Source organism: Kordiimonas aquimaris, from assembly GCF_025574485.1.
Lineage (GTDB): Bacteria > Pseudomonadota > Alphaproteobacteria > Sphingomonadales > Kordiimonadaceae > Kordiimonas > Kordiimonas aquimaris.
Genome location: NZ_JAOBPO010000002.1, coordinates 461,519 through 517,249, shown reverse-complemented (window position 1 = coordinate 517,249; position 55,731 = coordinate 461,519). Strand labels below are relative to the sequence as shown.

The following is a 55,731-nucleotide window of genomic DNA, read 5'->3' as shown; positions in this document are numbered from 1 at the left end:
CATATTTTCAAGGCCCGGCACGGTAAATTCCAGCAAGCCGATCTCTTCCTCGTGGCGAATCATAATTTCGGGATGGTTAACCAGCGTTAACATCAACAACTTTTCAGTTGTGTCCGTAATAGCGCGCCCACCGGCACTTCGGCCAAGGCGTGTTTGCGACAGCAATCCAGTTGCGGGCAATGGCCGCGGTTTGCCGCCAAAACCCTGTTTGAACCCACCATTACGCGAAGATATAGCCTTACGACCTTGTTGACCGCCACGGTTCCCTCGAAACAATTGAAATATACGGTCGCGGTATTCACGCTGATAGAGCGTTTTAACGTTTTCATCCTGAATTTCAGACAGCCGTCCAAAAATCTTCTTCTCCAACCCTGCGCGACGTTCCGGTGTGTCACTTTGCACGCCTGCCGTCAGACTTTGCCACAATACATTGGCAAGCGGATTCGCTTTATCGATCAGCGCTTCAATTGCCCCCTTACCTTCACGCTGCACCAAACTGTCAGGGTCATCACCTTCAGGCATCATCATAAACCGCAGTGACTTGCCAGGTTTAAGCATCGGCAATGCACGTTCAACCGCTCTGCCCGCTGCACGCTGGCCGGCATTGTCGCCGTCAAAAGACAAAATAGGTTCATCTGCCATTTGCCACAGATGCATAATCTGTTCTTCAGTAAGTGCGGTGCCAAGCGGCGCAACAGCGTAATTGATACCGTACTGCGCGAGCGCGATTACATCCATGTAACCTTCAACCACCATTACTTGTCCGGCGTCATAGCTGGCAGCACGTGCATTGGCCCAGTTATAAAGCGTGGCACCCTTGTGAAACAGATTAGTTTCCGGGCTGTTCAGGTATTTGGCTTTGGCGTCTTTACTGAGCGCACGACCACCAAAGGCAATCACCCGGCCTTGCCGGTCAGTGATGGGGAACATAAGGCGGTCACGGAAGCGATCATATGATGCTCCGCCGCTATCTGGCTTAATCAGCATCCCGGTTTCAATAAGCTGGTCTTCGCCGATATCGCGCGCCATCATGGCATCCTTGAGCGCAGACCGCGAAGAAGGTGCATAGCCCATACCAAAACGGCTCAGTGTTTCATCAGTTAGGCCACGCCCTTTGATATAATCATAGGCCTGCTTGCCTGCTTTGGCGCGCAGCTGTGTTTGATACCACTGCGCCACCGCTTGCATCACTTCGGTCAGCGTGGCACGTTCTTTCTGGCGCTCCACTTCCTCGCGGGAAGGTTTTGGCACTTCCAAACCAACTTCGCCCGCAAGCACTTCAATCGTCTCAGGGAAATTCATGCCCTGCGTATTCATGACAAAGTCAATTACACTGCCATGCGCACCACATCCAAAGCAGTGGTAGAAGCCCTTTTGATCATTCACGGTAAAAGACGGTGTTTTTTCGCTATGAAACGGGCACAGCCCCGTACTTTCACGGCCACGGCGAACAAGCTTCACCTGTCGTCCGACAACGTCAGACAGGGTGAAGCGATGCTTCAATTCATCCAAAAACTGCGGACTAAGCGCCATATACACATACCCAAAATAGGAATCACTTTATTTTAATATAAAAATTTGACCGTGGCGCAAAATAATTCACGTTCAGAGAAAATAAGCCTCTGCTTCTTCTTCCATGTCCAGCAGTTCCTGGATGATCCAGTCAGCAAACCATTGTACTTTTTCGGGCATAGTTTCTTCTGCTGAAACTAAATAAAAGCAATGATCCAGCTCAAGCGGGCGGCTTTTTATGCATTTCAACCTGCCATCACTTAAGGCTTCAGCAGCAGTGGTAAGCGGTGCCATGCCGATGCCAACCCCAACCATTGCAGCCTGAACAAGCAAGCCTGAATGGCTATAAGTTTGACCATAATCTGCATTCACAAGATCGACATCATTAAGTTTCAGCCATTCACGCCAATAAACAGGGTCTTCATATCCAAGTAACGGGAAATCATCCAAGTCAGCTGCGGTCAGCGCCCGATCAGGCGAAAGCGACGCGGCGTACACCGGTATATATTGCTCTCTGCGAATATGCGTAACATTTGCAGGTGTTTGACTAATAAACCAACCATACCGAACCGCAAGGTCGTACCCTTCGCTAGCTACATCGACTTTTCGGTCATCAGCATTTAAGCGAACGTCAATTTCAGGGTGTTTTAAGGCAAATTTTGGCAGACGCGGAATAAGCCATTGGATAGCAAATGAATGATAAACCGACAGCCTGATGACATTTTCATCTTTATGTTTATCAAGTTCCTTAATTGTTTGATCGATACCGCGCAACGCTTCCTCAACTGAATGAGCCAGCACCCTACCATCTGCGGTCAAAACAATTTCACGTGGCCTGCGAATAAACAGCTTTAAGCCAAGATGCTCTTCAAGGCCCTTCACTTGCTGACTTACTGCAGACTGTGTGCGCCCCAACTCTTTTGCCGCAAGCGTTAAACTTCCGGTTCGGGCTGCGGCATCAAAAGCAAGCAGGCCTGACAGTGTTTGCAATCGGTAACGCACAATTACATTCCTTAATTTTTCTAAGTCTTAGGCTTAAAACTACGAATTTGTAATACGTTCCTTCATGCCACAAATAAGGGGAAATAGTCAATTTGGACAAAAGCATGAAAAAGAATACCTTATGCAATGAGAAAGCATCATTTCTTCATAAGCTAGCAATCCTGCTGGCACCAACAGACGAACTGGTCCTCAGTGCTGCCCGCGAAGAAATCCGCAAACGGAAACATAAAAAAGAAAACGAATGATCAGCCTAAATAATTTTTACGCAAATAGCGCTTGACCTCAACTTAACTTGAGCAAGTAGAACCGAAACATCAGATCACTTAACAAGTAAGGAAAGACATATCATGAGACAGAGCAAAACAGTCATCAATAAAGCCGGGAAAGAACAAAGCACACGTACAACATTTATGCGTAAACTAGCTGAAGTTTTGACACCACCAGATGCCCTCATAAGTTCAAGAACAATCTCACAAGCCAAAACTGATAAAACATACCAACAGTAATTTATTATGGAATTAGCAATGGTTGAATAAAGCTAGGTAATTTTCAATCGAATCAAGTCCCATTTCTTCACGAAGATTGTTAAGGTTTGATTTATTTTCTAGTTGACGCGGAGTCACGGCACCATTCTCGCAGTGAATTTGAGTTCCATAACGTTGAGGCTTTGAAGAGTTAACCATTACTCTATCATATAAGTATGCGTAATTTGGTAGGTTAAAAAATGGAGATTTTAAACGCGCCTCAAACAATAAGAGCACCTCTTTCTGAAAAGGTAGGTCACGATCAGCGTGTTGCACAATTAGCCAAGCGACACTATCAGCCACGGGCCCGTATTCTTCAATTACAGGCCATCCATTTTTATGAATAAAGTTTTTCAGATAAGAGACATTATCCGTATCTACCCAGCACATTTCCCTAACAATGAGATTAGAAAATACATATTCAAGGTCCTGTGAAGAGAACTCATGCCCTTTAATCTTTTTCATTTGCTGTCGCCAATATTGATCGCGCGCCCTCCGCCGCTTGAAGGTATCCTCGATGCTCGAACCAAGCACATTGACTGGTAGTTCCTGAAGCATCTTTTGATAAACATTATAAAAGGTAGAATATGTCTGTTGATACTCCTGTTCATTACGAACAAGTGAAGCAATTGCTATAGCTTGCCTCGCATCGAAGTCCTCTTGCGAAATACGACAAGCCCCATTCTCCCTTATTAACACCTCTGCTCCTTCAGTAGAAAAAGGAGCGAGTCTAGTATTTTCAACAAGGATATCTGTCTTATCTTTCAAGGCTAAGAAAAGGTCAGTTTTGACACCACTTGCTGTAACAAGACTATTAAATGAATATGGTGCTTTAGTATGAGCTACTAATGTTCGAATACTATCATCTGCGGCAATAGATTCTATGCTTACATACAACTGCATGACAAAGCAGATGTATGTAATAAAACATCTCATTAATAATAGAATCTTAACTCAGCATGCCTTTGATAGTCACGCTCGCCTTGGCAAAATCCATTTGCCCGGCATACTTGGACTTGAGCGCACCCATACAGCGGCCGATGTCTTTAAGGCCTTCAGCACCAATTTCAGCAACTACAGCTTCAGCGGCAGCTTTAATCTCGGCCTCGTCCATTTGTTTGGGCAGAAATTCCTGAATAATAGCGATCTCTTCACGCTCACGCTCAGCGAGCTCACAGCGACCAGCTTCTTCGTATGCCTTGATGCTGTCATTACGCTGCTTGACCATTTTGGACAAGATATCAGTTATGACGGCATCATCATCACGGTCACCCGCATCTTGCCCGCGCATCTCAATGTCTTTTTCTTTAATAGCAGCCAATATTAGCCGCACTGTTGAAAGCTTGCGCTTTTCTTTGGCGCGCATTGCGTCTTTCATTGACGTGGTCAAGTCGTCCCTAAGCATCAAATCAAACCCTGTTTATGCTGAGTCGGAAACCACCATATTACACAGATAGGGGCATGAGCGCAAACGAGAAATTCTTACCTTAAGTTATTGTTTTTAAAAGGAAAAATAAATTTCGGTTTTGCTTGACCTTACGAAGCCTTTTGACTAGTGTCCCGTCAATTTGGCTACTGCCAAGTGGCCACATAGGCTCATGTGCAACACCAAATACGCCGTAACCCGGTACTATATAAGGAAAGCGCCGATGTCCGACTCCGCTGCCCAAAGTGGCCCGCCTCACAGCAATATCACAGCCGTTCTTGTGCTGGATGACGGGACATTATTTTGGGGCTTCGGATTTGGCAGTGAAGGCGACACAGTTGGTGAAGTGTGTTTCAATACATCCATTACCGGCTATCAGGAAATTCTGACTGACCCATCCTATGCTGGCCAGATCATTAACTTCACATTCCCTCACATCGGTAACGTAGGCACAACACCCGAAGACATGGAAACGCGCAAAGCTGTTTCGCGCGGCCTGGTGGTAAGGGAAGATATTACCAATCCTGCTAATTACCGCGCTGAAACACATCTGACCGAGTGGACAGAAACACAAGGTCTGATCGGCATATGCGGTATCGATACACGCAAACTCACCCGCCTGATCAGAGATAAAGGCGCGCCGAACGGGGTTATTGCATATAGCAAAACAGGCACATTTGATATCTCTGCCCTACTTAAGAAGGCGCAAGAGTGGCCCGGCTTGAGCGGTATGGACCTTGCAAAAGATGTAACACGCGAGAAGAGTGAGGAATGGACGACGACAAACTGGACCCGCGGCAGTGGTTTCGGCACACTTGAAAATGCAAAAGCTCACGTTGTTGCCGTTGATTACGGCGCGAAAGACAATATTCTGCGCTGCCTCGCAGAGGTGGGTGCGCGCGTCACAGTGGTACCTGCCACTACCAGCTTTGATGATATTATGGCGCATAATCCGGACGGCATTTTCTTGTCAAATGGCCCGGGCGACCCCGCTGCCACAGGCAAGTATGCCCTGCCTGTCATCAAACAACTGATAGAAACCAACCTGCCAATTTTTGGTATATGTCTTGGTCATCAATTGCTTGCATTAGCCTTCGGTGGCAAAACATACAAAATGCATCAAGGCCACCGCGGTGCAAATCATCCGGTGCAAGACCTGCGGACCAGTAAAGTAGAAATCACCAGTATGAACCACGGTTTTTCGGTGGACGGTGACAGCCTGCCTGCAAATGTGAAGATCAGCCACACATCATTGTTTGATAAAACGGTATGCGGCATTGAATGCACGGATAGACCAATCTTCAGTGTGCAACAACACCCTGAGGCAAGCCCTGGACCACAAGACAGTTTCTATCTGTTTGAACAGTTTATGGACATGATCTTAAAACAGAAAAAAGCCGCCTAGTAATTTTAATATAATACTTAAAAGAGGGAAACGACAGTGACACACTTTTCAAAAATAGGGTTGGCCACTGCCACTCTTTTCGCAGGACTTGCTATACCGAACGCCGCACAAGCGGATGGTTTTTATATATCAGGTTTCACCGGCCTTGCCATTCAGCGTGATCAAAACAATACATCTGGCAACCAGTCACTGGATATCTCGCTCGACAACGGTTTCGTTATCGGCGGCGCTGTAGGCTACAAACTACCTATCAGTGGCTTCCGTGTCGAGCTTGAAGCTGCCTACCGCGAAAACGATGTAAGCGCAGGCCAATTTCTTGCGGACCCAACAGCATCATTCAACGGTGACAACTCATCTTTGGGTGTATTTGGTAATCTTCTTTATGACTTTGAAGGTCTGCCGCTTATCACCCCTTACATCGGTGTAGGCATTGGCGTTGGCGGTGTTGAATCAGACGTTTTCGGTAGCTTTGACAGTGTGCCTGGCACACCTGATCCACGCTTTGGCGGGCCAACAAGCACAGAGTTCCTTTATCAGGGCATTCTGGGTGTTACTTTACCGCTAACCGACACATGGGACTTGTTTGTGGATGGGCGCTATTACGTGGCACCAGGTGCAGAATTTGACCTGATTGATGTAGCCACCAATACTCGCACAACTTTTGACAGCAACTATGAAGTAATTCAGTTGCAAGCAGGGTTACGCTTTAAATTTTAAAATAGAAACTTTCCCAAATCATCGGTAGGCCGGATTTTAGAGACGAGTAACACATGCCCAAACGTACAGACATCGAAAGCATCCTCATTATTGGCGCGGGGCCAATTGTTATCGGACAAGCCTGCGAATTTGATTACTCAGGCACACAGGCTTGTAAGGCACTGAAGGAAGAAGGCTACAGGGTTATTTTGGTTAACAGCAACCCAGCCACCATTATGACAGACCCTGAACTGGCGGATGCAACCTATATTGAACCAATCACACCTGAAGTGGTTGAGAAAATTATAGAAGCTGAAAAGCCGGATGCACTGCTGCCAACCATGGGCGGGCAAACAGCGTTGAACACTGCACTGGCACTTTCAGCCAACGGTGCACTTGAGCGTCACGGTGTAAAGATGATCGGTGCCGACGAGGACGCAATTGACAAAGCTGAAGATCGCATGCGGTTCAAAGATGCCATGACCAAAATTGGTCTGGAAAGCAGCCGCAGCGAGATCGCGCACACAATTGATGAAGCACTGGAGGCAATGGACCGTATTGGCTTGCCAATGATTATTCGCCCCAGCTTCACCATGGGTGGAACAGGCGGCGGCGTGGCATACAACCGCGAAGAATACATCGAGATTGTCACCAACGGTCTTGATGCTTCCCCAACAACAGAAGTGCTGGTGGAAGAAAGCATTGTTGGCTGGAAAGAATATGAAATGGAGGTTGTCCGCGACAAGAATGACAACTGCATTATCATTTGTTCAATCGAAAATGTAGACCCTATGGGTGTGCATACTGGTGACAGCATAACAGTTGCCCCTGCACTGACGCTAACGGATAAAGAATATCAGATCATGCGCAACGCCAGCATCGCATGCTTGCGCGAAATTGGCGTTGAAACGGGCGGATCAAATGTACAATTTGCCGTAAACCCAAAAGATGGTCGCTTGATCGTCATTGAGATGAACCCGCGCGTGTCACGTTCATCAGCACTGGCATCTAAAGCAACAGGGTTCCCGATTGCTAAAATCGCGGCAAAACTTGCAGTTGGCTACACGCTTGATGAACTGGACAACGATATAACAGGTGTAACGCCTGCATCGTTTGAGCCTACGATTGATTATGTGGTTACGAAAATTCCACGTTTCACGTTCGAGAAATTTGAAGGTAGTGAACCTTTACTTTCATCCGCGATGAAATCAGTAGGTGAAGTGATGGCCGTTGGTCGCAACTTTACTGAAAGCTTGCAAAAAGCGCTGCGCTCCATGGAAACAGGCTTAACTGGCCTGAACGAGGTTGAATTTGATGGCTATGTTGCTGGCAGTAATGATACCGCACCTATACTGAAATCATTGGGTTTCCAGCGCCCCGACAGGGTTTTGCGTATAGCACAGGCTTTCCGCGAAGGACTGGGTTTTGAAGATATTCGCCGTGTCACTGGTTTTGAGCCTTGGTTCCTTGAGCAAATCAATAGCATCGTTATGGCAGAAAAAGGCGTTAGTGAAAATGGCCTGCCAACAGATGCCACGGAACTACGCCGCCTGAAAATGCTTGGTTTTTCCGATGAACGCTTAGCTGAACTTGCAGAGCTCACGGAAGCTGCTGTATTTGATGCACGGCACCGCCAAGGCGTTCGCCCAAGCTACAAAAGAATTGATACCTGTGCAGCAGAATTTGAAGCGAAAACGCCATACCTTTACTCGTCATATGAAACATTTGCAGCAGGTGAACCCGCCGAGTGTGAAGCCGACCCGACCGATCGCGAAAAAATTATCATTCTTGGCGGCGGCCCTAACCGCATTGGTCAAGGTATTGAGTTTGATTACTGCTGTTGCCATGCCTGTTTCTCATTGTCGGATGCCGGTTTTGAGACCATCATGGTTAATTGTAACCCTGAAACAGTATCAACTGATTATGACACCTCTGACCGGTTATATTTTGAGCCACTGACTGCAGAGAACGTGATCGAGATTATCCGCCGCGAACAGGATAACGGCACAGTAAAAGGCGTCATTGTTCAATTTGGCGGTCAAACACCGCTTAAGTTGGCACATGCACTGGAAGCTGCAGGCATTCCAATCCTCGGGACAAGCCCGGATGCAATTGATCTGGCCGAAGACCGCGAGCGGTTCCAGGAACTGGTGCAATCTCTGGGCCTCAAGCAACCAAACAATGGTCTTGCACGCAGTCACGAAGAAGCGGTGAAGGTTGCTGAACGTGTGGGTTACCCCGTACTTATCCGCCCTAGCTATGTGCTGGGTGGTCGCGCCATGGAAATTGTGCACGATCAAGCTGGCCTTGATCGTTACATTGCAGAAGCTGTTCAAGTGTCTGGTGATAGCCCTGTATTGATTGATAGCTTTTTGAACGATGCCATCGAAGTTGATGTTGACGCGTTATCTGACGGTGAAAACATTCACATCGCAGGCATCATGGAACACATTGAAGAAGCAGGCGTCCATTCTGGTGACAGCGCTTGTTCTCTCCCGCCATATAGTTTGCCAATTGGTATAGTTGAAGAAATCAAAAGCCAAGCCGTTGAGCTAGCAAAGGCTCTTAAGGTTATCGGCCTGATGAATGTACAGTTTGCGGTTAAAGACCATGAAGTTTACCTGATTGAAGTGAACCCACGCGCAAGCCGGACAGTCCCATTTGTTGCCAAAGCCATTGGTAGCCCGATTGCTGCAATCGCAGCACAAGTGATGGCTGGTGCAAAACTAACAGATTTTAATCTTATTGACCCAATCACCAAACATGTTTCGGTAAAAGAAGTTGTTATTCCCTGGGCGCGGTTCCCGGGTGTTGATGTCCTGCTAGGACCGGAAATGAAATCAACCGGTGAAGTAATGGGCATAGATGCCAGTTTCCCGATCGCATTTTATAAGTCACAGCTTGCTGCAGGTGTACCACTGCCAGAAAGCGGTAAGGTATTCTTGTCAGTGAAAGACAGCGACAAATATGCTCTTGTGCCCATGGCGCGTGACCTGATCAACATGGGTTACGCCGTTATTGCAACAGGTGGCACGGCTGCATACCTGCGTGATCACGGTCTGGATAGTGTTGAGACAGTATTTAAAGTGAACGAAGGACAGCGCCCTCATGTGCTTGATATCATGAAAAACGGTGACGTTTGCCTCATGTTCAACACGACCGAGGGTAAGCAGGCCATCCTCGACAGCTATGAATTACGCCATACTGCGCTAACAAAGAAACTGCCATATTACACGACAATGGCTGCATCAAAGGCTGCGGTTCAAGCATTGAAAGCACTCAAAACAGGAACATTGAACGTCAAGCGCCTGCAAGATTACAATGTCTGAGAAGTGCCTAATGGCAGCATGTTGGCGGGCTACATGAAACAGTGGTCTTGATTTTATCGTCATTATTCACTACATAGCAAATATGGATGCGCCGACCCGGGCCCGGGTCGGCGCTCCTATTTTTTGTAGAGCCTTGGGAAAAACACAAGGCCAAATAGATTAACGAAGAGATGGACGGGACACATGAACGAAAAAGTGCCCATGCTTCAAGAAGGCTATGATCGCCTGGAAGCAGAATTAAAGAATTTAAAATCCGTTGAGCGCCAAGCGGTTGTTCAAGATATTGAAGAAGCGCGTGCGCACGGTGACTTGTCTGAAAATGCTGAATACCACGCAGCAAAAGAAAAACAGGGCCATATCGAAGGACGCATTCAGGAACTTGAAGGCAAGCTTAGCCGCGCTCAGGTAATTGACCCAACCACATTGTCTGGTGACAAAGTAGTTTTCGGCGCAACAGTTACCATGCTTGACGAAAATGATGATGAGATTGTTTACCAGATTGTTGGCGGCGATGAAGGCGATGTTAAAATTGGTCGCATTTCATACCAATCGCCTATCGCACGTGCGCTTATCGGCCGAAAAGTCGAAGACGAGGTAGAGGTGAAGGCTCCCGGCGGCGAGCGGTATTATGAGATCACCAAAATCGAATTCAAGTAAGTAACATACTTCAATCTAAAAAAGCCCGCTTTAGAAGCGGGCTTTTTTTATGTCTTATCTGGCATTAATCACAAGCAATTCGCGTCGCAGCAAGCTTATAGGTTTTAACCCACTCGTCGTTATCGTCTTTGCCGTAAGCAATGCGATGCCAATGATCTTCATCAACAGAGAAAAACTCGGCGTAAAAATCTGGCCGGTCAGGATACACCTGCCACATAGTCAAAACACCATCGCGTATTTCTGCCCTCAGATCCTGCGGCTGCAAAGTCCCGGACGCGGTCCACATCATTTTCCATTCTGCCGTTTTCTCATCGTAAAACCGAACATTTACACCACGCGGCGTGTCGGGCAGCAAACCAGCGTCTACGCTGTACCATTCATCATATATGGCCATACCGCCAAGACCATACCAGCCATTCCAGCGTGCTGGCGCTGCCGGCGGCGCAAGCGAAATCCACTGTGTACCATCCCATTTATGCGCATTGATTGTATAATCACCGATTAAAAAACTAAATTGAGCTAATTCTTTAGGGGCGCTTGGGTGCGGAGTACCGTAATCACACTTTGGTGGTAGAAGATGATCTGCATACGTCTCAGGCGTTATCTCTTCATCAGCCCAAATCGCAGATGCACCGAACAAGCCAGTTAATATGAGCGCTGACTTTAATGAATATTTCATGTTAGACATACGTATTCCTTCACAGTTGAATTGAAAGAATACGAATTTTGAAAGCACCTCACCAGTGATCATTAGTTATAAAAAATCGCACAAACATGCGGAATACAAATATTGGTATCCGGCAATAACCCTTACTTGCGCATAAAGGCGGGTAATCAATCGTAGGTGAAAGCTATTTCACTTCCGGCAATGGAACGCCTGGCTGATGTTTACTTGTTCTAATCGTAAGTGAGGTTTTGACACTAGCGACATTTTCGGCAGGCGTTAATTCACTTGTAAGAAACTGCTGAAAAGCCGCCAAGTCCTGAGCAACAATTTTCAACACAAAGTCAATTTCACCGTTCAACATGAAACACTCGCGCACCATCGGCAAGCCCTGCACAAGTTCCTCGAAAGCTTGAAGGTCTGCTTCCGCCTGACTATGCAAGCCAACCATGGCAAAAACGGTCAGCCCGTACCCAAGCGCGTCTTGATTAAGGTTAGCGTGATATCCCTTGATATAGCCTTCTTCTTCAAGAGCACGCACACGCCTCAGGCACGGCGGTGCAGTTATGCCAACACGATCAGCTAACTCAACATTCGTGATACGCCCTTCGTTTTGTAAACAGGATAAAATTTTACGATCCACTGCATCAAGTTTCACACGCACCATAAGTAACTCCAACATCTGAGGTGATAAGCGCATCTAATTGTTGTGCGCATATTACATAACCTTTTTTGCGAAAGAAAGTTCCAATTGTAAACAATTTTATTACACATTGTTGTGCAAAGGTTTGCTTTAATTCCATTGCTGAATCATAAATGATTAAAATTTTAATCATCTCTAGCATCGCTGAATCAATCGGTTAAAATACACAATCAAGTGATTCGTCTTTATAAAATCACACGCATACTAAAAGAATTAGGTCAGGGATGGCTGCCGTTCTCTTGAAAACAAGAGCAACGCAACAAATTGCAGGGTTTGGTCTGTGAATAATACGCCGGCATTCGAACTGGGTGCCATAGATACCAGAATTAAGGAACTGGTTAACTACGCACGCGAACGCGGCGGAGAAGATCGTTCTGTATTATTCCGCAATCTAATCGACCTGTTTCTGACCGGTAAAGCACCACAAAAACAGCCTACACGTAGTCAGTTAATTGACGTGATTGAGGCGCTTATTCCTCACGTGGAAGCAGATAGTCGGCGAACAGTTGCAGAATTACTGGCGCGTATGTCAAACCCGCCAGTGGATCTTGCTACATGCCTGGCAAAAGACGAACCTGAGGTAGTCGGCGAATTACTCAAATCTGCAGCATTTGATGAAACCGATATTATAGAAATAATCAGTCAAACTGGTCGGGACCATCATCAGGCAATTGCATCTCGCCAAGACCTATCAGCGAACGTGTGGATCGCTTTGGCCCGTGCGGTACCTAAAGCCAATCGTATGGAAAAGAAATCATCCCTTTCTTTATGGAGCGAAGATCTGGGCACACAGAAAGCTTCAGAGAAGACAATTGCTACGGTTACAGAACTACACAAAAAGGATGCTGAGAATACAGATGAAGCTGAGAAAACAAATATAGCATCGTCTAACACAGCAATAAAACCAGAACGCGCAGCTGATGCACCGGATCGTCAGGTAGCCAGTTTGCGTATCCTACGCACAGATAAGGACTTGATATCCGAGAGGATAGAAAATGCAAACAGCTCAGATATTCATGACACCAATCTAGCCATGTCGCCTAACCTAACAACTGAAAAGACAAAACCATCAGCAAGCAATAGTGCAGTTAAAGATATTGCCCGTTTAGTTGACATCTCACCTGACACATGGTCATGGCGCAGTGACCGCGATGGTATCGTTTTGGAAATTTCACCCAATGGCGCTCATCTTTTTCTGTCCACGCAATCACCTGTCGGTGAAAATATCCTCGGCATGCTTGCCCTAAGCAACAAAATTGGACATCCAGTATCGCGTGCCTTTCAGCGTAGAAGTGCAATCCATGATGCACCGATAGCGCTTGAATATACGAGTGAAGCAGATCGTCACTGGACTCTTGAAGCTGTACCATTATTCAACCCAAACAATGGTGTTTTTGAAGGGTATGATGGGTTTTTATCTCGTGTGATTGCATCAGAAAAAGACAGCTATAGCTTTGAAAGCATTCAAGAAGACGCCGCAAATTTATTCCTGGATGATCACGGTAATAATGGCCTTTCAAAAACGCCTGTTATCACAAACGAAAATATTGACCGCACCAGAACACCTGCCCCGGCAAGCCTTGATATTAATACAATCAACAAAACAGATGATACAAAAACATCAATGGCAGCGACTGCAGAAAAAATGATGGCAGAAACAGCCGCTAACGCGGTGAAAGACGTACTAACCGAAACACTGGCGTCAATGCTGCAATCCTCCACCTCTGAGCAATCAGGTGCTCAATCTCGCAGCAAGCCAGCTCAGGCAGACCCAACATCCATGTCAGAAGTGAAAGCAACACTGCATTTACTTGAGGAAGCTATCGCAACATTGGCAAATACCGACACCGACGGCGGCAATGTTACCTCACGCTTACAATCTGAAATCGCGACCGCCTGCATACGTTCACTCAAAGAACAGCTAGACCTCAAAAATATTTGAGCTGTTCCATCAGGAATAAATCGTATTTTTGGCATCTTTCTTGATTAGAAAACCACTATCGGTCATGGTTTCCATATGATGATGGCTAGTCATTGATATTGAAAGAGAAAGTACACAAATGCAGAAACTATCAAAAAACTATCCACTATTCAGTAAGTTGCTATTTAGTGTGATAGCTCTTTCTTTTCTCTCTGTACTTCATACAACGAACATATATGCAAGTAATGACGAAGCACCGCGCCCTGCTCTGTGGAAGTTAACCGATGCTGATAGCGAGATTTACCTATTTGGTACAATCCATATCCTTAATCCAAGCCTGACGTGGCGCTCTGAGAAAGTAAGTGCAGCGTTTAACGCCGCTCCCACTGTTTACTTTGAAACACCTGCAGACACATCGAACCCGCAAGCAATGCAAGAATTGTTGCGTCAATATGGATTAAACAAGCCGGGCGTAACTCTATCGAGCCAACTAAGCGAAGACGGCCAGAAAAACTTAAGTACCGTAATGAATCAACTAGGCATGGGCTCCGCTATTGCCAATTTTGAGCCGTTTCGCCCCTGGCTTGCTGGTGTAACACTAGCCAGCATGCAAATTCAGGCAAATGGGGGCAACCCCAATGCAGGTGTAGAGCGCATACTTAGCGCTGAGGCAAAAACTTCCGGCAAAGACATTGGTTACTTTGAAAGTGACGCACAGCAAATCGCTTTCTTCGGCAACATGTCCAAAGCAGCTGAGACGCGCTTTTTCGAGATAGGCTTGGAGCAAATGCTGCAAGACCCAAATATGCTGGATAACCTCGTGGACGTATGGCGAAGAGGTAATGTAGCAGGTGTAGAAGAACAAATGCTGGCTGCCTTCGAAGGGCACCCTGAAGTATATGAAACACTTCTAGTACGCCGCAATCAAGACTGGGCCGAACAGATTGATAGATTAATGGGTGGCAGCGGCACAATATTTATCGCCGTTGGTGCTGCCCACTTAGCCGGAAAAGACAGTGTACAAGCTTTGCTCGGCAAGTTTGGTCACATTGCCGTTCGCCAATAAATCAACAAAAAAGAGGCTGCGAAAAGCGGCCTCTTGTTATCTGTAATGAGTGTTCACGGGAAGATTAGCGACCACCCAATGCAGCACCCGCTTTCTGCGCTAACGCAGGGGTCGGGCGTACCCAAGTTTCGTTTTTACAACGATTGCTCTTACCGCAAGCTGATACCTTGAGCGCACCGCTATCAAGCAAGACAAGCTTACCTTTTTTGGCTTTGCCACCGCCAACATGAGCAACCTTGCCAGATTCCCAGCGCTTCATGCCTTGCACATTAGCAGCCTTAAAACCTTTAAGTACTGTCATACCCATTTCAGCATCAGCGCCTGCATCATTATAAATCACAGTACCGCATAGACGGCGTGACTTTTCGCTGCAGTTTGCAACTTCAACAACTGTTGCGCCGTTACCAGCAACCCATAAGCCGGAAATATCATCGTCTTGCGCTTTAACAGGGCTCGCGATAGCTGTTGCCATCAAACCAACGCATGCAGCAATTGTTGCTGCTGTTGCGCGCAGACCTACTGTCTTGCGAACAGCTCCAGGGTTACCTGTTGCTTTTGCAAGATACTGCGAATGTTCAGTGCCCATCATGCGGTCCCACCATGTGAAGTACAGACCGAAGTTGGAATTGCCAGAAGTGTGATGCATGTCGTGATGCGTAACCATTGTAATTTGTCCTAAAATTGGATGCACGGCCCAGCTGCGGGGGAAGATTTCATAGCCAGAATGCCCAACCGCATTCCTGATAATCATATGTGTAAGAAACAGGAATATAGCCAGACCATGCATAGGGAGGATGAGTAAAAACAGCGGAACAAAAGCAGCATGAACGCCCGCTTCAATAACATTGAAGCTATAGGCGGTCCAAGGCGTTGGGATTATCGACTTATGGTGCTCCGTGTGCCCTCTTTTCATCATGCGGGGAAGGTGCAGAAGGCGGTGCGTCCAGTAGAAGTACGCGTCCTGCGCCACAATCATGAAAATAAGCGATGCAATAAAGTAGCCAGTACCATACAAGGCCATATCGCCGTATATGGTTATCACATCGGCACGAATACCAAGGTCGATGAAGAAACCCGAGGCCGAGAAAACAGCAGCGGCAACAATTGAGCTTTTAAACTCGCGTGCCATTTGCCGAAACCCTGCTTTTTTCTTCTTGATTTTACGATTCTTCAGAGCGCGAGAAAGAAGAACGTTCACAAGAAGATAAACACTGCCTGCCCCGATAAGGTAACGACTGAAATCGAAAGTAAACCAAAATGGGTACTTTGGTGCCGTTTCCACGATCCAGGCAAGAAACTGATCTATCATTCCTGCGTCCATTATTCTATCCTCGCTTGTGTATCCGCCACGGATACGGTTGCGAACTGTTCTGGGGAGGATTGGAAGTGCCTGCCGCGTCCAGCTCACAAACACTAAACGCAGGAATAGGGTTTAGGTTCTCACCGATTTCGAAAAAGGCATGCCTTTTTAATTATCGGCGAGCCTTTTTAATTATCGGCGAGCTTCTTTTTACGAAATGCGGTCGGTGTTAAACCGGTGCGCTCCTTGAACGCCCGATTAAACGGCCCCAACGAGCCATAACCCAAATCCATCGCGATAGTCAGCACTGGCAAATTGCGATCTTCGATACTGGACAGGCGATCTTTGGCTGCCGTGATTCGGTAATGATTAAGAAAATCGGCAAAGTTCCTGTAACCCAGATGTCGATTTATTAACCTGCGCATACGATGCTCCGGCAAACCTGCCTGATCTGCAAGTCCTGAAATCGTAAGGCCAGCCTGTTCATACAATTTATCTTTTTCGATAAGGCCTTTAATCGTTTCAACATCGTGACGTTCTGTTGGATCTTGTGGGCCTGATTGACCCCGGCGCATTTGCTTGCCACCAACAAACAATATACCCGAGCGAAGCGTCACAACATGCCAGATTAATATAACTGAAAGAGTCCACATAGCCGTAGACAGCAGCAACGGTAATGCTTGAGCTTTGCCACCTGTCTCAAACACCGCCTCAAACCACGTTTCAGCAATGGTAATACCAACGGAGATTAACGTGACCAGCACAATGTAGAGAGTGCGAAACTTACGCCGTGTTTCTATCAAATCATCACGCCGCCCCTGCCAGGCGACAAAAACCATATGGGCAATCAGGCCAAAACGCAGCAATGAGAATATAACCCAAACCGCATCTGCCAACCACCATTCCTGATTCTCAAGTAAACCGTAATGAACACGACTTAAAGAAAAATACAAAACAGTTATCACAACCGGCCAAGGCCATAACCTGAACTTGTCCTGAAATTGCGAAAGGCTGAACAACCAGACAGCCGGCTGGCCAAGCCAACAAAATATGAACACAACAGGCATGGTGGCCGAGAAAAAATCACGTAAAAACATATGTGAACAAATCAGATACGTGGCGCCGGAAATACAGGACCATAAACCCAGGTACCCTGTTGTCCGGTCCGAACTGGTGCGCACAATCAGAATGCCTAGCAGCAGCAGAAAGCTGATAGCCGAAACCCTTAGGACTACATCCAGTGTGATTAATGTGACCTCTGCCACTTATCTGCTCCTCGCTGACACATCGCTCTATAACACCGGTAGGCTTATCCGCTGACGCGGAACCCTACTCTTGATAACGATACTATAATACGATTGGGAACAAAAAGGCTACTGCGCTGCTGCCAAGTTCAATGACAAGGAAAGGTTACGGTACTCTGTCGGCGTTTTACCCGTGCGTTCCTTGAACGCTCGATTGAAGGGCCCAAGCGAGCCATAGCCAAGGTCCATCGCAATCGTCAGCACAGGTGTGTGGCGCTCTCTCCGGTCAGCCAACCGGTTTTTTGCTGCTTCAACGCGGTGATGGTTCAGATAGTCCGAGAAATTGCGATACCCTAAATGCTGATTAATCAAATGCCGCAAGCGATGCTCGGGGATGCTGGTATCGTGTGCCATTTTCGCGATGGTCAGCCCCGGTGCCAGCAACTCGGAGTGACTGAGACCCGTAATAACATCAAGATCATGCTGATCAGCGGCAGAAAGCTCGCAGTGATCAACACTAACGTTAGTCAGTGACACATGATCTTCCTGAAAGAACAAATCCTCTCCGCCCCGGACAGACAAGCGCCAATGTAGAAAAATAGCGATCGCCAAGAAAGCTATTGCCTGTAGCAGTATTTCCCAATTCACAACCTCAGGACGGCGCCATGCAGAATCGGAAACCAGAATACTGAACGTCATCACGACAACAGCAGTTACAAAAATACTGCGAAACTTGCGCCGCGATTCTACAAGGTCTTCATGCCGCCCTTGCCATGCAACCAGAATTAAGTGAAGCAAAAGGCCAACAACAATAACGTGCGATAAAACCATGAAGACGAAAAGAACACTATTATCATCAGCATTGCCGGTGAGGTATCCAATACTTCCTGAGACAATTTTGGCTGCCACGACCATCCTGTGCGTGTTATCTATTTCAAAGTTGTCGTCAAACTGAGACAGACAAAATAACCATGCCATGGCGGGGGAAGCCGCATAAACAGGCAAAAGCAAAAGGTTAATGTCCAGTCCAAACAGAACCAAACCCGGCTTGGCCGCCAACAAGTATGCCGCAGACGTAAACGCAGCAGCGGCCCCCATGCGTCCAGCTACACGGTCACAAAAATCGCGCAACATCAGCACGCCCAGCCACATCAGCAGGGCAAAGGCGCTGTATCGTATTATGTCATCCAGTGCTTCCAAGCTGTCCCCGTTCCTTAAGCCGTACCATCGCCTGTATTTGCTATCCCCGCAAGCAAGGCGACACGCAGTGCGTCAGATTGCCCTATATATGGGAACACCTCTTTATATTTCCAGCAAATGATTTTGAATAGCCGGTAATACTTTCTTGCATAATCAGGTTACACAGACTAAGAGTTGATATAAATTATTAACCAATAAAATAATCGCTTTTATCGATTTCTATAATCGATAAGCTAACATTGATTTCCCGTCAGAAAACCATAGAATAGCGCGCGAAACGATATATCGTTGGTGACACAGCCTTTCATGTATTTTCCGAAGGTTGCCAAGCCAGCAAACTCAACATTTATTTAATGATACAGGAGCACAACATGGCTGTACTCGCCGGTAAACCCGCACCAGATTTCACTGCCGCTGCCGTAATGGAAGACGGTTCCATCAACGGTACATTCAACTTGAAAGAATACATCGGTGATGATTACGGCCTTGTGTTCTTCTACCCGCTTGATTTCACGTTTGTATGCCCGTCAGAGATTTTGGCGTTCCACAACCGCATGAACAAGTTCAAAGAACTTGGCGTTAAGGTTGTTGCCGTTTCTGTAGACAGCGAGCACACACACGCTGCATGGCGCAACACACCAACAGCAGAAGGCGGCCTTGGCCCTGTTGACTTCCCGATGGTTGCTGACAAAACCAAACAAATCGCACGCGACTTTGATGTATTGATCGAAGAAGAAGGCATCTCCTTGCGCGGCACATTCCTGATCGGTAAAGACGGCAACGTTTGGCACCAGTATGTAAACTTCCTGCCACTTGGTCGTAACGTTGACGAGTTTGTGCGTCTTGTTGAAGCGCTACAGTTCCACGAAGAGCACGGCGAAGTGTGCCCGGCTGGTTGGAACAAAGGCGACGCTGGCATGAAAGCTGACGCGGCTGGTGTTGCTGATTACCTCAGCAAAAACGCTGACAAGCTTTAAGCAACGTATGTTGCTGGGAACATGATTTCCTCCTGAACGTTCTCGCGTTCATAACTTATAAGGCTCCGGTTCCCCGCCGGAGCCTTTTTTCTGTGAAATACATTTCAAGCGCCACATTTATTATAGGGATTCATATTTTTGTTGTGTATACACAACATTTTGCGTACTATTCGTACATAATGGTTCAGATATATAATAGAATTAAAATACTACGTACGGAACGCGGCCTATCGCGGCAAGCACTTGCATTACGCATGAATGTGAATGCGCAAACCATCGGCTACCTTGAACGCGGTGACTATAATGCATCACTGGAATTGGCGATGAAGCTCGCACGCTTTTTTGGTGTGCCTGTGGAAACCTTGTTCTCATTTAAACCATTCCCGTCCCTCGCCGACCAATTACGCAACAACGATCAGGAGTGAGTAATATGTTTATTCGACCTGCAAAACTAGATGAGTTAACTCAAAAAGGCAGCTACGCACGTTCCATAACCACAACATGCCTGATATTACCCGTCATAGGCACATCACTGCAATTTATGGAGCATTCTTCCCATTGGCTGAGCTGGACACTATTGGGGCTGGCTTTGTCGGGCTGGTTATTTCTACCACTCACCCTGATACGTATTTTTGATAAAACAAAGCATCATGATGAGCGCGAGCAAGAGTTTGCTCTCAAAGCATATGCATTTTCATACCGGTTTCTAGGCATGCTTGTGGGAATATCCATATGGACTTTGGGCTTTGGCATGCAAGAATTTGGTATTTCTGCAGACTTGGATCAAGCTCAAGTCATGGCCTTATTCTTCACTCATCTTGCTTACTTAATATATTTACCGATGGCTTATGTTGCATGGAAAATGCCGCCACCACTTGATGACGAAACTCTAGAGACTTAACCTTCAACGAGGTTATTGCACCAAATCCCATGCTGGCGGCGGCGGTGCAATTGGTTTGGTAAGGTCAAATGCTGCCATAAAATCAAGATCAGGTCGCACAAGACCGTATGTGAAGGTGGTGCCGTTCACTGCCATGCTCCACACATTGTCAGGACTGCGGGTGTTGCCATTGTCGTAGAATATCTTCACGCTTTCAGCGTCCACAATAAAGTCAGCATCCTTGTCACCCGGTGCACCATCACCTGCCGCAGTTTCACCGCCGTAATTGGTAACAGCGTCATGGTGGCCGTTTTCATGCCGGTGGTCATGCTTCAGGCGCAAACGATCACCTTCTATCCTGGTCACAATCCAGACACGGGAACGATTGTCGTTATAGTGCAGCGGAATTTTTATTTCGGTATCGGAACAATCACGAATGTGCATAACAAGACTGGCTTCACGCCAAGGGTCACCTTCAGGTGCGCGCACAACCTTGCCCTGAAACGCTTTGCCGCAATTGGCACTGAGTGTTTCAAACAAACCATCCGCCACAGCACCAGATGATGCAGCAAAAGATATCAGAGCAGACGCAGCAAAAAGCTTGAACATTGATTTTCCTTTAATAATCTGACGATCAACTTACGGAAGCACTTTAATGTGAGCAAGGAAAACTAGTATTGAACACGAAAGTAGCCCTTGCCATAGTCACATCAAAATAGTGCAGGATCAGCGCAACGTGCGTGATCCTGACGAAAGCAAGTCATAGCAAGCTAATCTATAAAGGGGTTAAACCTTATGCGCGTAGAGTTTCCATACATATCCACACGTTATTCGAATAGCTTGATAAAGACATTATCATTGGTTCTCATCAGCTTAATAGGTATCTCCATGTCCACTAACGCACAAACACCGTCCGGCTTTATTGTCAAAAGCTCTCCTTACAACGTGGAGGAAACACTAGACCGCCTCGAGAAAATTATTGAAGCCAAGGACGGTATCAATGTGATGGGGCGTATTGACCACGCCAAAAATGCAGCAACGGCTGGATTATCACTAGCGGACACTCAGGTATTGATTTTTGGCAATGCGCAAATCGGCACACCGCTTATGCAGAGCAACCCTTTGGCAGCGATTGACCTGCCACTGAAAGTTCTGGCCTGGGAAGATAGCGACGGTACCGTACACGTTGGATATCTAGATCCTCAGGCACTAGCAGAGCGTTTCGGTATTACAGACCAAAGTGCAATCATTGAAAAAATGACGGGTGCATTAAATGCGCTAACCGGCAAAGCGACGGAAGCCCCATAGGAATAACGGCAGTTTTTCAGTTGATACTACGTTCAAAGAAACCTTTGGGCTACGCTGTCCGTTGCTCAATACAGCAAGCAAAACTAACTTAACAGACCAGCAATTCTCGCGTCTTGTGCTCTTTTAATACCTGCAGTTCGTGCCCACATCTGCCGGCAGGAAATTACATAGGGGTATATGATGGGAAATGTAGACAAAGTTTCTGAAGGCGGCTGCTTGTGCGGTGCAGTGCGCTACGCCGTTAAAGGGCCACTCAGGAATGTTGTCAACTGTCATTGCGGCAGTTGTCAAAAACAACACGGCGGTTTCGGCGCACACACCAAAGCCCGCAAGGTCAACATCAGCATCACCAAATCTGACGGCCTGAGCTGGTACCAAACATCTGACGTAGCTCGCAGGGGTTTTTGCAACAAATGTGGCACCGGCCTATTCTGGGAACCGTTTAATCTGGACGCCACAGGAATTATTGCCGGCACACTGGACGGCCCCACCGGCCTCAAGACAATGGGGCATATTTTTGTTGGCGAAAAATCAGACTATTATGAAATCACTGACGAGCACCCACAGTTCGAAGGTTCATCTGACGGCGAACTGGTCGGCGATTACGCCTAGTAATATCACTCTGCCGCTGTTGTTTGCGGCAATGGGTCATTCCAGATAAGAGCAGCAATTTTCCAGCCTTCAGGTGTGCGGCGCATTACGGCCAGTTGATTGCCTTCATTTTCTGTCACGCGGTCTGCATACGTGAACTTAAGGGTAAATCTGCCATATATATATGCCATGTCACCAATGATCTGTTCACCCATAACTTGATGTGCGTAATGGTCAACCGTGCCTGTTGCTACACCGCCCGGGAACCAAAAATCGCCAATTGCTGCTTTGCCTATACGTACCGGATCCCCGTGATGTGGCATGATCACAGCATCATCCGTAAACAACCCCATGATACCGGCGGGAACAGTATCATCGTTACGCATCCAGATATCCGCGTATGACTGGTAAACGGCATGCACTTTTGCCGTGTCACTCGCACCGTCTGCACTTGCAGTATACGAAACCAACAGCACTAAAACACCGATAACAGTTTTTGATAAGATCAACTTCAAGGAATACATCAATACCTCCAAACATATAATGTGAAGGCGTTGTATGACGTGCGAAGCAACCGAAACTGAACTCAATTAACCTCAAAAAAAGATAATTGAACGTCTAAAGGTCAATTATTGCGCAGGCCACAGCAACCAAACCAGCAAACCCAAATTTGCGGCAACAGTTACCCAAAACACAATTCTGAAAGGTTGCTTGCGTGTTTTGTGTCGCCAATATCGCTGTGCCAGCAGCGCGCCAGGCCAGCCACCAACCACAGCCAGCAGGTGCAGCATATTTTCAGATACACGCTGTTTTTGTTTCTCGGCGGCGCGTTTATCAAACCCGTAAATAACGAATGTAATCAGGCTTATACTCGCGTAAAAACCGATAATACTCAGGAATTGGTCTATGACATAAATCATCAGATCACCTTTGCGCCCTTATACGATTAGTCGCTTTGCGAACCAGTCTCGGAATTCTGATTTGGCCTCATGGTCAGCAAGGCCGATCAAGTCTGATAAGTACGAACCAGCCACGCCGTCACCCACTGCCGTTAATGCCGCCAGATGAATAATAAAGCGTGCTTCGCGTTTTGCTTTTGCTTCGGTTGCACCCACATTATTCCGCATAATGGCGGCTGCTATACCTGCACTTAATTCGGCAAAAAGCCTTGTTATGGTCTCACGCCCGGCATCCAGCTCACCACCCTTGAGCATTGTCCAGGCCAGCAGTCTTGCATTTCCGTCATCTGACAGCACCTCAAACACACGAAAGAGTATAGTGTGATCAGTCGGCACAGAGCCACCAGTTGCATCCAGCACTGCCAAAATGTCACTCAGCAGTTTTTCCACCATTTTTTCAGCAAGGGCAGCACGTAGTCCTTCAACACTACCGAAATGATGCAATACAGTGGAATGTGCCATGCCAGCCACAGCTGCAATCTCGGTTAGCTGCAAACCCTCGGGACCATCAGCAGCCAGGCGCTGCCGCGCAGCATCCAATATAAGCGTGCGTGCTTCGTCCGGGGTGCGCCTCACACGTTTTTTAACAGCTGTCATCCCTGTCACGTCCTTATTGATATTTTTATATTTATCACGATATACTTTTTAACGAGCTTTGGCAGAAATGGCGATACCCTAGATACCAGTATCGTACGTACACATGACGCAAAGGACAAACAATGACCGCGCAACCCGCAACCTATGATGCCCCGAAACTTGAGTTTCGTTCGGCATGGCGCGCATTGCAGGCATTGATTAAAGACCCTGAAGACACACGCCAGGTTTTCCGCATCATGCGGGCATTAACCGGCAAATCCATGTGGCGACAATATAAGAAGTTTAACGCATCAGACATCGGTCAGCATATTCTCAAAGAGAAAATTGACCTTTTGGACACGCTGGCTGACAGAGCATCGCTTGCCAAATTACCCCAAGGGTCATTAGGCCGCGCATACCTCAGCTTCATGATACGCGAGGGCATAACCGCCGAAGGGCTGGTAGAAGCCAGCGACGATGTATACGCAGAGATGACCGATGAAAACGTTATTCGGTTTGTCATGCGCACCCGTGAAATGCATGACCTTTGGCATGTTATAACCGGATATGGCCGCGATCAGTTGGGTGAAGTTTGCGTAGTGGCATTTTCATATGCACAGACCAAAAGCCTTGGCTTTGCAGCCATTGCCTTAATGGGTGCGCATAAACTTAATAGCGAGTTTCCCGGCAACAAGGTGCGAAGCGCTGTTTGGCAAGCCTACCGCATTGGGCAAAAAGCCGAATGGTTTTCTGGTCAAAATTGGGAAACCCTAATGGCACAACCACTGGATGATGTACGGCGCATGCTGAATGTCAGTGTGCCTACCAAATACCAACAGGCAACAAACGTTATAGCTAACACGCGACCTGCTCCTGTTGTACCTGCTGAATAACAGCACCAAACAATACAAACTCCACAACACTTTTTCATAATCAGCAACTAGCGTTTGCTTGATGGTCACCGTTCGCCATTTAAAAAGTGCTCACTTCACTATTGACAATTTTGTCGGTAATTCATATATCTCTATCAACAAATATGTCGATAAGGATCGAAATCATGACTAATGCACCAACAAAGGCAACTTCAAAAAGCAACTATATCGCACCGCGCATGGACTATATTGGTGCATGGAAAGCCTTACGCGCCCTCATGAAGGACCGCGAAGACACAGCACAAGTGTTCAGGATTATGCGTGCACTTACGGGCAAGTCTTTGTGGAATGCCTATCAGCGATTCGCCAAACTGGAAGTTGGCAAGAATATCATCGCAAACGAGATTGATCTTCTCGACACACTCGCAAACCGTAAAGCGTTGGCAAAATTACCGGAAGGTTCTGTTGGCCGCGAGTATCTAGCCTTCATGACCCGCGAAGGCATTACGGCAGAGGGATTGGTAGAAGCAAGTGATGAAAGCTACGGCGACTTTCACGACAAAGGGCTTGAGCGTTACACCATGCGCACCCGTGAAATGCACGACTTGTGGCATGTAATTACTGGTTTCGGGCGTGATGGCCTCGGTGAATTTTCTGTGGTTGCCTTTTCATATGCGCAAACCAAAAGCCTTGGTTTTGCTGCTATTGCAGCAATGGGTGCTATCGACCTTTCACGCAAACACCCACGCAAAGGTGCCGTTAAAGCCGTTTGGCAAGCATACCGTAACGGCCTGAAAGCAGGCTGGTTGCCAGGTCAGGATTGGGAGGGCTTGATGGAACGCCCACTAATTGAAGTACGTGAAATGCTGAACATCAAAACGCCAACCGCATACCTCGCCGCACAGGAAGTGATTGATGCCACCTACCCCGGGCCTTATCAGCCGGTGGAAGAAGAGCTTGCACAGGCAGCATAATAATGCAGTTACAATTTTCAAAGTTAAAAGGCCTCCTTAAGAGGCCTTTTTTCGTTCGAACAATAATGTATAATCTTTTTGCTAACGAACACACTGCGAAGGTTCTTCATATGAAAAAGCCACCAATGACCGAGCGGATGAAACGAAGAGAATTACGCCGAGACAAAAAACGTGAAACGCAGCCAGAACGCCACCCCGTTTATGGCAGCTCGCGGCCAAATCAAACTGTAGCTTTTTTTGACTGGTTTCCTGTCTTTCGTTCCCTATTGAAATAGCTTCCAACTCGATTTAATCGAAGCGTCCGATCAGGCCTATCGGAACAATCCATTGTGATACGTCAATGTCCGCTCTTGGCTTTTTTGCCCTCACCTATTATGTAAGTGCGCAAGTTAATAAACGACATAGCGGCTTGCCAGTATGGTGCCGCTCAATATGACGTGTTTAGGTTAAGGATTACGGTCATGAGTGAGACAAAACACACCAGCATGCTAATCATCGGCTCAGGCCCTGCAGGCTACACGGCTGCCATTTATGCAGCACGCGCCAATGTAAAACCATTAATGGTAACAGGTATGCAGGCTGGTGGGCAGTTGACCATCACAACTGATGTTGAAAATTACCCCGGTTTTGCTGACGCTGTTCAAGGTCCAGACCTTATGGAGGCAATGCGCCAACAAGCTGAAAACGTTGGTACTGAAATCGTTTACGATTTGATCAATGAAGTTGACCTGAGTGCAACACCAAAACGCGCCATCGGTGACAGTGGCACAGTGTACACGGCTGACACTGTGGTGATTGCAACAGGCGCACAGGCCCGCTGGCTTGGTCTTCCGTCAGAAGAAAAATTCAACGGTTACGGCGTTTCGGCATGTGCAACATGTGATGGCTTCTTCTACCGCGGTAAAGAGGTTATCGTAGTTGGCGGCGGCAACACTGCTGTTGAGGAAGCGTTATACTTATCCAACATCTGCTCAAAAGTAACGCTGGTGCACCGCAGGGATGAGCTGCGCTCAGAAAAAATCCTTCAGGATCGCTTGTTTGCTGCAGAGAATGTAGAGATTAAATGGAACAGCACACTTGACGAAGTGCTAGGCACAGAAGATCCGCTCGGTGTAACAGGTGTAAACCTGAAAAGCACATTAACGGGTGAGATTGAAACACTTGATGTGCACGGTGTGTTCATTGCTATTGGTCACACGCCTTCAACCCAAATCTTCAAAGGCCAACTGCCAATGGATGATGAAGGCTACATTACCAAAAAAGCTGACAGTACCGAGACAGATATCCCGGGTGTATACGCTGCAGGCGACGTAACCGACAAGGTTTACCGTCAAGCTGTAACAGCGGCAGGAATGGGCTGTATGGCAGCACTGGAAGCTGAAAAATTTCTGGCAAATCAGGTGCATGCTAAAGCCGCTGAATAAATCAGTGCTTAAATAAGCTTTTCAAAGGCGGCCTTCGGGTCGCCTTTTTTGTTATAGTGATGTTAGCAGTCGCGGCTTTATGCTAGGTTTTCTCTATGGACAGCTTATACAACACGATCGGTGTAAATTATGCTAACTTGCGTGTGCCTGACATCAGGATTGCAAACCAAATTCATGCAGCTCTTGGGCAAGCACAAACAGTGCTCAATGTAGGCGCAGGAGCGGGGTCTTACGAGCCAGCCCATATGCAAGTTACGGCTATTGAACCGTCAGCAAAAATGATAAGTCAGCGCCCTCCTTCAAAGGCAAATGTTATTAAGGGCTATGCTGAAAACCTTCCTTTCGAAGATAAGTCATTTGATGCTTCAATGGCTGTGTTAACTATTCATCATTGGTCTGATCAGGAAAAGGGCGTCATGGAAATGCGCCGTGTGACAAGGGACAAGATTGTCTTTCTAACATATGACCCTGCTTTTCGTGAGTTTTGGCTCATAGATTATTTTCCAGCCCTTGCAACGTTAGACGATAAGCATATGCCCCAAATGAAAGACTATGAAAAATGGCTTGGTAATGTTGACGTATCAACGGTGCCAATTCCGTTCGATTGTACGGACGGATTTCTGGCAAGCTATTGGAAACGCCCAACAGCTTACCTTGATAAACGTATACGCGCTGCCATCTCTTCTTTCTGGGCTATAGACGACATAACTGACGGACTTAAAAAGCTTGAAGCCGATCTTGAAAGCGGTGCATGGGCTGAGCGTTATTCCCATTTGCATGATCTTGACGCACTGGATTGCGGCTACAGGTTAGTTGAGGCCCACTGAGGCAAAAAATCAGGAGTTTTAGATATATGCATGTATTTTTCTACGGTCTGTTTATGGACGAAGCCCTTCTCGCTGAAAAAGGAATAATCCCGAACAACATGCTCATTGGGTATGTGGACGGATATGCTTTACATATAGGAGAGCGCGCAACGCTGCTGCCTGCAGAAACCAACCGTTCTTACGGCATTATGATGGATATTTCTGCTGATGAAGCAGCTGATTTATATAGCGATAGCAGTGTCTCGGATTATATCCCAGAACCTGTGGAAGTGGTGCTGTCTAATGGCGGTAAAGCCAAAGCTATCTGCTACAATTTACCTGCCGAGAAAGTAACAGGTGCGAATAAAAAATATGCAGCTTTATTATTAGACGTGGCTTCCAAGTTAGGCTTTCCAGATTCATACCTAAATCACATCAAGCATGCCGGGACATAATTCAGCACATTAGCCAATTGATAGTGGCCTTGGCACAAAACGGGTTTCACGTTTCACAAGCTTATATGAAGAAACTGATTAAAAGGACCAGGTTTGTAATTAGAAAAAGCCTCACCGCTTTCAAAACCATATTTCTTGTAAAGCTTAAGTGCCGGATCAAATATAGGACCAGTACCCGTTTCCAGTGATAACGAGCTATATCCCCGTGACTTTGCTACCTTAAGAAGGTATTCAAGCATCCTTGCTGCCACGCCTTTGCGCAAGTGGGCAGCGTGTGTTCGCATTGATTTAATTTCACCTGATGTGGGCGACAATTCTTTCAACGCACAACACCCAGCCACCTCGACGCCGTCCCAGGCAACCCAGAAGCTGATATCAACCGCCTGAAGCTCTGATAGGTCAAGCGCATAGCTGCTGCCTTCCGGTGAGTGTTCATGCATATCATCCAGATGCGTTTGCAACAAAGCTCGCACATCTGGATGAGTTAGATCATCAAGCAGAATTTCCATAGGTTTCTAATATACTTTTATTCATCGCTCAGGCTTTTCGCAATTGCCTCCGCTGCAGCGCGGTAATGCTTGTGGTAATCTGTTCCCACAGCAGCCGGTGCATTGCTGTGAACCGCAATCACAATATCTCGCTTTGGATCAACATAAATCATCTGACCAAAGATACCGCTAGCGGTATAGGCATCATCTCCAAGAAGCCACCACTTGTAGCCATAGCCAGCAAAGCCTTTTGAAGGCGTCGTTGCTTTTTCCATCCAGCCGTCAGGGAGAATGCTTTCTCCTGATGGCAATTTGCCTTCACGTTTGGCGAATACCCCAAGACGCGCATAATCACGCAAGCTTGCGCTAATGCAACAACCGCCAGTCTCCCGGCCATACGGCGCAGTTAACAACCAATTGCCGTCATGTTCCATACCGAAAGGTTGCCAGATTTTGGCATTCATGTACTCAGCGGCATTGTTACCAATCGCAGCGCGCAGTATTTCGCCGGCAAGATTGCTTTCCGCAGTATTATAATTAAACACTTCGCCAGGTGCGTGAGCGCGTTTTAGGTTACCGAGGTAATCAGTAAGAGCTTTACCCTGCAAGCTACCGGCTTTCGCCACGTCAGATTCAGGGTCTGCATAGTCCTCATTCCATGTAATGCCCGATGCCATCTGCAAAATATGCTTGATTTTAACACCGCCGTAATCACTACCCCGCAACCGAGGTAGATAATCAGCAACTGTATCATCAAGGCTTGAGATATAACCGTCCTTTAGCGCTGCACCAATTAGTGTAGATGTGAAAGACTTGGTAACCGAAAACGACACCCAGACGCTTTCAGGGTTATGGTCTGGTGCGTAATGTTCAAGGCGAATTGTATCCCCTTGAACAACAGCCATGCCCATAAGCGGTTCTTGTGCAAGCAGATCGTTTACAGAAAACGTTTGGCCATCAACAGTATAGTTTACCTGATTAAGGCTGGCATCAATATCAGTGCTCAACGAGTAAGGGTTTTCCGAAGCCGGGAGCTTGCGTGTTGGCGCAAATTTGTCAATATGAGCAAAAGCTAGACGACGATCAGCATCATTGAAGAATAGAACGTTTGTGAAACCTTCCGTCTGCATACGTTGCAGCAGTTCATTAAGCGCTTCATCAGATGCAGCGAAGACAGATGGGCTAAACAGGCAAATTACCAACAGCGAACGTAACAACATCTTCATAACTATTCCTCGGCCTTCATGGTTAAATTTTGCAAGAGCATAAACATTGATCTGTAGAATGTAAGATTAAATTTTATGCCACCATTACAGTGTTAAATGTTATTGACACTTATCCATTCATAATTTTTGATGAGATTTCGCGCTCTCGCTTGCATGGCTTTGCTGCCCTGTTCCAGTGCATACACAATAGCTATGTCTGCCTTGCCGCGATATGCAGAAAATGCGTTACTCATATCAACCATTGCCTGCAATGCGCAGGTTCGGGCAATACTACTTGTGCCATTATAAAAAATATCTTCGAAACGTTGCCAAATATGTTCTTGTTGCTCAGCATCAAGTGACAGCTTGGGGAGAAACTTACCAAGTTGCTCCTGCACTTCCCATTGATCGCTCGCAAGAGCACCAACCAGTGCAGCGCTGTGCTGCAATAATAGTTCCAGTTTAGCCTTCGAAATTGTATGCAGCGCATGCGCTGCATGAGAGACAACTGTCGTGTTTTCAAACGTAAGCAACGAGATCAAATGCGGCATAAGCACAGGGTTTTCAATCACCTGCTCAGCAACGAAAGAAGACTTCGCAACGGCCTTGCGCTCACCCTCTGCCAACAATTCCAGCATTTCACCTGGCTGCATCATTTTGCCATCCGATTTATCAGTGCTACAGCAACAGCACGAACATGATCCTGAACAATTATGGGGATAAAGGCAACACCACTTGCAGCAACGTTAAACCAATGAAATACTGTCGCCTCATCAGGGAGCAACGGTATGGACTGGGACCGACTTAGAATTTTTCGTTTTGTTGCGGAAGCTGGCAGCTTTACAGGCGCGGGCGCGCGGCTCAATAGCAGCCAATCCGCGATCAGTCGCCAAATTCGCACTCTCGAAGAAAGCCTGAACGTATCTTTATTTACGCGCCACGCACGCGGATTGGTCCTCACGCAGGAAGGACAAGAGCTATACGAGACAGCCCGTGCCGTTATGCAGCGCATTGATGAGACAGAACGCCGCTTGCTTCAGTCCCGTGAACGACCGTCAGGGTTGCTGCGTGTCACCACAATGGTAACATTTGGAGCAGTTTGGCTCACACCGCACCTCGATCAGTTTATGTTGGAATATCCGGAGATTGACCTAAAGGTTATCCTTGATGACCGCGACCTTGACCTGTCTGCAGGCGAAGCGGATGTTGCTATAAGACTGCACGAACCGGAACAAGTGGAACTGATCCAGCGCCCTCTGGCGATGTTTCACAATCATATTTATGCCAGTCCTGAATATCTGGACCGTAAAGGAACACCGGTTAGTACATCCGATCTAGATAACCATGATCTCATTACGTTCGGAGACACCGCTACATCTGTTATTCGCGAGCTAAACTGGTTATTGGATGCAGGCATCGAAACGCACACGCGTAAGCCTCGCCTGCAGATCAATAACCTATACGGCATACTACATGCTGTAGAAATGGGCATGGGCCTAGCTGTTTTGCCAGACTATCTGGTGCATAACAGGCAAAAGCTGGTGCGCGTTTTACCCGACGTGGAAGGCACACCGTTCAATAGTTATTATTGCTATCCGCCAGAGCTGCGCGGCTCATTACGTGTTGCACTGTTCCGTGACTTTATGATCAGGCAAATTCGTGCAGAAAGTAAAATTCTTTAGAACAAGATACCTAGCTTATTAGCAACTAAGGCGTCACTGTTGCACGCGTGATAATGTCACCTTCCTGTAATGCACCGTATGGTCCACTAACAACACGGCCAAAAACGGAATACCGGTCATCCAAATGCCGATTGTGCATCAAGTTGATAAAAAACTGCGTAGTGCCAGTATCCGGCCCTGATGTTGCTACACCCACCGTACCTGGTGCATGCAATTCGGCGCCCCATTCCTCACGGATTGTAGGTACTGCAAACTGACCAACATCATCCCGTTGTCCAGCCTGCGCAACAAAGCCCGGCAGCACGCGGTGCCAAACCATACCATCCAACTTACCTTCAGCAGCAAGTGTAATAAAATTATGTGCGGCATAGGGTGTTTCTTCAATCATCTCAATAATGATATCGCCGCGCGTTGTCTCTAGCTTGAGCCTTTTAACAGTAGATGCCAATGCGTCAGCATAAGTGGCCGTTTCACGTGCAGCACGTGGTTCCACGCCGTTTGGATCAAGTGTTGCCATCACAAGCTGTGTGCGCACTGGATCATCGCTGGTAACAACATAATTCTGCAATAAATCCCTACCTTCAGGGTTGCGTGATAAAAGACCGACAGCTTGAAACGCTTGGTAAAAGCTACCGCTTTCAAGCCACTCTTCGGCTAGATACAATGCATTTGGGTCACCGAAACCAACCAATCCGGAGGCCGCTGTTACAGCAAGCCACGGATTATCGCCGCGCGCAAAATGCCACATACGCTGCGCAACACCTTCATCAGCGTCACTGCGCCGCGCCATAACAGACAGCGCAAGCTGTTTGATTGCCGGATTGTTTTCGTTCAACAATTGGAAAAGGTGCGTTAATGATGCACCGTCATTTAAACCAGACATGGCAATGATTGCGCCCGCCGCAACTGAATTGGCTTCAGCACCATTGAACATTTCCGTGGAAAGGTCACCTTCAATGCTCGTTACACTACCGTAACGGCGCAGTAAATCTGAGGCAGCATTGCCAAATTGACCAGCAACACGCAGCAAAGCGTATGTTTTTTCCGGCTGTGTCGACCCTTCGATTGCTGCCGCAACATCATCAAAATCAAGAGCAGCCCGCAAGCCTTGCATGCGCATCAGCAAATAAGCCGCTTCAAAACCCAAACGGTCATCGCGCATAGCGGCATCCATAATCGCCTGTATATCTAGTTCAGGCAAGGCGCTCGGTGAAAGGCCAGCGTATGTTATATTTTGCATCAGGCCGTAAACAGCTGCTGCGGCAAGCTCTACTCCTGAATCTTCATTTACTGCTTGCATTAGCGCATTAACGCTTGCAGCCATTTGCGAGCGATCATCTTCATCTGATGCAAATCCAACCGCTTTTAATGCCGCTATTCTTATTGAAGGTTTTTTTGGTACATCGTTTGCAATTGCAAGCAATGCCTCAAATGCGTGCGGGCTGCCACAGCGTCCGGCCCCAGTAACTGCGGCCTCTAAAATAGCATCATCTGTTGATGACAGGTATGGTCTTATTGTTGTGCATGCTTCCGTACCGCTAAGGCTGAATAGAACGAGTGCGTACGGAAAATCACCATCAATAGCGCGGCCCAGTAGCGCCTTATCAAATATCCGCTTATCTGCTGCTTCATAAACTTCAGCAACGAGAGCAGGGTCAACAACAGGCTTAACTTCGCCCGCATTTTCTTGCTGATCAGATTGGTTGCTGCAAGCAACTAGGAAAAACGTCGATAATAAGAAAAATGGAAGTTTAATCGTATTTATCATATCGAAATGTTTCCCTTGGTTTTTACCTACGCTTGGGTTTCTTCATAAGCATTTGAAGTCACTACTAAATAAGTGTTCACTACCCCTAAGCCATGCAAAAAGTGCATGGCTGGGCTGCTATAATACTGGGTTTGCAGACCATCAAATGTCACCTATATAGATGTCAACGCAAACGAGCAACCATGTACCGTGGTTCTAGCGAGCAAAGTTTTGACGGTTTTCCGTCATTTGGTCGGTCCCGATACTCTCCCCCCTCCCCCACTTCTTCGGGGCCGACCACATAACATCTTTGGTAATATTAAAGATGTTAACTTCCCCTAAGTTATGAGTATTTTGGCCTCAACGATTGTTGGGGCCTTTTTTTATCGCATCCGTTTGCTCGTTTCATCGCGGTCTTGCTTGACAAGAAGGTACAATCGCGCAAGTTTTCGTTCAATTTCCTAACGAAAATGAAAGCATTACAATGATCCGCTCAACCACATCTCGTTTGCTTATTGCTCTTTTGACATCCACGGCTCTTGTAGCTTGTGACCAGCAAACAACAACAACTGAAACGCCTAATACTGAAACACAACTTGCTGCCGCCAACACAGCGCAATCTGAAACGGAACGCCTGAACGCTTGGTTCGAACAACGATTTGAAGAAGAAGTTGCTTTCAGCCCTATTCAACAAACATTCCTGGGCCGGAAAACAAACACCGACAAAATAGATGATTTTTCAGTTGAAGCGCAGATGGCACAATTAGCCTGGAAACGCAAAACAGTTGAAGAGATGAAAGCTAACTTTGATCGCAACAAATTAACTGACGATGGCAAAACATCATACGATATCTGGGAACATCAACTGCTTAGCGCTGAGGCTGCCAACAAGTTCCGCACCAACGGTTATGTGTTTGAACAAATGTCAGCTATTCAAGCATTTTTCCCGCAATTGTTAATCGCTTTTCACCGCGTTGAGAATGCTGACGATATGGAAGCATATATTTCACGTATTGGTGGTTCTGCCGTTGCACTTGGTCAACTTATTGAGCAATCAAAAGAGCATGCTGCCACAGGGGTAAGGCCACCAAAGTTTTCTTTTGAACTAGTAATAGACTCCGCACAGCAGATTATCACCGGTGCACCGTTTAATGACGGTGAAGACAGTTCGATATGGGCTGACGCAAAAGGTAAAATCGCTGCGCTAATGGAAGCAGGAACTATTGATCAAGCACAAGCTGATGCCTTAACTGAAGCGGCACGCAATGCATTGGTTACACAATGGCAACCAGCTTATGAAGCACTTATTGCATGGCAACAGAAAGACATGGTCAATGCCAACATAGGAACAGGCGTTGCTGCTCTGCCAAACGGCGTTGCTTTTTATAATGAACGCCTTGCAAACAACACCACAACAAACCTGACCGCTGAAGAAATTCATCAGATCGGATTAGATGAGGTCGCGCGCCTACGCGCCGAAATGGAAGCTGTTAGAGAACAAGTAGGTTTTGACGGAACGCTGGTCGAGTTTTTCGCAGAACTACGCGACAATAAAGATGACCCTCGCTATTATTACCCAGATACGGATGAAGGACGCCAAGGATACATCGACGACGCCACCGCGGCTATTGATGGCATCAAAGCAAAACTACCTGACTATTTCGGTATATTACCGAAAGGTGACCTTGTGGTGAAACGTGTTGAACCATTCCGCGAACAACCCGGGGCAGCACAACACTATTTCCCAGGCACACCAGACGGATCACGGCCTGGCGTTTACTATGCCCACCTTTCAGACATGAAGGCGATGCCAAAGCGCGAGCTTGAAGTTATCGCATACCATGAAGGCCTACCTGGCCACCATATGCAGATAGCAATTCAACAAGAGCTCGAAAGCGTGCCTACATTCAGGACACAAGCCAATTTCACAGCTTATTCCGAAGGTTGGGGTTTATACTCTGAGTTGCTCGCCAAGGAAATGGACGGCACATACGCTGACCCTTATTCTGAATTTGGTCGCTTGGGCTCAGAAATATGGCGTGCCGTACGTTTAGTGCTGGACACGGGTTTGCATGCCAAAGGTTGGACTGAAGAGCAAGCAGTTGAATATTTCCAGCAAAATTCAGCCATCACCGACGCGCAGGCGCGCAGCGAGGTGCGCCGTTACATGGTGTTGCCTGGCCAAGCCACAAGCTACAAAATCGGTATGTTGAAAATCATTGAACTCCGCAACAAAGCTGAAGCTGCACTTGGTGACAAGTTTGACATAAAAGGCTTCCACGACACTATTCTTGGCGGTGGTGCAGTACCACTGTCCATCCTGGAACGCCGTGTCGATCAATGGGTTGCCAGCGTGCAATCATAAACAAACCAACAAGCGGGCGCGTCCATTTATAACTGGGATAGCGCCTGCCTGGCTTCTTCTTCAAGCCATGCTGTCATGCGTTTGTATGGAACCGGCCCGTAACTGATACGAGCAACCCCGAGAGATGCGAGCGTTTTTGTGTCTGGCACATGCGGCAAAGCAATAATATTAATGGGCAGATCAGTTGAGCTGCATAAACGCTCAATCAGGTTCTCGTTCGCCAAACCCGGTGCAAAAAAACCATTTGCCCCTGCCTCGGCATAAGCCTCAGCTCGTTCAATAGCATGGTCTAACATTGCGGCTGTATGTGTGTCCGGTGCGGCTTTCAGGAATATGTCAGTACGTGCATTAATGAAAATATTGTCGCAAAGACCGTTTATAGCTTTGCGCACAGCAGCAATACGGCTTGCCTGCTCAGTAATATCATACAAATCACTACTACCAACAACCTGGTCTTCAAAGTTGAAACCAATAGCACCAGCCTCCACCATCCTGGATGCAGTATTTGCGACCTCTTGAGACGAAACCCCGTATCCGCCTTCTATATCCGCAGAAACAGGTACATCTACCAAGGATGTAATGCGGCGAATGTTTTCAACAGCAAGATCAAGGGGAATATTTTCACCATCATCAAAACCTTGTGCCGCAGCAACGGGCCAGCTGCCTGTTGCAATAGCTTTAGCGCCAGCTTTTTCGATAACGGCGGCGCTCCCTGCATCCCAAGCATTAAACAAAATAACGGGAGCACCCTTTTGATGAAGGTCAGCAAATACTCGTGCGCGTTCCGTTTGTGTCAACATGTTGTTACCTTTTCGCTAAATATACGCAGCGTTTTAATCATTACTTTATTACGTTGGTTGTAACGTACCGCGCTTCATAGCGCTAGGTAGTGAGGCACAAAAAAACACGCCCTACAAGTAGAGCGTGTTCGTTGTAATTACTGATGTGTATCAGGGGGAAAAGGCTTAGAGATCGCCAGGGGCTACATCAGCAATTGTTTTCCAGTTAGCATCTGCTTTTGAGATGTTACCTGGGATGTCGCGGTGCCAAACTTTAGACACGTCATCACTTAGGTTCAGGTACAATGTGCCGTCTACGATTTTCCAAACTTCAGGATCACTGAAGAATTTCTTACCTACAGCTGCGCCGTACGCACAGTATCCGCCGTATGCTGGAGCATATTTCGCTGGGTCAGCAGAGAAAGCGTTTTTGTTTTCTTCAGTTGCAAACAGATACGTTACGCCGTTGTAAGACACAACATTATTGCCTGAGCCGCGAACAGGTGTACCAGAATGATATGACACAACGTCATAACCGCTAACAGCAACAGTGCTTACTTCAGCAGAAGCTGCACCAGCGAGGAAAGAAGCGAATACTGCTGTAACAGCAAGCATAGCATTACGAATAAGTTTCATGATTAATTCCATTTTCATCTAAGTCAAAATTATCCCTGAGGATACCGATCTGTCTCCTCGTTGAAAATGATATATAGACAAATCTGTCTACTTCGCAAGAGGTAATGCTATCCATTTGCTTCACAAGGGCGTGAGGAAACAGTGACCATAGCAATAACAGAGGTTTTTTTTTGAGAGCCGAAGGCCCCATCATAGAAGTAACATGAAGAAGAAATAGCCTTGCAAGGAGCCGAGCGCTTTAAGAAGCTGAACGTTTTTCACCAAATAAACGGCCCAAGAGGCCCTGTGAGTTTGGTGCCACTTCGGCAATTGCTTTTTCAATAATGACTAAAGCAGTATCTTTAGCTGTTTTTGCAGCATCAGGGTTTCCAGAAACCTGTGCCGTTGAAATCGAGCCTTCAAGAATAAGCGCCAATTGTGATGATGTTTTTTCAGGGTCCGGCAAATGCGCGCGCCTGCATAGATCGCAAATATAATCACGCATTTCGCTTTTATAATCCATACATACTTTGCGTATGGAGGATTCACGGTCTGCGAATTCACCAACCGCATTCACAAAAATACATCCAAAGAAGTTGCTTTCTGAAAACCATGCATGTGCAACATCATAGATAGCAACAAGCTGCTCTGACGGTTCTGTGGCTAAGTTTTCTACTTCCTGTGAAAAGCGCGTACTAAACAATCCGCTATGCTTCTCAAGCGCAGCAACGATCAGATCATCCTTTGATTTAAAATGATTATACAGGGTCTTTTTAGCGACACCTGACTTTTCAAGGATTAGGTTTATGCCCGTTGAATGAAAGCCATTTTCCATAAAAAGCATGATCGCCGTATCGATCAATTTCTCTCTGCTTTCATTCATTATATATTACCAGCCTTGTGTTCGCTTAGCTTGATGATGATATCTCTCGAGCCTAAATTTGTAACCACCTTATCACAAACTTTACTTTCTCAGTTATCGCAATTTCGTTATACAACTTCCTATATAGACAAATCTGTCTCTTACGCCAGCACTATAGAACTTACCGCTTACAGAAGGCAGAGGCGAATTTACGCAACAGCATGTTAAATTTATGCGGCAACATCCTCTTTATAGACATCGAAGTTCATATTTTCGACCTTATCAATACGCATGGTCAAGCCAACACCCAGGATGAGGCACAACTGCATATAGAAACTAGAAACTGCAGGGTCAAAAACCTCAATATCATAACGATCCGCTGCTTCAGCAACGATCAGAAAAACGCTAATCATAATGCTTGAAATTGTTAGGCTCTTAGCCATGCTTTCTATTTGCTTGGACTGGTCTTTGCCATCTTTATACGGGTCGAGCTTCACGCCTTTGACAAAATGGGCAATCACAAAAACATATGCCAGATTAACAAGTGTAATTAGACCAAGGCTTAAATACATATTCATCTGCTGAGATTGGTTTTCATAGTCATACGACAGATTAAACACAAGCATAGCTATATAAGATAAAACTGCAAACCCAACCAGAAACGGCGAAACAAAATCAAACAACTGTCTCGGTTTCAGTTCAGCAGTACGAACACGCTGAGCAAACCTTTCCCGGAGTTTTTTAGTATGCTTAAAGTCTTGCAGGGATACCACAAGGAAAGGAATGACCTGCAGGAAGAAATACAGCATTACATAAACTTCGTCCCCGCCTTTCAATGCAGGCTCATAACCGGACGCCCACATAAAGCCAAGGATAACCAAGCCAAATACAGCGATGGCGTAATTCACGCCGCTATATAGGCCAAGTTTGCGGTTTGCACGCCCTACAAACCCATCACCTACAGAAGGGTATAAGTTGGGATATTCTTCCGGCGGAAAATTATCCAGAATATACGCCACACGGCGAACCAGCTTCTGTGGATAATGAATTGATGCAAAGTAAATTTGCGATAAAAAGACAATGTAAAACACCGCCAATACGAATTCTGTTGAGAAGGTTGCCGACATCTCATTCTTCCTTTTGAGTTCTGTTGTTCATGACATTGCCAAAAGCAATGCGAATTTCACTATCCGTTGCGCCTGATTTGCGCAGCTCCTCGACCGTGTTATCGAGCGTATTGTGCAGCCATGCATTCAGGTCTTTTGTGCTGTTAGTAACGGCATCGGGGTGTACAAAGGTCCCCCGATACCCTTTGGTTTGTATTACGCTGTCGCGCTCGAGCAGCCGGTATGCTTTTGCTACCGTTTTGTTGTTCAGGCCTAAGTCATTCGCAAGTTGGCGAATAGAAGGCAGAGCATCACCCGCACTAATGGCACCATGCTGAACAGCCCCCTTAATCTGCTCAACCAGTTGAGCGAACTGAGGCACTGGGTCGTCAATGTCTATCTTGATACGCATATCTGTCGCTTTGTATTATTGTATTTATGTACCATTTGAAGTAGGGGTACAATAGGATCATATTAATTGCAATAGAAAATTGTAGCGCGGTTGTGATGGTGTGTAGTCTTGACCTAAAGCTGAATTTAAACGACCTTTCCATCAGGGCAAATTCAAGGGGAGGTTTCTATGAATTCTATAAAACACATGCTGGTAAGCGTAATTACGCTCAGCATTTTTATGTTCGGCGCATCCATTTCTGCTTTTTCGGCAGAAAAGAAAGCACTTGTTGGCGGCAGGTTGATTGATGGGTTTGGGCACCGACCAATTGCAAACAGCGTGATCCTGATCGATGGTGACACCATTGAGGCCGTTGGCACTATCGGCTCGCTGGAAGTACCAAGCGGGTACGAGATTGTTTCCACTGAAGGCATGGATGTGCTGCCAGGCTTGTGGGAAAGCCATGCGCATCTCATGCTTAATGGTCATTCAGACTACAGCCATTGGCACCCAACATACTTACCAAGGCTTGAAGACGAGATCATGCCCGCCAGCGCAGTGCAATTGCTGCTTGCCGGCGTTACAGCTGCACGCGATTTGGGCGCACCATTAGAAGCATCCATCTCTGTAAAAACACGTATTGCTGAAGGCAAAATACCCGGGCCGCGCCTATTTGTGTCAGGGCCCTTTATTCAACACGAATCGCCGGAGGGCTCAGAGTTTTATCGCTGGGGCGTTAAAGGTGTAGATGATGTGAAAGCCAAGATCAAAACACTGGCTGATGCTGGCGTGGACATCATCAAACTGATCGACCAAGATAAAATGACAATGGAAGAGGCACAAACTGTTGTTGACGAAGCACATAAATACGGCTTGAAGGTTGTTGCACATTCACACCGGCCTGACGAAATTCGCCGAGGCATCGCTATCGGTGTAGACAATTTTGAGCACACCGGCCTGACAACCGCACCAGAATACCCCGCTGATGTTATAGAGCTGCTGAAAGAACGCACAGCAACAGGCCGTATAGCAGGTGGCCCTATGTTCTGGACACCAACAGTGGAAGGCTTGTGGAATTACCCGCTTACGGTTGATAACCCGGAAAAGTTGGATACCACGTGCTGGCACCGCGGCCTGAAAGACGACACTATTGCCGACATTAAAGCATCAATCCAAAACCCTGGTCAGTTTGGTTACTCTGCGCTTGTGCCAATTCGCCGCCCTACCCTGAAGCGTAAAATTGCACAACTCCGCGAATCTGGTGTTGTGTTCCTCGTGGGTACCGATAGCGGTATCCCGATTAAATTCCACTGCCAAAGCACATGGAACGAAATGGCCGCGTGGGTCGATACATTTGATATCCCACCTATGGACACCATTCGCGCCGCAACATACTGGCCGGCCGTTATGATGGGTGTTGATGATAAAATAGGCACTGTTTCCAAGGGGAAATATGCCGACATTATTGCTGTTAAGGGAGACGTGCTTCGTTACATGAATCTGCTGCAGAATGTAGACATGGTTATGAAAGGCGGCGTTGTTTATAAACAAAACGGCCAGCCCGTCGAAGAAAACCTGAAAGGCCGTTAATACAAACGGCGGCCTGGATCATCAAATTCGGGCCGCCCTACTCTGTTTATTTTCTCAATGCTATTGATAAAAGCGCACCGGCTGCCTGCCTGGCCTCTTCTGCAGGATACTGTGTTGTCTTCATATGAGCTGACACAATAGCGCCTTCCTTCAGCAGCAATAGCTGATTAGCCAACAGATCAGCATTTTCAACGCCTGCAGTAGTAGCGAGCGCTCGAAAATGCCGCCTTAAAAGCCGCTTATGTTCTGCCGACTGGAGATATATAGGATGCTCAGCATCCTGAAACTCTGATGACGCCTTTATGAACAGGCAACCCTGAAATCCCGGGCCTTTTATCCATTCATCAAGCGCGTCAAAAAGTGCAAGCAATTGACTCTCAGGTGTTTGCCCAAGTTCTTCCATACGCCGGAAAAGCCAATTTCTCAGTGTCTCGTCGCGGAATCTTAGTACTGCAAGGATCAGGTCATCCTTGGTGCGAAAATGTTTATACATTGCGGTCTTGGAAACACCTGTTTCAGCAACCAATGTGTCCATACCTGTCGCATGAAAACCGCGCTGATAAAAAACCTGCGTTGCTCGCTGTACCAATTCGTCACGTATCGATGCTCGCATCGTGTTACCTCAATAAATACTGATCTGTATCATATATATACGAAATACCTTAGAAACAACCCCTCTTATATAGTCAATAATACATCTATAGGCGTGATCAATATCCTTTATTTTCATTATTCTATTGTAATTTTGGAAAATAGCATGATATAGGTTTTCAAAGTTTACCGATCGGTACATATTTAATCAGCAATACTGAAATAACATTGAGAATAGAAAATGAGCAGACCACCTTTTCCTCCATTCACCGCAGAAAGCGCCGCACTTAAAGTGCGCGCCGCCGAAGACGGTTGGAATTCACGCAAGCCGTCAAAAGTTGCACTAGCATACACACCGGACACAATTTGGCGGAATAGAGACACGTTTATTAATGGCCGCACTGCAGTAGAAGCATTTCTCACAGCTAAATGGCAACGTGAACATGAATACAGACTAATTAAGGAACTTTGGGCCTTCACTGACAATCGCATCGCAGTACGTTTTGCATACGAATGGCACAATGCAGCAGGAAACTGGTTTCGCTCTTACGGCAATGAAAACTGGGAGTTTTCCAAGAACGGTCTCATGAAGCACCGGCATGCCAGCATTAATGATTTGGCAATCACCGAAGCGGACAGGAAATTTCACTGGCCACAAGGAACAAGACCTGCTGACCACCCTAGCCTCACAGAATTAGGTCTTTAAGTCGCGAAAGAGAACCCACCAATGAACACGCAACCTACTAATAGCAACAAACCCATCATTCTTTACCGCAATCCGCTTTCCGGTCACTGCCACCGCGTTGAATTGATGCTCAGTTTACTGGGCTTATCTTATGAAACTGTTGACCTTGATATGGCAAACGGTGCGCATAAAGCACCAGATTATTTGATAAAGAATGCATTCGGCCAGGTGCCTGCAATCAATGACAATGGCACACTCCTTTCCGACTCAAATGCCATCCTTGTTTACCTTGTTCAGAAATACGGCGCAGATACAAATTGGCTACCTAAAACGCCGCACGCAGTTGCAGAGGTTCAGCGATGGCTATCTGTTGCCGCTGGAGAAATTGTCGCCGGCCCATGTTCCGCAAGGCTTGTAACTGTTTTCGGTGCCACGCTTGATCACGAACTGGCCAAACAAAAGGCCGTAAGCCTTTTTGGTATTATGGAGCCCATGCTGGGCACACGGAAGTTTCTCACAGGCGATGAAATTACAATTGCCGACGTATCGGCATACACATATATCGCACACGCACCAGAAGGCGGTGTCAGCCTTGAACCATACCCAAATATTCGCAAATGGCTCTCCCGCATCGAAGCACAGCCTCACTTTGTGGGCATGAAAAAAACAACCGTTGCCAACGCCGCATAGCTGAAACCAAGGATAATCAGATGGAAAACGAAACCACACATATCGCTTCGGTCTTTCATGACGGTGAGCTCAAAGTGCAACAGCAAGCTGGTGTAAGCGAAAAAGTAGCAAAGTATGCGACCAAAGCCATTCGTTCATTTATGCCCGACCAGCACCGTGAGTTTTATCAACAATTACCTATGATTCTGATGGGCCTTACTGACCAGCAAGGCAGGCCGTGGGCAACAGCCGCGTTTGGCGAACAAGGCTTCATCACATCACCTGACGAAAACTCTCTACTTATTAAAGGAAGTGCTCTCCTTGCAGATGAGCTTAACTTAAATACCGGGCAAGACAGCAAGGTTGGTTTGCTTGGAATCGAGCTTGAAACGCGCCGTCGTAACCGTATGAACGGTTATATTAATAGCAACACCAACGACGCCTTGCATATCCATGTGGATCAAAGCTTTGGCAATTGTCCACAGTATATCCAGCGGCACAACATGAGTATAAACACTGATACAAAGTCGCTAGATATTCGGCGCAGCAAAACACTGAATGCAAACGGCGCAGCATTTATCGAAGATTCAGACACTTTCTACATTGCATCCCGCACACCTGACATGTCTAAAGATTCTACAAGCGGTGTTGATGTGTCACATCGCGGCGGACGCACAGGGTTTGTAAAAGTAGAGCAGGACGGTTCCATCTCGTTTCCTGATTTTTCAGGCAATCGCTTTTTTAACACACTAGGTAACATCGAGGCAGACGGACGTGTGGGCCTATTCTTTCCTGATTTCGCGACAGGTAATACTTTATTTCTCACTGGTTGGGCTGAAATCCGCTGGGATGATCCGCGCATTGCTTCGCTCAAGGGCGCAGAACGCATTATTAATGTGAAGCCAGATGAAATAGTGATGGCTACAAATGCCCTGCCACTAAGGGGCGAATTCATCGATTCATGGCCAAACCTCAAGAATACTGGCGTGTGGGGCGAACAAAATTAGTTGGACAATGTTTGCGCCAATCTCGCTACCGTCTTTGGTGCAAGTATTAAAACCATTTCAATTTCTTGAAAATCACAACTTGAGCAACCACGAGGACGATCAGCCCACCACTGAACAACAGAAATGCATTTTCATTTTCTGAACCAGGAATACCGCCAATGTTAATCCCGAGCAATCCAGTCAGGAAACCAAGTGGCAAGAAAATAGCGGCAATGACTGATAACACATACATATTCTTGTTAAGGCGATCAGCAAGAATATTGGCCAGCTCATCCTTGACGATTTGTGCCCGCTCTCGAATGGCGTCTAAATCATCAACATAGCGCTTCACCCGACTATAACTTTCTTGCAAGTGCCGGCGGCTTTTGTCCGTCAACCAACTTAATTCAGATCCATGCATCTGCATAATCGCATCACGCTGCGGCGCCATGTAACGCCGAAACACAATCGCCTGTTTGCGCACACCTACAATGCGCTCTCGCTGATTGGTGGAAGCGTCCTCCAAGACCTCTTCTTCGATGGTATCTGTCGCATCATCCAAGGTGGTAAGTACAGGTTCAAATCTATTGAACATACTTGCCGTGAGCATACAAACAAACTCGGCAGCATTTTTAGGTCCATGCCCTGCCCGCAGCTTTTCTTCAATATCACGTACAGCCCTTAGTTTTCGCTTGCGCACACTGATGATACGGTGGCTGTCCACCCACATGCGTATGGAAACCATATCTTCAGGTTTGGCGTCCTCGTTCAGGTTTACACCGCGTAAAATAATTAATGCACCGTCACCAATTTGGGTCATACGCGGACTTGTTTCTTCAGCCAGCAATGCTTCTGCGATAAAAGGGTCGAGATATGAAATTTCGCTATCAAGCCAAACCTTGGTATCAGGATGGTTGGCATCCAAATGCACCCAGGCAATCTGTTCATCAGCGGCAGCTTTACTTGCCTCCTCATTGTCCAAAACTTTTGCACCACCTGCACCATCAAAGGCATATGACAATAAAATATGGTCGCTCATGTTGCCTTCTCCGATGAAACAATATGAACATCTCTTTGTGGGTAAGGAATGGAAATGCCGTTTTCCTTATATAAACGCCATAAGGTTCGCATCACATCACTTTGCGGCTCGTATCGACCCTGCGTTACATCAGCAATCCAAAACTGCAGTAACAAATTTATAGAATTATCCCCAAACTCGCGCAGAAAACAAACAGGCGCAGGCTTATCGATACAGCGGGGATGGCTACTTGCGGCCTTTAGGGCGAGCTCAATAGCAAGATCAACATCACAGTCATATGATATGCCTACAGTAAATTCTATACGGCCCTGCGTGTTAGTATAGGTCCAGTTAGTCACATGATTTGTAACGAAGTCTTCGTTGGGGACCAGAACTTCACGGCTATCAGGTGTTTCAAGTAACGTATACCGCGCGCCGGTGCGCCGCACAAAACCCACCGTACCATTGCTTAACTCCACAAGGTCTTCTTCTTCAATCGACTTTTCAAAAAGAAGAATAATGCCACTAATAAAGTTTGAAGCAATCTTCTGAAGCCCAAAGCCCACACCGATACCAACTGCGCCGCTAAATATACTGAGCGTAGTCAGATCAAAACCGAGTACATTTAAACCGACCGTTGCCGCAACAAAGTACAACAATATCTGAATAGTTTTAACAATCAAAGCGCGATTGCTGGATTTAATACGGCGGAAAGACGCCATACGTTTTTCGGCAAAATCAGACGCAATACTGGCAAACCAGAAAATCAATACAAGCGTTATCGCCCCGTTCAACAGTATGTATACGGAAAACCGCTTATCCGCCAAGTTGAAGGCTAATTCCTCGGAGTCTAGAAATTTACGAATAGGGTCAAGGTAATCCATGAACCCAAGCGCATAAAAACCAATGAAGAAAGCAAGAATGAGAAGCTTGGCGACCCAGGCTTTGGGCTTTAATAAGCTCACGAAAATACTTTTCATGATTTCGTTACTCCAGCAATATAAAGAGAGTGTGTATAGTTGCGTTCAGCTTGTCAAAGACCTTTTCCCCGCACACTGAACCCAAACACACCTTTTGTTTCAACTTTATCCTGCCAACTCCTTACTGCGTTTGGCGGCGGCCTCAGTTGCGCGCTCTAACAGAGTGGTCATGCCGCCTTCGCCCATCAATACCTTCAGCGCTGCCTCTGTTGTGCCTTTCGGGCTCGTTACTCTTTCACGAAGTGTTGCAGCGCTTGTACCTGTATCAGCCTCAAGCAATTTGGCTGCTCCAATGATCGTTTGCCGCGCCAACGCTTCAGCGCCTTCTTGGGAAAGCCCCAGCTTTTCACCCGCAGCGGCCAATGCCTCAACCATATAAAACACATACGCTGGGCCACTGCCTGATGTTGCTGTAACGGCATCAATTTGCTGCTCATTTTCAAGCACAACAGCAAGGCCAACTGCTTCCATCAATGCTTTCGTTAAAGCCATATTGGCCAAGGAAACATTTTCACTGCAAGCAATACCTGATGCCCCTGCAGCAACAGCTGCAGGCGTATTTGGCATAACACGCGCACACTGTTTGTCCGCACCAACACCTCTTGCCATTTGATCCAGCGTCACGCCGGCTGCCACAGAAATGATAAGCGTGTTATTGTTGATAAACGGACTGAGGCTTGGCATTACATCATTGATAATTTGCGGCTTCACTGCCAGCAACACTGCTTTCGCCAAAAGACCCGTTTCTAACGCATCCAGGCTATCAACAACACGTGCGCCACGTGCCTCAGGCAAGTTCTCGACTTCAAACAAGCGATCCACTATTACAAGCGCATCAGCGGACAGGCCACTTGCGAGCCAACCACGCGCCAAAGCTCCACCCATATTGCCGCAACCAACAAGAACCAGCGGTGCATTCGGTGTAAACTCGCTTAAATTCATCATAGCAACCTCTTGGCCCTGCCTTCTCAAAAATAAAGGCGGAGCATAGCCCCGCCTGAAACTTTATATCAATAGCTTACTGATCGCAGCTCACTGTAGAAGCGCGAGAATTAAGAAACTATGCACTGCCAGCACATTCCAGCATGGCACTTTCAATCGCTTCAGCAGGTTTTTGACCGCCCCACATCACGAACTGGAACACAGGATAAAATCGCTCACATTCACCAAGCGCTGTTTCGATCATCGTTACAATATGATCCTCGCCAATTGTGCCAAGCATCGGGTCGTTAGCAAGGCTTGCATGCCGGTACAGAAGCGCGCCTTCTTCAGCCCAAAATTCAAAATGACCGATCCACATACGCTCATTGATCAAACCAATGGCCTCATACACATCACCGCGCTTAGCCTCCGGCACCTTTAGATCAAACATGCATGCAAACTGAAGGGTTTTAAATTCTTCTCGCCAAAACACGCGAAACTGCACATCTGTATACTGGCCAGAGATAAACATCGTAAGCTCATGATCATCGTGCCGCTCAACGGTCCAATCATTAGCGCCCGCAAGTTCTTCTGCCATATCAACAGGATTAATATTCAGGATGTCTTCGTGGCCGGTATTGAGTGTGGTCATCTCGCTTCCCTTCTGAGACGGCCTACCGGACTAAACCCGGCAGACGATTGCGCCGGTGCTGTCCTAGTCTGTAGTTGCCAGATACACGAAATCTGGATCCTTTCATTAGACTAAACACTATATGTAGCGTGCCAAAGCGAAAGCGTGCTGGCAAGCAGGAAATGATGACAACTCAAATTTATCTGTGGAAAACTTTTTAAAGCATCACATAAAGAGACCGAATTTTCACCGCCTAATCAGCCGGTTATTTTTCTTACCTCATGCACAGCATAGAAATAGGGAATTTAAAAATAATTCTCTCTATCGAAGAGCTATAAATTAGTTTTTGGCTTTGAGAGCATCGATTTCAGCGCGGAGGTCTTCATTCTCCATACGCGCTTTTTCAGCCATATCACGAACAACTTCAAATTCCTCACGGCTAACAAGGTCCAGACCAGCAAGCTGTTTATCAAGCCAAGCCTGAAACATGCCTTCCATTTCGCCCTTAACACTGTGCGCCGCACCAACAGCACCCGTTGCCAGTTTTGCCATGTCATCCATGAATTTATTTGTCGTTTGCATGCTGCTGCTCCTTTAACTCGTTCACTTCATATGGTCGAAAGCGTATCAAATTGCAATAACCCACATGAAAAAGGGCGAAGTGTCGCAGCTCACTTCGCCAATGAGGCATACCTTCATCCATGAAGGCCTGACCAGCTTTAAGTTAACCGATCACCACTTGCTCATTATCGAAGATGGACTGAAGCTCGGTCTGATCCACGCCTTCCATTCATAATTATGACGTGTATGTCTACACACCGCTGGACAGGTGAAGAAGATCACTTATGATGCATCAATCTGGCTAAATATGCTGGAAAACAGGCGAGAAGGATAAACTCTGTGAATGAACTCATTGCCGCTGGCGTTGTCAGTTTTCCCAACATTGACCCGGTGATCTTTTCACTCGGCCCGATTGCTATCCGCTGGTATTCAATGGCGTATATTGGCGGCATCATGTTCGCATGGTGGTATATCAGACGCGAGACAGAAAAACCTGGCGCACCGCTATCTGCCACCCATATTGATGATTTCATAACCTGGGGCATGTTGGCAATCATCGTCGGCGGACGTCTGGGTTACGTTTTATTCTATAACTTTCAGGCCTACCTGCATCATCCCGGGCGCATCATACGCGTGTGGGACGGCGGGATGTCTTTTCATGGTGGCTTGATCGGCGTCGTCATTGCACTCGCCATTTATGTGCATCGCCACAAACTCGATCTATTCAAAGTTGGTGACATAGTTGCTGTTGTCAGCCCTATTGGCTTACTTGCAGGTCGGTTGGCAAACTTCATCAATGGCGAGCTTTGGGGCCGCCCAACTGATGTGTCCTGGGCCATGATTTTTCCGACTGACAGATTGCAGTTGCCGCGCCACCCAAGTCAGCTTTATGAAGCGTTGGGTGAAGGCCTGATATTATTCATCATATTGCACCTGCTGTATCACAAAACCCGCCTTGCAAAGCAGGCACCCGGTGTTATCGCAGGTCTGTTTTTTGTTGGATACGGCATTACCCGTTTTCTGGTCGAATTTGTGCGCGAACCAGACTCGCATCTAGGACTGATGGAAATTGGCTTATCGCGTGGCCAGCTGCTAACCTTCCCAATGTTTATCTTTGCTGGTTGGCTGATATACAGAGGACTACAAACCAAGCGCGCCAACGCCTGAGCATCAATACATGAACGCGTTATATGAACACCTGCTGAAACGCATCAATACGGATGGTCCGATAAGCCTTTCGGATTATATGGCAACATGTCTGATGCACCCCCAGCATGGCTATTACCAAACCGAACGCGTTTTTGGTCGCGAAGGTGACTTCATTACCGCGCCAGAGGTTAGCCAGATGTTTGGTGAGATGATTGGGCTTTGGCTCGCTGACCGATGGATAAACATGGGCAGGCCTACATCCGTTAACCTGATTGAACTTGGCCCGGGGCGCGGCACATTGATGGCTGATATTCTCCGTGCAACTGCAGCAGTCCATGATTTTCAGGATGCAATTGATGTGCACTTTGTCGAAGCCAGTACACAGTTGAGAGCAAAGCAAGCCGAAGCTGTTCCTTGTGCATCTTGGCATGATCGCTTTTCTGACATTCCTACCGGACCAGTGCTGATTGTTGCAAACGAATTTTTCGATGCTTTGCCAATTCATCAATATGAAAAACTGGATGGCCAGTGGCACGAGCGTGTGGTGTGCGCCGTTAAAGGCAGGCTTGGGTTCGGCCTTGCGCCTTGCGGACCACAATTTGCAATGGTGAATGATGAAATAAAGGCTGGCTCAGATGGCAGCATAGCCGAAGTATGCCCTGCCGCGCTTTCTATTGCAGGTGATATTTCAGATTACCTTAAACACCACGGCGGCGCTGCCCTTATCATTGATTATGGGTACCGTAAAAGTGCCGCTGGTGACACATTTCAGGCCATGAAATCACACAGTTATGTTGATCCGTTTTTGGAACCAGGCATGGCAGACCTTACAGCACATGTTGCATTTGATCAGCTAAAGTCTGCAGCCAAGGAAATAGGGGCAAAAGTATACGGACCAGCAACGCAAGGCATGTTCCTTATGGCAATAGGGTTGGGCGCACGTGCGCAGGTCTTATCACAAGATGATACGCCAGGTTCGCAGGAACGCATTCTATCTGAACTAAAACGGCTAACGTCTAATGATCAGATGGGAACACTTTTCAAGGTATTGGCAATACAGAACGCTGACCTCCCTGCACCACCTGGACTTTAACTACTACTGGCCAGTTACTTCATGCGATTGATTTTTTAGAGGCGAACAGGATTTTCAATACCTTCAGGCAGACCAAAGCCAATATCGATGAATTTACCTTCAAAAACATCGTCCGCAATTGTCAGTTTCTCGCGTGGTTCTCTCTGATCAAGCTTTCTTGGCAATTGATTAAATGCAAGAAACAGAACGCCTCCATCAGAACCTGTCATGGGTAAAACAAGTGATGGCACTTCTTTTCTGGCGCCACTCGAGTAATGCGTTGAAAAGCACATTATGCCGCCACATGGGGCCGATGCCATGCCATTCCACCATTTTTCGCCAACTTTTTTCGATGCTTCACCGAAGAAATCAAACAGATTATCTTCAAGTCCAACCTGCTGTACGCGCTCAGACACCCGGCTACCCATCAAACGGCACCGTAAATCAAGGCGACTCTTTAACTCATATATTTGGAGGCTATCCGCAAATTTGGCAAATTCCTGTAACCTAATATCCGAGCGCAAAGGCACAGCATTGCCTTTACGGGCTGCCTGCCACGCAGCTATAAAGTCCGGAAAAAGCTCACGCTCGATAATGCTGTCGAAATCTTTACTCATGAGCCATTCAAAATATTAGTTGTAGTATTAAACATTTATACCGCAGCTTTCTAACAGGCATTACGAGGTCAAGCCTAACTGTTTTAAGACCAGAAAAATGATCTAAGGCTAAAATAATGAAAATTTCGTTATTTAGATTTCATTATGCAGCGAAGCTTGGCAAAATAGAGAAATATGATTTCACACCTTATCAACAACAACGCCTTTGACGGCGTATCTTATGGTTTTCTGGCGCGCGATGGCGGTGTGTCATCAGGCATATATAAAGGCCTAAACTGCGGGCCTGGCTCCAATGACGCCCCTGAAAACATTGAGACAAACCGGAAGACGGCGTCCGAACTGGTCTCTGGTAGCAAAAGCACACCATTGGTGAGTTGCTATCAGGTTCACGGCAACAATGTATGTGAAGTCATCGATGACTGGGGCAATAACCGACCAAAAGCAGATGGTATGGTCACGCGCAAACACGGCATTATACTCGGCATTCTCACAGCGGACTGTACACCTGTATTATTTGCCGACCCGAAGGCCGCCGTTATTGGCGCCGCACACGCAGGCTGGAAAGGCGCACTATGCGGTATATTGGAAAACACTATCGCTAAAATGGAACAACTTGGCGCCAACCGCGAAAACATAACGGCAATGATTGGTCCGACAATACAGCAGAACAGCTATGAAGTTAGCGCAGCGTTCCGCGATAATTTTTTATCGCACGAGGTAACTTATGAACAGTTTTTTGCCGCTGGCAACAATCCCGGACACTGTCAGTTTAATCTGCCAGCATTTGTTGCCTACCGACTTGAAAACGCTCAGGTCGCCTCTGTCGCTAATGCAGGTATCGATACATATAGAAGCGAAGCACATTTCTCCTATCGGCGCACCACCCATCGTCACGAGCCAGATTATGGCCGACAGTTATCAGGAATAATGTTAGCGCCCTAATCTGCGAACTGTTTCCGCATGATTGGGCTGTTGAGTGCCTGCCAAATAAACTTGGGCCACATATACCATGCGCTTGCTACTTGTTCGACGCCGTTCAGTAGGCCATCAAGGTCTTCACGGTCGTATACATGACCCGCCAGAATAACTGTATCAATTGATCGTACAGCCTTTATGTCTTCAAGGGGATTAGCATCAAGCAACACAATATCTGCGCGCGCACCTGATTTTATAACCCCAGCCCTACCGTGCAAACCAAGAAATGCCGCGGGTTTGATCGTCGCACTTTGCAGCGCATCAAATGGCGAAAGACCTGCTTCAACAAGGTGCTCCAGCTCATCTGCCAAGCCCAAACCGGGAAAAGCAAAACTGTCTGGTGCATCGGTGCCAGCCAGTACCGTTACTCCAGCACGGTGTGCGATGCCGGTTTGTTCAAGGCCAAAGCGGTATATTGCCATATAGCTTTCCTGGCCACCGTTACCTGCCTTGCGCGCCATATTGTCCGCATCATTCAGCCAAAGCATGCGCAGCGGTGCAGGGATATATTTCAAACGCGGGTCATTTCGGTATGCAGGATCAAGTGCAAACGCATCAAGCTTACGCGTGGTATGTGTTGGCACGTAGGCTGTGCCTGCATCAGCCATCACCTTCATCAAATCTGCGCACTTTTCCTTGTCATGCTCCGCAATCATCTTCAAACGTGTTTCATATGTATAATGCGCAAAGAAATCATCCAGACCACGCAAGTCACTCATATCCGGATAGCATTCAAAAACAAACAGCAACGCATGCTCGAAGCTGCGTTGACCAGCTTCAACTGCCTCGAAGCCGCTAACGGCTATAGGCAAATGCCCTGCCACATACATATCGTTTTCATGGGCAGCCTTAGTCAGGGCAAAGTAACTGTCGCGCGGCAGCTGTGTATATGATTTCAAATAATCAATACCGCGCGCTTTATCATAGGCCACACGGGCAACAGCACCTTCAGGCGTTGCCCCGCCAAGGCTTGGGTCCAGATCGTCTGGTATTTCGCTGCCACCGTTTATGGCGAGGCTGGTTACTTGATCATAGCGGGGCCCAACGATTTCAGCATTTTTAACAGCTGCATTCCATGCACGTTTTTCATCCGCACAAGCAACCCACGGATCATCAATACCCATACAACCATTAATGTCGCGGATCGCTGTTACGCCTGAAGCAATAAACAGTGGATGTGTTAGCATTGGCGACATTTTTATGCTGTGGGCATGCATATCAAACAATCCAGGCACAGCGTATCGCCCCCTGCCGTCAAAAGTCGGAATATCACTGACCGCAGCACGATCACCGACAAATACGATATCTCCATCTTTAATCAGAATCTGCTGATCATTGATGACGTTGCCGGTTTCCACATCAACAACATTAACGTTGGTGATCAGCATTTGCGCTGCACGCACATTTGGCACAGGCGCATCCACTGGCCACAAAACAGCTGTGGCAAACCAAACAATTAACATGAGAGTAGCCGCGCCCAATATCTTGAGCGCTCCAAGTGTAAATTTCCTCAACTGTCGTAACCTTTCTTTATTTTGTTACGTTACATATGCTTACGCGGCCTTCGCTTTACAATATTCGGCACAAATCATGAGAAAATTTCAAAAGATCATACACCCCGTCTTTACAGCCCTGATCAGCACTGCTAAAGGTCCGAACAAGGGTTAAATCTTCATCACGACGGAGGCCACAATGGGCATGAAGATTCTGACGGGGAATTCAAACTCCGAACTAGCAGAAGCGATTGGTGCATACTTGAATATGCCCCTTGCCAAGGCGTCAGTTAAAACATTTTCTGACAAAGAAGTTTTCGTTGAAATTCATGAAAATGTCCGCGGTGAAGATGTATTTTTGATCCAACCGACCAATTATCCAGCCAATGACCACATGATGGAATTGCTAGTGTGCATTGACGCACTGCGCCGCGCCTCCGCACGCCGCATTACGGCTGTTCTGCCATACTTTGGCTACGCCCGTCAGGACCGGAAGCCCGGGCCGCGCACACCTATTTCAGCAAAACTTGTCGCTAATCTGATCACCACCGCTGGTGCTGACCGCGTGTTGACCATGGACTTGCACGCTGGTCAAATTCAGGGTTTCTTTGATATCCCGACAGATAATTTGTACGCCATGCCTGTCTTGGTGCGTGACCTCAAAGAAAAATATGCTGGTCGCGAGATGACAATTGTGTCGCCTGATGTTGGCGGTGTGGTACGTGCCCGTGCCTACGCAAAGCGTATGGGCGCACCAATCGCTATCATCGATAAACGCCGCGAACGCGCTGGCGAATCTGAAGTGATGCACATCGTTGGTGAAGTGGCTGGCACACACTGCGTTTTGGTTGATGATATCGTTGATAGCGCAGGCACGCTGTGCAACGCTGCACAGGCGTTAATGGATGCTGGTGCAAAGTCAGTATCCGCATACGTGGCACACGGTGTTCTGTCCGGCCCGGCCTATGAGCGCATCAACAACGGTGTCATGGACGAGCTGGTTATCACAGACAGTATTCGCCCAACGGAAGAAGCGAGAAACAGCAAGAAAATTCGCGCTGTGACGGTTGCGCCGTTATTGGCTGAAGCGATGAACCGTATCGCGCACGAAACAAGCGTTTCCAGCCTGTTTGATTAAAGCTTAATTGCTACACGGATATAAAAAGGCCTTCCAATTCGGAAGGCCTTTTCGTTTCACACCAAATGTGAGTGCAAATCTAATCGCCGTTTTTAACAAATCTTGCTAATGCAACTTGCGGCATGGTTTGGTTTTCATAAACTTTGTTCATACCTTTTTCGATGAAGGTCGCTAGAAGAAACGGCAAGCGTGAATTAGCAAACGGGTGGCCTGGGCCATCAAAATCATTATGGCGCTGCGTCACTGGCTTGCTGTATCAAGCCGCCTAAGCCGTCCCCATAAACAAAGTTTCTTCATCAACGAAGCAAATCGGGTTTCCAAAAGGATCGTTCGCATAAAACAAGCGCTCCCCCCATGGCATTGCCTCTATATCACCCTGAATGTCTGCACCGGCATCTTTAGCGCGCTCAAAGATGCTCTCCAGATCACTGACCGAAAAATAAAAATACTGGTTTTCATGCATTGACCAACCGGCTCCAATTTCGTCGCCGTCAGCCTTCGGGTCATAAAGCGCGAGAACAGTACCGCCACACTGGAAATAGTGCCTGCCCGGTGACACACGCTCACCAGGCTCATCAAACATGGCACTGTAAAACGCACTTGCTTTATCAATGCACGCCACTGGAAGAATAACTCTGAATAGCCCTTTTATCATTGCGTTTCTCCGCCGTTGAATTACGCGAATTCGACCCAGATAAAGATACAGCTTAAGCCGCGCCTCAGCAATAAAGGTAGGAAACGGCTTAAGCTTGAGTCAAATCAAACAATACCAGCAGGCAGTACTCTAGCTGCACATACAGATAAAGAACCGGACTGAAAGCTTTGATAATCAAGCACGCAAACCAAGAAACCGCATAGTAAAACTGATTGTGTTCATATAGCCATGCGCCAAAATCTGCGGCCACAGGTTGTTCTTGCCAAACCACACATAAATGATGCCCAGC

Annotated in this window: 62 protein-coding genes (2 of these 62 only partly in view); 29 read left to right on the top strand and 33 right to left on the bottom strand. The window is 47.0% G+C overall.

Annotation, left to right across the window (positions count from 1 at the left end):
- Together dnaG and OEU88_RS08215 are read right to left on the bottom strand one after the other, a co-directional pair.
- On the bottom strand, window positions 1-1,533 hold the 5' portion of the coding sequence (dnaG, locus tag OEU88_RS08220) for a DNA primase (RefSeq protein WP_262694671.1). The gene continues 381 nt to the left of window position 1, outside the view; the window shows 1,533 of its 1,914 coding nt (coding positions 1-1,533); it begins with the start codon at window positions 1,531-1,533; the stop codon falls past the left edge of the window.
- Between the two features lie 72 nt (window positions 1,534-1,605).
- Window positions 1,606-2,514 (bottom strand): LysR substrate-binding domain-containing protein, encoded by a 909-nt coding sequence (locus tag OEU88_RS08215; protein WP_262694670.1) that lies wholly within the window; start codon window positions 2,512-2,514, stop codon window positions 1,606-1,608.
- A gap of 104 nt (window positions 2,515-2,618) precedes the next feature.
- On the opposite strand from OEU88_RS08215, the gene OEU88_RS08210 reads away from it, so the two are divergent.
- Window positions 2,619-2,759 (top strand): hypothetical protein, encoded by a 141-nt coding sequence (locus OEU88_RS08210; protein WP_262694669.1) that lies wholly within the window; start codon window positions 2,619-2,621, stop codon window positions 2,757-2,759.
- A 102-nt stretch (window positions 2,760-2,861) separates the two neighbouring features.
- On the top strand, window positions 2,862-3,020 hold the full coding sequence (locus tag OEU88_RS08205; RefSeq protein ID WP_262694668.1) for a hypothetical protein: 159 nt from the start codon (window positions 2,862-2,864) through the stop codon (window positions 3,018-3,020).
- A 12-nt stretch (window positions 3,021-3,032) separates the two neighbouring features.
- Here the strand turns inward: OEU88_RS08205 and OEU88_RS08200 are convergent, their stop codons facing one another.
- Window positions 3,033-3,974, bottom strand: a complete 942-nt coding sequence (locus OEU88_RS08200) for a DUF6624 domain-containing protein (RefSeq protein ID WP_262694667.1) — start codon at window positions 3,972-3,974, stop codon at window positions 3,033-3,035.
- A gap of 13 nt (window positions 3,975-3,987) precedes the next feature.
- Complete coding sequence (locus OEU88_RS08195) at window positions 3,988-4,443, bottom strand: GatB/YqeY domain-containing protein (protein ID WP_262694666.1); 456 nt, start codon at window positions 4,441-4,443, stop codon at window positions 3,988-3,990.
- A gap of 244 nt (window positions 4,444-4,687) precedes the next feature.
- Between OEU88_RS08195 and carA the strand changes: the two genes are divergently transcribed.
- The 4 genes from carA to greA all read left to right on the top strand — a co-directional run bounded on the left by carA (window position 4,688) and on the right by greA (window position 10,551).
- The gene (gene carA, locus OEU88_RS08190; RefSeq protein ID WP_262694665.1) at window positions 4,688-5,869 is read left to right on the top strand and encodes a glutamine-hydrolyzing carbamoyl-phosphate synthase small subunit; all 1,182 of its coding nucleotides are present in this window, start codon (window positions 4,688-4,690) and stop codon (window positions 5,867-5,869) included.
- A gap of 36 nt (window positions 5,870-5,905) precedes the next feature.
- Window positions 5,906-6,586: an outer membrane protein gene (locus OEU88_RS08185; RefSeq protein WP_262694664.1), complete on the top strand. Its 681-nt coding sequence runs from the start codon at window positions 5,906-5,908 to the stop codon at window positions 6,584-6,586.
- 53 nt (window positions 6,587-6,639) lie between these two features.
- Window positions 6,640-9,894, top strand: a complete 3,255-nt coding sequence (gene carB / locus OEU88_RS08180; RefSeq protein WP_262694663.1) for a carbamoyl-phosphate synthase large subunit — start codon at window positions 6,640-6,642, stop codon at window positions 9,892-9,894.
- Window positions 9,895-10,077: 183 nt separating this feature from the next.
- The gene (gene greA, locus OEU88_RS08175) at window positions 10,078-10,551 is read left to right on the top strand and encodes a transcription elongation factor GreA (protein ID WP_262694662.1); all 474 of its coding nucleotides are present in this window, start codon (window positions 10,078-10,080) and stop codon (window positions 10,549-10,551) included.
- Between the two features lie 64 nt (window positions 10,552-10,615).
- On the opposite strand, the gene OEU88_RS08170 is transcribed toward greA, so the two are convergent.
- Window positions 10,616-11,239, bottom strand: a complete 624-nt coding sequence (locus OEU88_RS08170) for a hypothetical protein (protein ID WP_262694661.1) — start codon at window positions 11,237-11,239, stop codon at window positions 10,616-10,618.
- A 163-nt stretch (window positions 11,240-11,402) separates the two neighbouring features.
- Entirely contained in the window at window positions 11,403-11,882 is a 480-nt protein-coding gene (locus tag OEU88_RS08165) for an Lrp/AsnC family transcriptional regulator (RefSeq protein ID WP_262694660.1), read from the bottom strand.
- Between the two features lie 316 nt (window positions 11,883-12,198).
- Between OEU88_RS08165 and OEU88_RS08160 the strand changes: the two genes are divergently transcribed.
- Window positions 12,199-13,860, top strand: coding sequence for a hypothetical protein (locus tag OEU88_RS08160; RefSeq protein WP_262694659.1), 1,662 nt, complete (start codon window positions 12,199-12,201; stop codon window positions 13,858-13,860).
- 118 nt (window positions 13,861-13,978) lie between these two features.
- Window positions 13,979-14,905, top strand: a complete 927-nt coding sequence (locus tag OEU88_RS08155; protein ID WP_262694658.1) for a TraB/GumN family protein — start codon at window positions 13,979-13,981, stop codon at window positions 14,903-14,905.
- A 64-nt stretch (window positions 14,906-14,969) separates the two neighbouring features.
- On the opposite strand, the gene OEU88_RS08150 is transcribed toward OEU88_RS08155, so the two are convergent.
- From OEU88_RS08150 to OEU88_RS08140, 3 genes are all read right to left on the bottom strand, one after another.
- Window positions 14,970-16,226 carry a sterol desaturase family protein gene (locus OEU88_RS08150; RefSeq protein WP_262694657.1) on the bottom strand — a complete coding sequence of 419 codons (1,257 nt, stop codon included), beginning with the start codon at window positions 16,224-16,226 and terminating at the stop codon, window positions 14,970-14,972.
- Window positions 16,227-16,393: 167 nt separating this feature from the next.
- A complete protein-coding gene (locus OEU88_RS08145; RefSeq protein WP_262694656.1) occupies window positions 16,394-17,470 on the bottom strand; it encodes an AraC family transcriptional regulator in 1,077 nt (358 codons plus the stop codon).
- Between the two features lie 108 nt (window positions 17,471-17,578).
- Window positions 17,579-18,649: an AraC family transcriptional regulator gene (locus OEU88_RS08140; protein ID WP_262694655.1), complete on the bottom strand. Its 1,071-nt coding sequence runs from the start codon at window positions 18,647-18,649 to the stop codon at window positions 17,579-17,581.
- A gap of 371 nt (window positions 18,650-19,020) precedes the next feature.
- Here OEU88_RS08140 and OEU88_RS08135 point away from each other — a divergent pair, with 371 nt between their 5' ends.
- The 3 genes from OEU88_RS08135 (at window position 19,021) to OEU88_RS08125 (ending at window position 20,527) form a co-directional block, all read left to right on the top strand.
- The gene (locus OEU88_RS08135; protein ID WP_262694654.1) at window positions 19,021-19,626 is read left to right on the top strand and encodes a peroxiredoxin; all 606 of its coding nucleotides are present in this window, start codon (window positions 19,021-19,023) and stop codon (window positions 19,624-19,626) included.
- A gap of 179 nt (window positions 19,627-19,805) precedes the next feature.
- The gene (locus tag OEU88_RS08130; protein WP_262694653.1) at window positions 19,806-20,051 is read left to right on the top strand and encodes a helix-turn-helix transcriptional regulator; all 246 of its coding nucleotides are present in this window, start codon (window positions 19,806-19,808) and stop codon (window positions 20,049-20,051) included.
- A gap of 5 nt (window positions 20,052-20,056) precedes the next feature.
- Window positions 20,057-20,527 carry a hypothetical protein gene (locus tag OEU88_RS08125; RefSeq protein WP_262694652.1) on the top strand — a complete coding sequence of 157 codons (471 nt, stop codon included), beginning with the start codon at window positions 20,057-20,059 and terminating at the stop codon, window positions 20,525-20,527.
- A 12-nt stretch (window positions 20,528-20,539) separates the two neighbouring features.
- On the opposite strand, the gene OEU88_RS08120 is transcribed toward OEU88_RS08125, so the two are convergent.
- Window positions 20,540-21,115, bottom strand: coding sequence for a hypothetical protein (locus tag OEU88_RS08120; RefSeq protein ID WP_262694651.1), 576 nt, complete (start codon window positions 21,113-21,115; stop codon window positions 20,540-20,542).
- 279 nt (window positions 21,116-21,394) lie between these two features.
- On the opposite strand from OEU88_RS08120, the gene OEU88_RS08115 reads away from it, so the two are divergent.
- Complete coding sequence (locus tag OEU88_RS08115) at window positions 21,395-21,814, top strand: DUF302 domain-containing protein (protein WP_262694650.1); 420 nt, start codon at window positions 21,395-21,397, stop codon at window positions 21,812-21,814.
- 177 nt (window positions 21,815-21,991) lie between these two features.
- Entirely contained in the window at window positions 21,992-22,426 is a 435-nt protein-coding gene (locus tag OEU88_RS08110) for a GFA family protein (protein ID WP_262694649.1), read from the top strand.
- 5 nt (window positions 22,427-22,431) lie between these two features.
- Here the strand turns inward: OEU88_RS08110 and OEU88_RS08105 are convergent, their stop codons facing one another.
- The 3 genes from OEU88_RS08105 to OEU88_RS08095 form a co-directional block, all read right to left on the bottom strand.
- Complete coding sequence (locus OEU88_RS08105; protein ID WP_262694648.1) at window positions 22,432-22,929, bottom strand: YybH family protein; 498 nt, start codon at window positions 22,927-22,929, stop codon at window positions 22,432-22,434.
- 105 nt (window positions 22,930-23,034) lie between these two features.
- A complete protein-coding gene (locus OEU88_RS08100; protein WP_262694647.1) occupies window positions 23,035-23,325 on the bottom strand; it encodes a DUF1294 domain-containing protein in 291 nt (96 codons plus the stop codon).
- Between the two features lie 18 nt (window positions 23,326-23,343).
- Window positions 23,344-23,961, bottom strand: coding sequence for a TetR/AcrR family transcriptional regulator (locus tag OEU88_RS08095; RefSeq protein ID WP_262694646.1), 618 nt, complete (start codon window positions 23,959-23,961; stop codon window positions 23,344-23,346).
- Between the two features lie 122 nt (window positions 23,962-24,083).
- Between OEU88_RS08095 and OEU88_RS08090 the strand changes: the two genes are divergently transcribed.
- The 6 genes from OEU88_RS08090 to OEU88_RS08065 all read left to right on the top strand — a co-directional run bounded on the left by OEU88_RS08090 (window position 24,084) and on the right by OEU88_RS08065 (window position 28,471).
- Window positions 24,084-24,833 (top strand): ubiquinone biosynthesis protein COQ4, encoded by a 750-nt coding sequence (locus OEU88_RS08090; RefSeq protein WP_262694645.1) that lies wholly within the window; start codon window positions 24,084-24,086, stop codon window positions 24,831-24,833.
- A 164-nt stretch (window positions 24,834-24,997) separates the two neighbouring features.
- Window positions 24,998-25,786, top strand: coding sequence for a ubiquinone biosynthesis protein COQ4 (locus tag OEU88_RS08085; protein WP_262694644.1), 789 nt, complete (start codon window positions 24,998-25,000; stop codon window positions 25,784-25,786).
- Between the two features lie 110 nt (window positions 25,787-25,896).
- Window positions 25,897-26,061 (top strand): hypothetical protein, encoded by a 165-nt coding sequence (locus OEU88_RS08080; RefSeq protein ID WP_262694643.1) that lies wholly within the window; start codon window positions 25,897-25,899, stop codon window positions 26,059-26,061.
- Window positions 26,062-26,247: 186 nt separating this feature from the next.
- Window positions 26,248-27,210 (top strand): thioredoxin-disulfide reductase, encoded by a 963-nt coding sequence (gene trxB / locus OEU88_RS08075; protein WP_262694642.1) that lies wholly within the window; start codon window positions 26,248-26,250, stop codon window positions 27,208-27,210.
- Window positions 27,211-27,305: 95 nt separating this feature from the next.
- Entirely contained in the window at window positions 27,306-28,037 is a 732-nt protein-coding gene (locus tag OEU88_RS08070; RefSeq protein ID WP_262694641.1) for a class I SAM-dependent methyltransferase, read from the top strand.
- Between the two features lie 26 nt (window positions 28,038-28,063).
- Window positions 28,064-28,471 (top strand): gamma-glutamylcyclotransferase family protein, encoded by a 408-nt coding sequence (locus OEU88_RS08065; protein WP_262694640.1) that lies wholly within the window; start codon window positions 28,064-28,066, stop codon window positions 28,469-28,471.
- Between the two features lie 53 nt (window positions 28,472-28,524).
- Here the strand turns inward: OEU88_RS08065 and OEU88_RS08060 are convergent, their stop codons facing one another.
- The 3 genes from OEU88_RS08060 to OEU88_RS08050 form a co-directional block, all read right to left on the bottom strand.
- On the bottom strand, window positions 28,525-28,980 hold the full coding sequence (locus OEU88_RS08060) for a GNAT family N-acetyltransferase (protein WP_262694639.1): 456 nt from the start codon (window positions 28,978-28,980) through the stop codon (window positions 28,525-28,527).
- Between the two features lie 17 nt (window positions 28,981-28,997).
- Window positions 28,998-30,185 (bottom strand): serine hydrolase domain-containing protein, encoded by a 1,188-nt coding sequence (locus tag OEU88_RS08055; protein WP_262694638.1) that lies wholly within the window; start codon window positions 30,183-30,185, stop codon window positions 28,998-29,000.
- A 92-nt stretch (window positions 30,186-30,277) separates the two neighbouring features.
- The gene (locus OEU88_RS08050; RefSeq protein ID WP_262694637.1) at window positions 30,278-30,820 is read right to left on the bottom strand and encodes a hypothetical protein; all 543 of its coding nucleotides are present in this window, start codon (window positions 30,818-30,820) and stop codon (window positions 30,278-30,280) included.
- Between the two features lie 132 nt (window positions 30,821-30,952).
- On the opposite strand from OEU88_RS08050, the gene OEU88_RS08045 reads away from it, so the two are divergent.
- A complete protein-coding gene (locus OEU88_RS08045) occupies window positions 30,953-31,846 on the top strand; it encodes a LysR family transcriptional regulator (protein WP_262694636.1) in 894 nt (297 codons plus the stop codon).
- Window positions 31,847-31,871: 25 nt separating this feature from the next.
- Here the strand turns inward: OEU88_RS08045 and OEU88_RS08040 are convergent, their stop codons facing one another.
- Window positions 31,872-33,614: a peptidylprolyl isomerase gene (locus OEU88_RS08040; RefSeq protein WP_262694635.1), complete on the bottom strand. Its 1,743-nt coding sequence runs from the start codon at window positions 33,612-33,614 to the stop codon at window positions 31,872-31,874.
- 463 nt (window positions 33,615-34,077) lie between these two features.
- On the opposite strand from OEU88_RS08040, the gene OEU88_RS08035 reads away from it, so the two are divergent.
- Entirely contained in the window at window positions 34,078-35,958 is a 1,881-nt protein-coding gene (locus OEU88_RS08035) for a DUF885 domain-containing protein (RefSeq protein ID WP_262694634.1), read from the top strand.
- Between the two features lie 26 nt (window positions 35,959-35,984).
- Here OEU88_RS08035 and OEU88_RS08030 read toward each other — a convergent pair whose 3' ends face one another.
- From OEU88_RS08030 to OEU88_RS08010, 5 genes are all read right to left on the bottom strand, one after another.
- On the bottom strand, window positions 35,985-36,758 hold the full coding sequence (locus tag OEU88_RS08030; protein ID WP_262694633.1) for an isocitrate lyase/PEP mutase family protein: 774 nt from the start codon (window positions 36,756-36,758) through the stop codon (window positions 35,985-35,987).
- A gap of 165 nt (window positions 36,759-36,923) precedes the next feature.
- Complete coding sequence (locus OEU88_RS08025; RefSeq protein WP_262694632.1) at window positions 36,924-37,373, bottom strand: YHS domain-containing (seleno)protein; 450 nt, start codon at window positions 37,371-37,373, stop codon at window positions 36,924-36,926.
- A gap of 238 nt (window positions 37,374-37,611) precedes the next feature.
- Complete coding sequence (locus OEU88_RS08020; protein ID WP_262694631.1) at window positions 37,612-38,235, bottom strand: TetR/AcrR family transcriptional regulator; 624 nt, start codon at window positions 38,233-38,235, stop codon at window positions 37,612-37,614.
- A 209-nt stretch (window positions 38,236-38,444) separates the two neighbouring features.
- Window positions 38,445-39,341 carry a hypothetical protein gene (locus OEU88_RS08015; protein ID WP_262694630.1) on the bottom strand — a complete coding sequence of 299 codons (897 nt, stop codon included), beginning with the start codon at window positions 39,339-39,341 and terminating at the stop codon, window positions 38,445-38,447.
- A gap of 1 nt (window position 39,342) precedes the next feature.
- Window positions 39,343-39,732 (bottom strand): GntR family transcriptional regulator, encoded by a 390-nt coding sequence (locus OEU88_RS08010; protein WP_262694629.1) that lies wholly within the window; start codon window positions 39,730-39,732, stop codon window positions 39,343-39,345.
- A gap of 219 nt (window positions 39,733-39,951) precedes the next feature.
- Between OEU88_RS08010 and OEU88_RS08005 the strand changes: the two genes are divergently transcribed.
- Entirely contained in the window at window positions 39,952-41,301 is a 1,350-nt protein-coding gene (locus OEU88_RS08005) for an amidohydrolase family protein (protein ID WP_394805246.1), read from the top strand.
- A 46-nt stretch (window positions 41,302-41,347) separates the two neighbouring features.
- Here OEU88_RS08005 and OEU88_RS08000 read toward each other — a convergent pair whose 3' ends face one another.
- On the bottom strand, window positions 41,348-41,914 hold the full coding sequence (locus tag OEU88_RS08000) for a TetR/AcrR family transcriptional regulator (RefSeq protein ID WP_262694627.1): 567 nt from the start codon (window positions 41,912-41,914) through the stop codon (window positions 41,348-41,350).
- Between the two features lie 219 nt (window positions 41,915-42,133).
- Here OEU88_RS08000 and OEU88_RS07995 point away from each other — a divergent pair, with 219 nt between their 5' ends.
- The 3 genes from OEU88_RS07995 to OEU88_RS07985 are packed head-to-tail and all read left to right on the top strand — an operon-like array spanning window position 42,134 to window position 44,253.
- A complete protein-coding gene (locus tag OEU88_RS07995; RefSeq protein WP_262694626.1) occupies window positions 42,134-42,598 on the top strand; it encodes a nuclear transport factor 2 family protein in 465 nt (154 codons plus the stop codon).
- 21 nt (window positions 42,599-42,619) lie between these two features.
- Entirely contained in the window at window positions 42,620-43,267 is a 648-nt protein-coding gene (locus OEU88_RS07990) for a glutathione S-transferase family protein (RefSeq protein ID WP_262694625.1), read from the top strand.
- A gap of 20 nt (window positions 43,268-43,287) precedes the next feature.
- Window positions 43,288-44,253 carry a pyridoxamine 5'-phosphate oxidase family protein gene (locus OEU88_RS07985; RefSeq protein WP_262694624.1) on the top strand — a complete coding sequence of 322 codons (966 nt, stop codon included), beginning with the start codon at window positions 43,288-43,290 and terminating at the stop codon, window positions 44,251-44,253.
- 46 nt (window positions 44,254-44,299) lie between these two features.
- Here the strand turns inward: OEU88_RS07985 and OEU88_RS07980 are convergent, their stop codons facing one another.
- The 5 genes from OEU88_RS07980 to OEU88_RS07960 form a co-directional block, all read right to left on the bottom strand.
- Entirely contained in the window at window positions 44,300-45,271 is a 972-nt protein-coding gene (locus OEU88_RS07980; RefSeq protein WP_262694623.1) for a zinc transporter ZntB, read from the bottom strand.
- Complete coding sequence (locus OEU88_RS07975) at window positions 45,268-46,230, bottom strand: mechanosensitive ion channel family protein (RefSeq protein ID WP_262694622.1); 963 nt, start codon at window positions 46,228-46,230, stop codon at window positions 45,268-45,270. Before OEU88_RS07975 ends, OEU88_RS07980 begins: the two co-directional genes overlap by 4 nt.
- A 105-nt stretch (window positions 46,231-46,335) precedes the next feature.
- Entirely contained in the window at window positions 46,336-47,175 is an 840-nt protein-coding gene (gene proC, locus OEU88_RS07970; RefSeq protein ID WP_262694621.1) for a pyrroline-5-carboxylate reductase, read from the bottom strand.
- Between the two features lie 115 nt (window positions 47,176-47,290).
- Window positions 47,291-47,803 (bottom strand): type III secretion system chaperone family protein, encoded by a 513-nt coding sequence (locus OEU88_RS07965; RefSeq protein WP_262694620.1) that lies wholly within the window; start codon window positions 47,801-47,803, stop codon window positions 47,291-47,293.
- 318 nt (window positions 47,804-48,121) lie between these two features.
- On the bottom strand, window positions 48,122-48,364 hold the full coding sequence (locus OEU88_RS07960) for an accessory factor UbiK family protein (RefSeq protein WP_262694619.1): 243 nt from the start codon (window positions 48,362-48,364) through the stop codon (window positions 48,122-48,124).
- Between the two features lie 318 nt (window positions 48,365-48,682).
- Between OEU88_RS07960 and lgt the strand changes: the two genes are divergently transcribed.
- Together lgt and OEU88_RS07950 are read left to right on the top strand one after the other, a co-directional pair.
- Window positions 48,683-49,510 carry a prolipoprotein diacylglyceryl transferase gene (gene lgt / locus OEU88_RS07955; RefSeq protein ID WP_262694618.1) on the top strand — a complete coding sequence of 276 codons (828 nt, stop codon included), beginning with the start codon at window positions 48,683-48,685 and terminating at the stop codon, window positions 49,508-49,510.
- Window positions 49,511-49,520: 10 nt separating this feature from the next.
- A complete protein-coding gene (locus tag OEU88_RS07950; RefSeq protein ID WP_262694617.1) occupies window positions 49,521-50,585 on the top strand; it encodes a class I SAM-dependent methyltransferase in 1,065 nt (354 codons plus the stop codon).
- A 35-nt stretch (window positions 50,586-50,620) separates the two neighbouring features.
- On the opposite strand, the gene OEU88_RS07945 is transcribed toward OEU88_RS07950, so the two are convergent.
- Window positions 50,621-51,181 carry a PAS domain-containing protein gene (locus OEU88_RS07945; protein ID WP_262694616.1) on the bottom strand — a complete coding sequence of 187 codons (561 nt, stop codon included), beginning with the start codon at window positions 51,179-51,181 and terminating at the stop codon, window positions 50,621-50,623.
- A 174-nt stretch (window positions 51,182-51,355) separates the two neighbouring features.
- Between OEU88_RS07945 and pgeF the strand changes: the two genes are divergently transcribed.
- Window positions 51,356-52,123 carry a peptidoglycan editing factor PgeF gene (gene pgeF, locus OEU88_RS07940; protein ID WP_262694615.1) on the top strand — a complete coding sequence of 256 codons (768 nt, stop codon included), beginning with the start codon at window positions 51,356-51,358 and terminating at the stop codon, window positions 52,121-52,123.
- On the opposite strand, the gene OEU88_RS07935 is transcribed toward pgeF, so the two are convergent.
- Entirely contained in the window at window positions 52,120-53,619 is a 1,500-nt protein-coding gene (locus OEU88_RS07935; RefSeq protein ID WP_262694614.1) for an amidohydrolase family protein, read from the bottom strand. The two genes, pgeF and OEU88_RS07935, sit on opposite strands and share 4 nt — an antisense overlap.
- Before the next feature lie 235 nt (window positions 53,620-53,854).
- Here OEU88_RS07935 and OEU88_RS07930 point away from each other — a divergent pair, with 235 nt between their 5' ends.
- A complete protein-coding gene (locus OEU88_RS07930; protein WP_394805245.1) occupies window positions 53,855-54,787 on the top strand; it encodes a ribose-phosphate pyrophosphokinase in 933 nt (310 codons plus the stop codon).
- Between the two features lie 79 nt (window positions 54,788-54,866).
- Here the strand turns inward: OEU88_RS07930 and OEU88_RS07925 are convergent, their stop codons facing one another.
- The 3 genes from OEU88_RS07925 to OEU88_RS07915 form a co-directional block, all read right to left on the bottom strand.
- Window positions 54,867-55,031, bottom strand: coding sequence for a hypothetical protein (locus OEU88_RS07925; protein WP_262694612.1), 165 nt, complete (start codon window positions 55,029-55,031; stop codon window positions 54,867-54,869).
- Window positions 55,032-55,052: 21 nt separating this feature from the next.
- A complete protein-coding gene (locus OEU88_RS07920) occupies window positions 55,053-55,442 on the bottom strand; it encodes a VOC family protein (RefSeq protein ID WP_262694611.1) in 390 nt (129 codons plus the stop codon).
- Window positions 55,443-55,616: 174 nt separating this feature from the next.
- A protein-coding gene (locus tag OEU88_RS07915; protein WP_262694610.1) for a CPBP family intramembrane glutamic endopeptidase crosses the window boundary here: on the bottom strand, window positions 55,617-55,731 show its end. It continues 593 nt past the right edge of the window; only the last 115 of its 708 coding nucleotides appear in the window; its start codon lies beyond the right edge, outside the window — the gene reads right to left on this strand; it ends in the stop codon at window positions 55,617-55,619.

What these genes read in the sequence shown, in the direction of transcription:
- OEU88_RS08085 (WP_262694644.1), top strand. Translation starts at nt 24,998, where the DNA reads ATGACTAATGCACCAACAAAGGCAACTTCAAAAAGCAACTATATCGCA.
- greA (WP_262694662.1), top strand. Translation starts at nt 10,078, where the DNA reads ATGAACGAAAAAGTGCCCATGCTTCAAGAAGGCTATGATCGCCTGGAA.
- OEU88_RS08150 (WP_262694657.1), bottom strand. Translation starts at nt 16,226, where the DNA reads ATGGACGCAGGAATGATAGATCAGTTTCTTGCCTGGATCGTGGAAACG.
- OEU88_RS07990 (WP_262694625.1), top strand. Translation starts at nt 42,620, where the DNA reads ATGAACACGCAACCTACTAATAGCAACAAACCCATCATTCTTTACCGC.
- OEU88_RS08210 (WP_262694669.1), top strand. Translation starts at nt 2,619, where the DNA reads ATGAAAAAGAATACCTTATGCAATGAGAAAGCATCATTTCTTCATAAG.
- carA (WP_262694665.1), top strand. Translation starts at nt 4,688, where the DNA reads ATGTCCGACTCCGCTGCCCAAAGTGGCCCGCCTCACAGCAATATCACA.
- OEU88_RS07930 (WP_394805245.1), top strand. Translation starts at nt 53,855, where the DNA reads ATGAAGATTCTGACGGGGAATTCAAACTCCGAACTAGCAGAAGCGATT.
- OEU88_RS08115 (WP_262694650.1), top strand. Translation starts at nt 21,395, where the DNA reads ATGTCCACTAACGCACAAACACCGTCCGGCTTTATTGTCAAAAGCTCT.
- OEU88_RS08005 (WP_394805246.1), top strand. Translation starts at nt 39,952, where the DNA reads ATGTTCGGCGCATCCATTTCTGCTTTTTCGGCAGAAAAGAAAGCACTT.
- OEU88_RS07985 (WP_262694624.1), top strand. Translation starts at nt 43,288, where the DNA reads ATGGAAAACGAAACCACACATATCGCTTCGGTCTTTCATGACGGTGAG.
- OEU88_RS08030 (WP_262694633.1), bottom strand. Translation starts at nt 36,758, where the DNA reads ATGTTGACACAAACGGAACGCGCACGAGTATTTGCTGACCTTCATCAA.
- OEU88_RS08100 (WP_262694647.1), bottom strand. Translation starts at nt 23,325, where the DNA reads ATGATTTATGTCATAGACCAATTCCTGAGTATTATCGGTTTTTACGCG.
- OEU88_RS07920 (WP_262694611.1), bottom strand. Translation starts at nt 55,442, where the DNA reads ATGATAAAAGGGCTATTCAGAGTTATTCTTCCAGTGGCGTGCATTGAT.
- OEU88_RS08010 (WP_262694629.1), bottom strand. Translation starts at nt 39,732, where the DNA reads ATGCGTATCAAGATAGACATTGACGACCCAGTGCCTCAGTTCGCTCAA.
- OEU88_RS08045 (WP_262694636.1), top strand. Translation starts at nt 30,953, where the DNA reads ATGGACTGGGACCGACTTAGAATTTTTCGTTTTGTTGCGGAAGCTGGC.
- OEU88_RS08060 (WP_262694639.1), bottom strand. Translation starts at nt 28,980, where the DNA reads ATGGAAATTCTGCTTGATGATCTAACTCATCCAGATGTGCGAGCTTTG.
- OEU88_RS07965 (WP_262694620.1), bottom strand. Translation starts at nt 47,803, where the DNA reads ATGACCACACTCAATACCGGCCACGAAGACATCCTGAATATTAATCCT.
- OEU88_RS07995 (WP_262694626.1), top strand. Translation starts at nt 42,134, where the DNA reads ATGAGCAGACCACCTTTTCCTCCATTCACCGCAGAAAGCGCCGCACTT.
- OEU88_RS08125 (WP_262694652.1), top strand. Translation starts at nt 20,057, where the DNA reads ATGTTTATTCGACCTGCAAAACTAGATGAGTTAACTCAAAAAGGCAGC.
- OEU88_RS08070 (WP_262694641.1), top strand. Translation starts at nt 27,306, where the DNA reads ATGGACAGCTTATACAACACGATCGGTGTAAATTATGCTAACTTGCGT.
- OEU88_RS08015 (WP_262694630.1), bottom strand. Translation starts at nt 39,341, where the DNA reads ATGTCGGCAACCTTCTCAACAGAATTCGTATTGGCGGTGTTTTACATT.
- OEU88_RS08200 (WP_262694667.1), bottom strand. Translation starts at nt 3,974, where the DNA reads ATGAGATGTTTTATTACATACATCTGCTTTGTCATGCAGTTGTATGTA.
- OEU88_RS08155 (WP_262694658.1), top strand. Translation starts at nt 13,979, where the DNA reads ATGCAGAAACTATCAAAAAACTATCCACTATTCAGTAAGTTGCTATTT.
- trxB (WP_262694642.1), top strand. Translation starts at nt 26,248, where the DNA reads ATGAGTGAGACAAAACACACCAGCATGCTAATCATCGGCTCAGGCCCT.
- OEU88_RS08110 (WP_262694649.1), top strand. Translation starts at nt 21,992, where the DNA reads ATGATGGGAAATGTAGACAAAGTTTCTGAAGGCGGCTGCTTGTGCGGT.
- OEU88_RS07945 (WP_262694616.1), bottom strand. Translation starts at nt 51,181, where the DNA reads ATGAGTAAAGATTTCGACAGCATTATCGAGCGTGAGCTTTTTCCGGAC.
- OEU88_RS08195 (WP_262694666.1), bottom strand. Translation starts at nt 4,443, where the DNA reads ATGCTTAGGGACGACTTGACCACGTCAATGAAAGACGCAATGCGCGCC.
- OEU88_RS08050 (WP_262694637.1), bottom strand. Translation starts at nt 30,820, where the DNA reads ATGATGCAGCCAGGTGAAATGCTGGAATTGTTGGCAGAGGGTGAGCGC.
- OEU88_RS08035 (WP_262694634.1), top strand. Translation starts at nt 34,078, where the DNA reads ATGATCCGCTCAACCACATCTCGTTTGCTTATTGCTCTTTTGACATCC.
- OEU88_RS07980 (WP_262694623.1), bottom strand. Translation starts at nt 45,271, where the DNA reads ATGAGCGACCATATTTTATTGTCATATGCCTTTGATGGTGCAGGTGGT.
- OEU88_RS08020 (WP_262694631.1), bottom strand. Translation starts at nt 38,235, where the DNA reads ATGAATGAAAGCAGAGAGAAATTGATCGATACGGCGATCATGCTTTTT.
- OEU88_RS08170 (WP_262694661.1), bottom strand. Translation starts at nt 11,239, where the DNA reads ATGTCTAACATGAAATATTCATTAAAGTCAGCGCTCATATTAACTGGC.
- OEU88_RS07950 (WP_262694617.1), top strand. Translation starts at nt 49,521, where the DNA reads ATGAACGCGTTATATGAACACCTGCTGAAACGCATCAATACGGATGGT.
- OEU88_RS08090 (WP_262694645.1), top strand. Translation starts at nt 24,084, where the DNA reads ATGACCGCGCAACCCGCAACCTATGATGCCCCGAAACTTGAGTTTCGT.
- proC (WP_262694621.1), bottom strand. Translation starts at nt 47,175, where the DNA reads ATGATGAATTTAAGCGAGTTTACACCGAATGCACCGCTGGTTCTTGTT.
- OEU88_RS08055 (WP_262694638.1), bottom strand. Translation starts at nt 30,185, where the DNA reads ATGAAGATGTTGTTACGTTCGCTGTTGGTAATTTGCCTGTTTAGCCCA.
- OEU88_RS08130 (WP_262694653.1), top strand. Translation starts at nt 19,806, where the DNA reads ATGGTTCAGATATATAATAGAATTAAAATACTACGTACGGAACGCGGC.
- OEU88_RS08000 (WP_262694627.1), bottom strand. Translation starts at nt 41,914, where the DNA reads ATGCGAGCATCGATACGTGACGAATTGGTACAGCGAGCAACGCAGGTT.
- OEU88_RS08105 (WP_262694648.1), bottom strand. Translation starts at nt 22,929, where the DNA reads ATGTATTCCTTGAAGTTGATCTTATCAAAAACTGTTATCGGTGTTTTA.
- OEU88_RS08040 (WP_262694635.1), bottom strand. Translation starts at nt 33,614, where the DNA reads ATGATAAATACGATTAAACTTCCATTTTTCTTATTATCGACGTTTTTC.
- OEU88_RS08080 (WP_262694643.1), top strand. Translation starts at nt 25,897, where the DNA reads ATGAAAAAGCCACCAATGACCGAGCGGATGAAACGAAGAGAATTACGC.
- OEU88_RS08065 (WP_262694640.1), top strand. Translation starts at nt 28,064, where the DNA reads ATGCATGTATTTTTCTACGGTCTGTTTATGGACGAAGCCCTTCTCGCT.
- OEU88_RS07935 (WP_262694614.1), bottom strand. Translation starts at nt 53,619, where the DNA reads ATGTTAATTGTTTGGTTTGCCACAGCTGTTTTGTGGCCAGTGGATGCG.
- OEU88_RS08025 (WP_262694632.1), bottom strand. Translation starts at nt 37,373, where the DNA reads ATGAAACTTATTCGTAATGCTATGCTTGCTGTTACAGCAGTATTCGCT.
- carB (WP_262694663.1), top strand. Translation starts at nt 6,640, where the DNA reads ATGCCCAAACGTACAGACATCGAAAGCATCCTCATTATTGGCGCGGGG.
- pgeF (WP_262694615.1), top strand. Translation starts at nt 51,356, where the DNA reads ATGATTTCACACCTTATCAACAACAACGCCTTTGACGGCGTATCTTAT.
- OEU88_RS08165 (WP_262694660.1), bottom strand. Translation starts at nt 11,882, where the DNA reads ATGGTGCGTGTGAAACTTGATGCAGTGGATCGTAAAATTTTATCCTGT.
- OEU88_RS08135 (WP_262694654.1), top strand. Translation starts at nt 19,021, where the DNA reads ATGGCTGTACTCGCCGGTAAACCCGCACCAGATTTCACTGCCGCTGCC.
- OEU88_RS07960 (WP_262694619.1), bottom strand. Translation starts at nt 48,364, where the DNA reads ATGCAAACGACAAATAAATTCATGGATGACATGGCAAAACTGGCAACG.
- OEU88_RS07975 (WP_262694622.1), bottom strand. Translation starts at nt 46,230, where the DNA reads ATGAAAAGTATTTTCGTGAGCTTATTAAAGCCCAAAGCCTGGGTCGCC.
- OEU88_RS08120 (WP_262694651.1), bottom strand. Translation starts at nt 21,115, where the DNA reads ATGTTCAAGCTTTTTGCTGCGTCTGCTCTGATATCTTTTGCTGCATCA.
- OEU88_RS08205 (WP_262694668.1), top strand. Translation starts at nt 2,862, where the DNA reads ATGAGACAGAGCAAAACAGTCATCAATAAAGCCGGGAAAGAACAAAGC.
- OEU88_RS08095 (WP_262694646.1), bottom strand. Translation starts at nt 23,961, where the DNA reads ATGACAGCTGTTAAAAAACGTGTGAGGCGCACCCCGGACGAAGCACGC.